The 56744-nt window shown below is 69.1% G+C and carries 54 protein-coding genes (2 of these 54 running past the window's edge); 25 read left to right on the top strand and 29 right to left on the bottom strand.

Translation table 11 applies throughout. From position 1 onward, the window contains the following. Positions 1-152: the 3' end of a S8 family peptidase gene (locus OG504_RS21220; RefSeq protein WP_405996391.1), read on the top strand. The gene continues 3178 nt to the left of window position 1, outside the view; the window shows 152 of its 3330 coding nt (coding positions 3179-3330); its start codon lies beyond the left edge, outside the window; it ends in the stop codon at positions 150-152. An 82-nt stretch (positions 153-234) separates the two neighbouring features. Then, complete coding sequence (locus OG504_RS21215) at positions 235-747, top strand: hypothetical protein (protein WP_405991248.1); 513 nt, start codon at positions 235-237, stop codon at positions 745-747. On the opposite strand, the gene OG504_RS21210 is transcribed toward OG504_RS21215, so the two are convergent. Then, on the bottom strand, positions 737-1669 hold the full coding sequence (locus tag OG504_RS21210) for a helix-turn-helix domain-containing protein (protein ID WP_405991247.1): 933 nt from the start codon (positions 1667-1669) through the stop codon (positions 737-739). The genes OG504_RS21215 and OG504_RS21210 overlap by 11 nt on opposite strands. A 172-nt stretch (positions 1670-1841) precedes the next feature. On the opposite strand from OG504_RS21210, the gene OG504_RS21205 reads away from it, so the two are divergent. Beyond that, positions 1842-2882 carry an NAD(P)-dependent alcohol dehydrogenase gene (locus OG504_RS21205; protein ID WP_405991246.1) on the top strand — a complete coding sequence of 347 codons (1041 nt, stop codon included), beginning with the start codon at positions 1842-1844 and terminating at the stop codon, positions 2880-2882. A gap of 404 nt (positions 2883-3286) precedes the next feature. Here the strand turns inward: OG504_RS21205 and OG504_RS21200 are convergent, their stop codons facing one another. The 3 genes from OG504_RS21200 to OG504_RS21190 are packed head-to-tail and all read right to left on the bottom strand — an operon-like array spanning position 3287 to position 6365. After that, entirely contained in the window at positions 3287-4324 is a 1038-nt protein-coding gene (locus OG504_RS21200; protein WP_405991245.1) for a FecCD family ABC transporter permease, read from the bottom strand. Further along, positions 4321-5310, bottom strand: coding sequence for a FecCD family ABC transporter permease (locus OG504_RS21195; protein ID WP_405991244.1), 990 nt, complete (start codon positions 5308-5310; stop codon positions 4321-4323). The genes OG504_RS21200 and OG504_RS21195 overlap by 4 nt, the downstream gene beginning before the upstream one ends. Positions 5311-5342: 32 nt before the next feature. Further along, the gene (locus OG504_RS21190; RefSeq protein WP_405991243.1) at positions 5343-6365 is read right to left on the bottom strand and encodes an ABC transporter substrate-binding protein; all 1023 of its coding nucleotides are present in this window, start codon (positions 6363-6365) and stop codon (positions 5343-5345) included. 120 nt (positions 6366-6485) lie between these two features. On the opposite strand from OG504_RS21190, the gene OG504_RS21185 reads away from it, so the two are divergent. After that, the gene (locus OG504_RS21185; protein ID WP_405991242.1) at positions 6486-6881 is read left to right on the top strand and encodes a VOC family protein; all 396 of its coding nucleotides are present in this window, start codon (positions 6486-6488) and stop codon (positions 6879-6881) included. Position 6882: 1 nt separating this feature from the next. On the opposite strand, the gene OG504_RS21180 is transcribed toward OG504_RS21185, so the two are convergent. Both OG504_RS21180 and OG504_RS21175 read right to left on the bottom strand, forming a co-directional pair. Next, positions 6883-7644, bottom strand: coding sequence for a Type 1 glutamine amidotransferase-like domain-containing protein (locus OG504_RS21180; RefSeq protein ID WP_405991241.1), 762 nt, complete (start codon positions 7642-7644; stop codon positions 6883-6885). Positions 7645-7720: 76 nt separating this feature from the next. Then, entirely contained in the window at positions 7721-8458 is a 738-nt protein-coding gene (locus OG504_RS21175) for an SDR family oxidoreductase (protein ID WP_405996390.1), read from the bottom strand. 164 nt (positions 8459-8622) lie between these two features. Here OG504_RS21175 and OG504_RS21170 point away from each other — a divergent pair, with 164 nt between their 5' ends. Further along, positions 8623-9441: a helix-turn-helix transcriptional regulator gene (locus OG504_RS21170; RefSeq protein WP_405991240.1), complete on the top strand. Its 819-nt coding sequence runs from the start codon at positions 8623-8625 to the stop codon at positions 9439-9441. Between the two features lie 37 nt (positions 9442-9478). On the opposite strand, the gene OG504_RS21165 is transcribed toward OG504_RS21170, so the two are convergent. Next, positions 9479-10234: a tetratricopeptide repeat protein gene (locus OG504_RS21165; protein ID WP_405996389.1), complete on the bottom strand. Its 756-nt coding sequence runs from the start codon at positions 10232-10234 to the stop codon at positions 9479-9481. A 44-nt stretch (positions 10235-10278) separates the two neighbouring features. Between OG504_RS21165 and OG504_RS21160 the strand changes: the two genes are divergently transcribed. The 3 genes from OG504_RS21160 to msrA (OG504_RS21150) all read left to right on the top strand — a co-directional run bounded on the left by OG504_RS21160 (position 10279) and on the right by msrA (OG504_RS21150) (position 12942). Next, the gene (locus OG504_RS21160) at positions 10279-10752 is read left to right on the top strand and encodes a glycosyltransferase (protein ID WP_405991239.1); all 474 of its coding nucleotides are present in this window, start codon (positions 10279-10281) and stop codon (positions 10750-10752) included. A 79-nt stretch (positions 10753-10831) separates the two neighbouring features. After that, a complete protein-coding gene (locus tag OG504_RS21155) occupies positions 10832-12355 on the top strand; it encodes an amidase (RefSeq protein WP_405991238.1) in 1524 nt (507 codons plus the stop codon). Between the two features lie 74 nt (positions 12356-12429). Further along, entirely contained in the window at positions 12430-12942 is a 513-nt protein-coding gene (gene msrA, locus OG504_RS21150; protein WP_405991237.1) for a peptide-methionine (S)-S-oxide reductase MsrA, read from the top strand. Positions 12943-13040: 98 nt separating this feature from the next. On the opposite strand, the gene OG504_RS21145 is transcribed toward msrA (OG504_RS21150), so the two are convergent. Together OG504_RS21145 and OG504_RS21140 are read right to left on the bottom strand one after the other, a co-directional pair. After that, positions 13041-13976: a DUF5829 family protein gene (locus OG504_RS21145; protein WP_405996388.1), complete on the bottom strand. Its 936-nt coding sequence runs from the start codon at positions 13974-13976 to the stop codon at positions 13041-13043. Between the two features lie 198 nt (positions 13977-14174). Then, the gene (locus OG504_RS21140; protein WP_405991236.1) at positions 14175-15308 is read right to left on the bottom strand and encodes a hypothetical protein; all 1134 of its coding nucleotides are present in this window, start codon (positions 15306-15308) and stop codon (positions 14175-14177) included. A gap of 195 nt (positions 15309-15503) precedes the next feature. On the opposite strand from OG504_RS21140, the gene OG504_RS21135 reads away from it, so the two are divergent. Further along, positions 15504-16898, top strand: coding sequence for a hypothetical protein (locus tag OG504_RS21135; RefSeq protein WP_405991235.1), 1395 nt, complete (start codon positions 15504-15506; stop codon positions 16896-16898). A 176-nt stretch (positions 16899-17074) separates the two neighbouring features. On the opposite strand, the gene OG504_RS21130 is transcribed toward OG504_RS21135, so the two are convergent. Next, positions 17075-17524, bottom strand: a complete 450-nt coding sequence (locus OG504_RS21130; protein ID WP_405991234.1) for a DUF4304 domain-containing protein — start codon at positions 17522-17524, stop codon at positions 17075-17077. A 393-nt stretch (positions 17525-17917) separates the two neighbouring features. Here OG504_RS21130 and OG504_RS21125 point away from each other — a divergent pair, with 393 nt between their 5' ends. Beyond that, positions 17918-20380, top strand: a complete 2463-nt coding sequence (locus tag OG504_RS21125) for a PA14 domain-containing protein (protein WP_405991233.1) — start codon at positions 17918-17920, stop codon at positions 20378-20380. Positions 20381-20475: 95 nt separating this feature from the next. Here the strand turns inward: OG504_RS21125 and OG504_RS21120 are convergent, their stop codons facing one another. The 5 genes from OG504_RS21120 to OG504_RS21100 all read right to left on the bottom strand — a co-directional run bounded on the left by OG504_RS21120 (position 20476) and on the right by OG504_RS21100 (position 24566). Then, on the bottom strand, positions 20476-20901 hold the full coding sequence (locus OG504_RS21120) for a DUF4291 family protein (protein ID WP_405991232.1): 426 nt from the start codon (positions 20899-20901) through the stop codon (positions 20476-20478). A 200-nt stretch (positions 20902-21101) separates the two neighbouring features. Then, positions 21102-21740 carry a hypothetical protein gene (locus tag OG504_RS21115; RefSeq protein WP_405991231.1) on the bottom strand — a complete coding sequence of 213 codons (639 nt, stop codon included), beginning with the start codon at positions 21738-21740 and terminating at the stop codon, positions 21102-21104. A gap of 418 nt (positions 21741-22158) precedes the next feature. Further along, the gene (locus OG504_RS21110; RefSeq protein WP_405991230.1) at positions 22159-22605 is read right to left on the bottom strand and encodes a hypothetical protein; all 447 of its coding nucleotides are present in this window, start codon (positions 22603-22605) and stop codon (positions 22159-22161) included. 40 nt (positions 22606-22645) lie between these two features. Beyond that, on the bottom strand, positions 22646-23323 hold the full coding sequence (locus OG504_RS21105) for a Crp/Fnr family transcriptional regulator (protein ID WP_405991229.1): 678 nt from the start codon (positions 23321-23323) through the stop codon (positions 22646-22648). A 649-nt stretch (positions 23324-23972) separates the two neighbouring features. After that, entirely contained in the window at positions 23973-24566 is a 594-nt protein-coding gene (locus OG504_RS21100) for a DUF4291 domain-containing protein (RefSeq protein WP_405996387.1), read from the bottom strand. Between the two features lie 346 nt (positions 24567-24912). Here OG504_RS21100 and OG504_RS21095 point away from each other — a divergent pair, with 346 nt between their 5' ends. Next, on the top strand, positions 24913-25593 hold the full coding sequence (locus OG504_RS21095) for a hypothetical protein (protein WP_405991228.1): 681 nt from the start codon (positions 24913-24915) through the stop codon (positions 25591-25593). 176 nt (positions 25594-25769) lie between these two features. Here OG504_RS21095 and OG504_RS21090 read toward each other — a convergent pair whose 3' ends face one another. Then, positions 25770-26363, bottom strand: coding sequence for a DUF4291 domain-containing protein (locus tag OG504_RS21090; protein ID WP_405991227.1), 594 nt, complete (start codon positions 26361-26363; stop codon positions 25770-25772). On the opposite strand from OG504_RS21090, the gene OG504_RS21085 reads away from it, so the two are divergent. Continuing rightward, the gene (locus OG504_RS21085) at positions 26362-27132 is read left to right on the top strand and encodes a hypothetical protein (protein WP_405991226.1); all 771 of its coding nucleotides are present in this window, start codon (positions 26362-26364) and stop codon (positions 27130-27132) included. The genes OG504_RS21090 and OG504_RS21085 overlap by 2 nt on opposite strands. Before the next feature lie 61 nt (positions 27133-27193). Here OG504_RS21085 and msrA (OG504_RS21080) read toward each other — a convergent pair whose 3' ends face one another. Together msrA (OG504_RS21080) and OG504_RS21075 are read right to left on the bottom strand one after the other, a co-directional pair. Then, on the bottom strand, positions 27194-27910 hold the full coding sequence (msrA, locus tag OG504_RS21080; protein WP_405991225.1) for a peptide-methionine (S)-S-oxide reductase MsrA: 717 nt from the start codon (positions 27908-27910) through the stop codon (positions 27194-27196). Positions 27911-28076: 166 nt separating this feature from the next. Then, complete coding sequence (locus OG504_RS21075) at positions 28077-29195, bottom strand: hypothetical protein (RefSeq protein WP_405991224.1); 1119 nt, start codon at positions 29193-29195, stop codon at positions 28077-28079. Positions 29196-29448: 253 nt separating this feature from the next. Here OG504_RS21075 and OG504_RS21070 point away from each other — a divergent pair, with 253 nt between their 5' ends. Further along, positions 29449-30603: a cystathionine gamma-synthase gene (locus OG504_RS21070; RefSeq protein WP_405991223.1), complete on the top strand. Its 1155-nt coding sequence runs from the start codon at positions 29449-29451 to the stop codon at positions 30601-30603. A gap of 14 nt (positions 30604-30617) precedes the next feature. On the opposite strand, the gene OG504_RS21065 is transcribed toward OG504_RS21070, so the two are convergent. The 3 genes from OG504_RS21065 to OG504_RS21055 form a co-directional block, all read right to left on the bottom strand. Beyond that, positions 30618-30866: a hypothetical protein gene (locus OG504_RS21065; RefSeq protein WP_405991222.1), complete on the bottom strand. Its 249-nt coding sequence runs from the start codon at positions 30864-30866 to the stop codon at positions 30618-30620. A 34-nt stretch (positions 30867-30900) separates the two neighbouring features. Then, the gene (locus tag OG504_RS21060; protein WP_405991221.1) at positions 30901-31404 is read right to left on the bottom strand and encodes a sigma factor-like helix-turn-helix DNA-binding protein; all 504 of its coding nucleotides are present in this window, start codon (positions 31402-31404) and stop codon (positions 30901-30903) included. Positions 31405-31553: 149 nt separating this feature from the next. Beyond that, on the bottom strand, positions 31554-32051 hold the full coding sequence (locus OG504_RS21055; RefSeq protein ID WP_033285243.1) for a MarR family winged helix-turn-helix transcriptional regulator: 498 nt from the start codon (positions 32049-32051) through the stop codon (positions 31554-31556). Positions 32052-32214: 163 nt separating this feature from the next. Here OG504_RS21055 and ilvA point away from each other — a divergent pair, with 163 nt between their 5' ends. The 3 genes from ilvA to OG504_RS21040 all read left to right on the top strand — a co-directional run bounded on the left by ilvA (position 32215) and on the right by OG504_RS21040 (position 35525). Further along, on the top strand, positions 32215-33444 hold the full coding sequence (gene ilvA / locus OG504_RS21050; RefSeq protein ID WP_405991220.1) for a threonine ammonia-lyase: 1230 nt from the start codon (positions 32215-32217) through the stop codon (positions 33442-33444). A gap of 210 nt (positions 33445-33654) precedes the next feature. Next, the gene (locus OG504_RS21045; protein ID WP_405991219.1) at positions 33655-34671 is read left to right on the top strand and encodes an ATP-binding cassette domain-containing protein; all 1017 of its coding nucleotides are present in this window, start codon (positions 33655-33657) and stop codon (positions 34669-34671) included. Continuing rightward, complete coding sequence (locus OG504_RS21040) at positions 34668-35525, top strand: ABC transporter permease (RefSeq protein ID WP_405991218.1); 858 nt, start codon at positions 34668-34670, stop codon at positions 35523-35525. Before OG504_RS21045 ends, OG504_RS21040 begins: the two co-directional genes overlap by 4 nt. 114 nt (positions 35526-35639) lie before the next feature. Here OG504_RS21040 and greA read toward each other — a convergent pair whose 3' ends face one another. After that, entirely contained in the window at positions 35640-36140 is a 501-nt protein-coding gene (gene greA / locus OG504_RS21035; RefSeq protein ID WP_033285239.1) for a transcription elongation factor GreA, read from the bottom strand. A gap of 168 nt (positions 36141-36308) precedes the next feature. After that, on the bottom strand, positions 36309-36707 hold the full coding sequence (locus OG504_RS21030) for a DUF4307 domain-containing protein (RefSeq protein ID WP_318018488.1): 399 nt from the start codon (positions 36705-36707) through the stop codon (positions 36309-36311). 148 nt (positions 36708-36855) lie between these two features. Between OG504_RS21030 and mca the strand changes: the two genes are divergently transcribed. Both mca and OG504_RS21020 read left to right on the top strand, forming a co-directional pair. Further along, positions 36856-37716, top strand: coding sequence for a mycothiol conjugate amidase Mca (gene mca, locus OG504_RS21025; protein WP_405996386.1), 861 nt, complete (start codon positions 36856-36858; stop codon positions 37714-37716). After that, the gene (locus OG504_RS21020; RefSeq protein WP_405991217.1) at positions 37709-37978 is read left to right on the top strand and encodes a hypothetical protein; all 270 of its coding nucleotides are present in this window, start codon (positions 37709-37711) and stop codon (positions 37976-37978) included. Before mca ends, OG504_RS21020 begins: the two co-directional genes overlap by 8 nt. 65 nt (positions 37979-38043) lie before the next feature. Here OG504_RS21020 and OG504_RS21015 read toward each other — a convergent pair whose 3' ends face one another. After that, positions 38044-41247: a tetratricopeptide repeat protein gene (locus OG504_RS21015; protein ID WP_405991216.1), complete on the bottom strand. Its 3204-nt coding sequence runs from the start codon at positions 41245-41247 to the stop codon at positions 38044-38046. Positions 41248-41406: 159 nt separating this feature from the next. Between OG504_RS21015 and OG504_RS21010 the strand changes: the two genes are divergently transcribed. The 5 genes from OG504_RS21010 to OG504_RS20990 all read left to right on the top strand — a co-directional run bounded on the left by OG504_RS21010 (position 41407) and on the right by OG504_RS20990 (position 50144). Then, positions 41407-43437 carry a thioredoxin domain-containing protein gene (locus tag OG504_RS21010; protein ID WP_405991215.1) on the top strand — a complete coding sequence of 677 codons (2031 nt, stop codon included), beginning with the start codon at positions 41407-41409 and terminating at the stop codon, positions 43435-43437. 191 nt (positions 43438-43628) lie between these two features. Then, positions 43629-44897, top strand: a complete 1269-nt coding sequence (locus OG504_RS21005; RefSeq protein ID WP_405991214.1) for a glycosyltransferase — start codon at positions 43629-43631, stop codon at positions 44895-44897. After that, complete coding sequence (locus OG504_RS21000) at positions 44894-46540, top strand: ArnT family glycosyltransferase (protein WP_405991213.1); 1647 nt, start codon at positions 44894-44896, stop codon at positions 46538-46540. Before OG504_RS21005 ends, OG504_RS21000 begins: the two co-directional genes overlap by 4 nt. Beyond that, entirely contained in the window at positions 46540-47730 is a 1191-nt protein-coding gene (locus OG504_RS20995) for a glycosyltransferase (protein ID WP_405991212.1), read from the top strand. The genes OG504_RS21000 and OG504_RS20995 overlap by 1 nt, the downstream gene beginning before the upstream one ends. Beyond that, the gene (locus OG504_RS20990; protein WP_405991211.1) at positions 47727-50144 is read left to right on the top strand and encodes a galactose oxidase-like domain-containing protein; all 2418 of its coding nucleotides are present in this window, start codon (positions 47727-47729) and stop codon (positions 50142-50144) included. Before OG504_RS20995 ends, OG504_RS20990 begins: the two co-directional genes overlap by 4 nt. Positions 50145-50210: 66 nt before the next feature. Here OG504_RS20990 and OG504_RS20985 read toward each other — a convergent pair whose 3' ends face one another. The 5 genes from OG504_RS20985 to OG504_RS20965 all read right to left on the bottom strand — a co-directional run bounded on the left by OG504_RS20985 (position 50211) and on the right by OG504_RS20965 (position 53778). Next, positions 50211-50480, bottom strand: a complete 270-nt coding sequence (locus OG504_RS20985) for a type II toxin-antitoxin system RelE/ParE family toxin (RefSeq protein ID WP_405991210.1) — start codon at positions 50478-50480, stop codon at positions 50211-50213. Positions 50481-50493: 13 nt separating this feature from the next. Further along, complete coding sequence (locus tag OG504_RS20980) at positions 50494-50703, bottom strand: hypothetical protein (RefSeq protein WP_405991209.1); 210 nt, start codon at positions 50701-50703, stop codon at positions 50494-50496. A 6-nt stretch (positions 50704-50709) separates the two neighbouring features. After that, on the bottom strand, positions 50710-51342 hold the full coding sequence (locus tag OG504_RS20975; RefSeq protein WP_405991208.1) for a TetR/AcrR family transcriptional regulator: 633 nt from the start codon (positions 51340-51342) through the stop codon (positions 50710-50712). Next, positions 51339-52919, bottom strand: coding sequence for a DHA2 family efflux MFS transporter permease subunit (locus OG504_RS20970; protein WP_405991207.1), 1581 nt, complete (start codon positions 52917-52919; stop codon positions 51339-51341). Before OG504_RS20970 ends, OG504_RS20975 begins: the two co-directional genes overlap by 4 nt. A 145-nt stretch (positions 52920-53064) precedes the next feature. After that, a complete protein-coding gene (locus OG504_RS20965) occupies positions 53065-53778 on the bottom strand; it encodes a hemolysin III family protein (RefSeq protein ID WP_405991206.1) in 714 nt (237 codons plus the stop codon). A 329-nt stretch (positions 53779-54107) separates the two neighbouring features. On the opposite strand from OG504_RS20965, the gene OG504_RS20960 reads away from it, so the two are divergent. After that, the gene (locus OG504_RS20960; RefSeq protein WP_405991205.1) at positions 54108-55931 is read left to right on the top strand and encodes a phosphoenolpyruvate carboxykinase (GTP); all 1824 of its coding nucleotides are present in this window, start codon (positions 54108-54110) and stop codon (positions 55929-55931) included. Between the two features lie 253 nt (positions 55932-56184). Further along, positions 56185-56744: the 5' portion of a serine/threonine-protein kinase gene (locus OG504_RS20955; RefSeq protein ID WP_405991204.1), read on the top strand. It continues 424 nt past the right edge of the window; the window shows 560 of its 984 coding nt (coding positions 1-560); the start codon lies at positions 56185-56187; the stop codon falls past the right edge of the window.

The following is a 56744-nucleotide window of genomic DNA, read 5'->3' as shown; positions in this document are numbered from 1 at the left end:
GCCAGACCTGGAAGAAGGTCACCGTCGTCAACGGCAAGATCACCGTCACCAACCCGGCCAAGGGCAAGGCCATCTCGTTCCACGCGAAGATCGCCGACAAGAAGGGCAACAAGTCGACGATCTCGATCTACAACGCCTACTACGGCAAGTGAGCCGCGGAATGTGTTGAGTTGAGTGGCGTACGGCCCGCCGGAAGTTCACCTTCCGGCGGGCCGTCCGTGTTTTCCTGATCCCATGACCGCCGCCGTCACCGCCATGATCACCGCCGTCGTCGGCGTGCTCGGCACCCTCTTCGCCCCCGTCCTCAGCCAGCGCCTCACCGCCCGGCAGCGCACGGAGGAGGCCCAACTCGCCGAGCGCAGGCGGCGGTTCGAGGAGCGGCGGGACGCCTATACGCTCATGAACCGGGCCTCGCGGCAGTTCCACACGCTGCTCAAGGACGCCCTGCACCGCCTCCGCGACGGCGTCTACACCGAGCTGGAGCGCGACCAGCTGGAGGAGGCGCGGCGGGACTACCGGGACCGTTACGCCGAGGCGCAGATGGTCGTGCCCGAGCGGATCCTGGACGCGTCCCGCGCGGTGAACCAGGTGCTCGCCGGTGTCGACGCCGCCGTGAAACGTCTGGACCGTGGCCTCGCCCGGGACGGCGAGAGCGCTGAAGAGGCCCTGCTGGATCTCAAGGAGGCCGAGCCGCGGCTGGCCGCGATGCGGCAGCTGATGCGGGCGGACCTCGGTGTCACGGAGTGAGGTCGGGGCGCTGGGCCGAGGTGCCCGCGCGGGTCGCGTCCGTGCCCCAACTCGCCAGCAGGCGCAGGGCGTCGGCCGATGGCGAGCCGGGCTCCGCGTGGTAGGTGATCAGGGCCTGGTCGGAGCCGTCGCTGAGGTGGAAGCCCTCGAAGTGGAGGGTGAGGTCGCCGACCAGGGGGTGGTGGAGGCGCTTGACGCCGTAGGTCTTCTCCTTGACGTCGTGCGTCGCCCACAGGCGCCTGAACTCCTCGCTCTTCACGGAGAGTTCGCCGACCAGCGCGGACAGTCGCGGGTCGTCCGGGCAGAAGCCCGCGTCCATCCGCAGCATGCTGACGATGTCCGTCGCCTTCTGCTCCCACTCCACGAACAGGTCCCGGTACTCGGGCCGCAGGAACACCAGCCGCGCCCAGTTCCGCTCCTGCGGCGGCAGCTCGGACCAGTCGCCGAAGACGGCCGCGGCCATCCGGTTCCACACCAGGATGTCCGTGCGGCGGCCCGTGATGTACGCCGGGATCGTGTCGATCGTGTCGAGCAGCTGCCGTAGCGGCGTCCGCACGTGCTGGGTGGGGGCCGACGTCTTCTTCTTGTGCTGCTTCGGCTTCGCGAGGTGGGTGAGGTGCGAGGACTCGGCGTCCGACAGGCGCAGGGCGCGGGCGATCGCGTCGAGGACCTCCGCCGACACGTTCCGGCCGTTGCCCTGCTCCAGACGCGTGTAGTACGCCACCGAGACCCCGGCCAGCTGTGCCAGCTCCTCGCGGCGCAGCCCGGGCACTCTGCGGTGCCGCCCGAAGTCCGGCAGGCCGACGTCCTCCGGCTTCAGCCGGGCCCGCCGGGTGCGCAGGAACTCGCTCAGCTCGGCCCGCCGGTCCAGCGGCGGACCGGCGTCGGCGGGCCCGGGGGCGGGTTCGGGGTGTTCGTCCATACGGTCCAGTATTCCCGGTCGTACGAACAGGAGCCTGACCTCGCTGGTGGTAGGCACAGCGGACGTACGCAGAAGCGTGGCCTGGGTAGCCCCGGGACTTTCGGGCAGGCTTGGCATCGTGCCCGGTCAGAAGGCGGCCGGGCGCACATCCCCCCGCTAGGAGAGTTCCGGCATGACCACAGTCGCCGCATACGCAGCCCCCGCCGCCAAGGCTCCCCTGGAGCGCACCACCATCGAGCGCCGGGCCGTACGTGAGTTCGACGTCCTGATCGACATCAAGTTCGCCGGTATCTGCCACTCGGACATCCACCAGGCCCGCGAGGGCTGGGGCGAGGCCATCTTCCCGATGGTCCCGGGCCACGAGATCGCCGGCATCGTCTCCGAGGTAGGACCCGGCGTCACCAAGTTCCAGGTCGGCGACCGCGTCGGCGTCGGCTGTCTGGTCGACTCCTGCCGCGAGTGCGACAACTGCAAGGCGGGCCTGGAGCAGTACTGCACCGGCGGCAACGTCGGCACGTACAACGCTGTCGGCAAGGACGGCGAGCCCACCTACGGCGGCTACTCCGAGAAGGTCGTCGTCGACGAGAACTTCGTCCTCGGCATCCCCGAGGGCATCTCCCTCGACGAGGCCGCGCCGCTGCTCTGCGCCGGCATCACCCTGTACTCGCCGCTGAAGCACTGGAACGCGGGCCCCGGCAAGAAGGTCGCGATCGTCGGCATGGGCGGCCTCGGCCACATGGGCGTCAAGATCGCGCACGCGCTCGGCGCGGAGGTCACCGTCCTCTCGCAGTCGCTGCGGAAGCAGGAGGACGGCCTGAAGCTGGGTGCCGACCACTACTACGCGACCAGCGACCCGAAGACCTTCGAGGAGCTGCGCGGCACGCTCGACCTGATCGTCTCCACGGTGTCGGCGCCGCTGGACCTCGGCGCGTACCTGTCGCTGCTGAAGACGGACGGTGCGCTGGTGAACGTCGGCGCCCCCGAGGAGCCCGTCTCCCTCAACCTGTTCTCCGTGATCGGCGGCCGCAAGACCCTCGCCGGTTCCGGCATCGGCGGCATCCCGGAGACCCAGGAGATGCTGGACTTCTGCGCCGAGCACGGCTTCGGCGCCGAGATCGAGCTGATCTCCGCGGACCAGATCAACGAGGCGTACGAGCGGGTGCTGGCGAGTGACGTCCGCTACCGCTTCGTGATCGACACGGCGACGATCTGACGGCAGCCGTTTCACACCGGGCCCCGGAGCCGCACTGCTCCGGGGCCCGGTGCGCTGTCGAGTGCGGGCCGGTGGGGGCTGGTCGCGCCCACGCGGCGGAGCCGCATATCGGTACAGCCCCGCGTCCCTGAAACTGCTCCGGGGTCCTCCGCCTGGTTCGGTGGCCGCGGCGCCGTCGTGGCTGGTCGCGCAGTTCCCCGCGCCCCTGGGTGGGGAAACGCCAGGCGCCTTTCAGGGGCACGACACACCCGCAGCCGCCACGCTTTTAGGGGCGCGGGGCTGTGTCGATATGCGGCTCCGCCGCGTGGGCGCGATCAACCACGACACACCCGCAGCCGCCACGCTTTTAGGGGCGCGGGGAACTGCGCGACCAGCCCCCACCGGCCCGCAGCCGCCGACGAACCTCAGCCCCCCGCCCTGTTCCGCCCCAGCAGCCACAGCAGATACGGCCCCCCGACCAACGAGGTGAGCGCCCCCACCGGAACCTCCAGTGGGGGCAGCACCGTGCGGGCAGCGAGATCGGCGGCCACGAGAATCACCGCACCCGTCAACGCCGAGCACGCCAACGGCAGTTGAGGCGTACGGGTGAGCCGCCGGGCCAACTGCGGCGCGGTCAGGGCGACGAACCCGATCGGCCCGGCCGCTCCGGTTGCCGTAGCCGCCAGGATCACCCCGAGCACGGTCACCGCGAGCCGCGTCCGGTCCACCCGCACCCCGAGCGAGGCAGCGGTGTCGGCGTCGAGCCCGAGCGGCCGCACGGCCCGGCTCGCCCACACCAACGCGGGCAGACACACCAGGAGTACGACGGCGAGGGGCCCTGCCTGCTCCCAGCCCCGCCCGTTCAGGGAACCGGTCAGCCACAGCTTGACCGTCTCGGCCGCCTCCAGCTCGCTGTCCGAGAGATACAGCTGCACCACGGCCGACAGCGCGACCCCGATACCAACTCCCGTCAGCACGAACCGACTTGGCTGCATCCCGTGCCGCCAGGCCAGTACGTAGACGAGCGCGGCGGCCGCGAGTCCGCCCAGGACGGAGATAGCCGGCATGGCGCTGGGTGAGTTCACGACTCCGGCGGAGAGGGCGAGCACGGTCGCGGCCGCGGCACCGTGCCCGACCCCGATCACGTCCGGACTGGCCAGCGGATTCCGGGTGACGGTCTGCACGAGCGCTCCCGAGACCCCGAGGGCGACCCCGACCAGCGCGCCCAGCACGATCCGGGGGACCCGCAACTCGTTGACGACGAGGTCATATTGCCCCGAACCGGTCCGGAGCGTGTGCCACACCGCGCCGGGCGGGATGTAGGTCTGCCCGCAGCAGGCGGCAGCGGTCATGGCAACGGCCAGCACGAGGACGAGAGTTGCGGCCACGACGGCCGAACGGCGGTGCAGGAGAAGGGAGATGGAGGGGTGGGGGCGGAGGACAGTGACACCGTCGGCGCTCATACGGCCGTCGCCTTCCGCCGTACCAGCACCACGAGCACCGGCACCCCCACCAACGCCGTCATCACCCCGGCCGGCACCTCGGCGGGAGAGCGCACGACCCGCCCCGCCACATCCGCCGCGACCAGCAGCGCGGCGCCGAGCAGTGCGGACAGCGGGAGCAGGGCGCGATGACCGCCGGAGGTGAGGCGGCGGGCGAGGTGCGGGACGGCGAGCCCGACGAACGCGATCGGCCCGGCGGCGGCCACCGCGGACGCCACCAGCAGGGTCGCCCCGAGCGCCGCACACACCCGCACGACCCCCACCCGATGCCCCAGCGCCCGCGCGGTCTCGTCCCCGAGGGCCAGCGCGTCCAGCCCCCGCGCACAGGCGAGCACCAGCACCGCCCCGGCCACCAGGAACGGCAGCATCTCCACGACCGTGTCGGCGTCCCGGCCGCTCAGCGAGCCGACCTGCCAGAACCGGAACTGGTCCAGGGTGGCCGAGCTGGAGGTCAGGACGACGGTCGTACCGCCCGCCGTCATCGCGGACAACGCCGTGCCGGCGAGGGCGAGTTTGACCGGCGAGGCCCCGCCCCGGCCGCGCGCGGCGATGCCGTAGACGAGACAGGCGGCGAGGACGGCGCCGGCGAAGGCGTACCAGACGTAGCCGGTGAAACCGCTCGCGAGCCCGGTCGCGATGGCGAGGACGACGCCGGCCGCCGCGCCCTGGCTGAGGCCGAGGATGCCGGGGTCGGCGAGCGGGTTGCGGGTGACGGCCTGGAGTGCGGCGCCCGCGACGCCGAGTGCCGCGCCCGCCGTCAGCCCGATCTCGGTGCGGGGCAGCCGCAGCGACCGTACGACCAAGGCGTCCGGTGAACTCCCGCCGTGGAACAGCGCGTTGAGCACCTCGGACGGGGGGATCGGGCGGGTGCCGACGGCGAGGCTGAGCAGCACGGCGGCGGCCACCGCGAGGGTGGCCGCCGGCCAGGCGAGACGTCTGACGCTCACTGCGCTGTTCCGTTGCTCGTCGCTCTGTCTCTCTACTTGCTGATGTCCTCGGCGAGTTGGAGAACGACGAGGCGCGCGGCGGTCGGGCCGGCGTTGAGGTACCAGGGGTCGTCGTCGACCTTCACGGCGTGACCCGCCTTGACCGCCGACATCGACTTCCACAGCGGCCCGGCGAGCACGCTCGCGGCATCCGTCTTGGAGGCGTCGCCCTGCACGGAGTAGAAGATCCAGTCACCGTCCGCCCTGTCGATGCTCTCGGCGCCGATGTCCTCCGAAATCGCCTTGAACTGCTGGGACTTGGGCCGGTCGAGCCCCATGTCCACGGCGATGGAACCGGTGAAGGAGGAGACACCGAACATCCGGGTCCTGCCGGGCGTGAACCGCAGCATCGACACGGAGGTCTTCGACAGCGCCTCGCCCTTCTCGCCCGCGTCCTCGACGATCCCGTCGAGCAGCTTCTGCGCCTGCTGGCCCTTGCCGATCGCGTCGCCGACGAGGAGGAGGTCGCGCTTCCAGTTGATGCCGTTGCCGGCGGTGATGACGGTCGGCGCGATCTTCGACAGCTTGGGGTAGAGGTCGCCGAGCGAGTCGTTGGCGAGGATCAGGTCGGGCTTGGCGGCTGCGAGCGTCTCCAGGTTGGGCGCCTGGCGCGTGCCCGCGTCGGTCATCGCGGCGAGCTTCGACTTGTCGGCCGGGAAGGCGTCCGCGAGGTAGTCGGGGACGAGGCCTGCGTTGTCGGCGCGGGTGGTGGCCGTCGGGACGGTACCGAGGGAGAGCAGGTCGTCGAGCTGTCCCGTGCTGAGCACGGCGATCTTCGTGGGCTTCGACTTGATGGTCGTCTTTCCCTCGAAGTGCGTGACGGTACGGGGGAAGGTGCCGTCGGTGTCGTTGTCCGAGCCCATGCCGGTGGCGAGGGTGCTGGGCGCGGCGGACGGTCCCGCCGAGGCGCCGATCACCTTGTTCTGCGTGCCCTCGCCGGTCTTCTCGGCATCGTTGTCGGCGGAGGACGACGAACACCCGGCCAGCAACCCCCCGACGGCGGACACGGCGACCATCGCTGTGACAGCCTTCCTCTTGAACGCACGCACTATCACTGTCTCTCCGATCAAATCCGGCCAGGTAAGGCTTACCTTAACTTGCCGTCGGAGTAGCTTGGGCACGAGGAGGCCCACACGATGACCGTGCAGTTGAACCACACCATCGTCGCCGCGCACGACAAACACACGTCGGCCCGATTCCTCGCCGACCTGCTCGGACTCCAAGTGAGCCCGCAGTACGGCCCGTTCATCCCGGTGGCGATTCCGAACGGGGTGACCCTCGACTACATGGACCAGCCCGGTTCGGGCTTCGCCGAGATCACTCCGCAGCACTACGCGTTCCTGGTCTCGGAGGACGACTTCGACGCGATCTTCGGCCGCATCCAGGCGGCGGGGCTCACGTACTGGGCTGACCCGGCGCACCGCCGCGAGGGCGAGACCAACACGAACGACGGCGGCCGCGGGGTCTATTTCGACGACCCGAACGGCCACGTCCTGGAGATCCTGACGCGGCCGTACGGGAGCCGGGGCTGATTCAGGCGGTGGCGAAGGACTCGCCCGCGCCGTAGGACCGTACGAGCACGCCGTCGTCCGCCGACGGCCGTACCGAGTGCGCGCGCCCCGGTCCGGAGACATGGGCGCGGCCGTCCGCCGTCACCTCGACCAGGGTGTTCTCGTCGACGGCGACGCCGTGGGCGAGCCGGTGCCGGGTGACGGCGGCGATGAGCCGGGGCAGCGTCCCCCACTGCGCCGCGTGCGCGTCCACGGCGAAGGGCACCAGCCCCAGCCCGTCCCGTACGGCGATCTCGTCCAGGTCCTCGGCGGTGTCCTCCGGGCACACCGGAACGCCGTCGAGCAGCCACCCCCCGACGACGGCCGACCGTGCGGCGAGGGCGGCCCCGGCGGAGAACCCGGCGTACGGGATGCCCCGCTCGGCGAGCAGCCGCGGCAACCGGTCGAGGCAGTGGGCGAAGGCGTCCTGATAGGCCGGAGTCAGCCCACCGCAGACGAGCAGCCCGTCCACGTCACGGACCGCCTCGACGTCGAAGGGCCCGCCGATCGGCACGAGCACCGGTACGGGTGCGCAGCCGCCGGCGCTCCTCAACGCGCTGTCGTAGCGGGCGAATTGACGCTCCCCGTCACCCTCGCCCTCGTCGACGACCACGCAGGCGATACGGGGCGCGGACCCGGCGGAACCGCCCGCGGCGCGGAGGAAGGGACCGTAGACGACGGGGGTGGCCCAGCCGCCGCCGATGAGGAAGGTGCTGGGTCCGGTGTGCTCGCTCGGCTCGTTCACGGACGCATCAAATCCCGTCCGTCTGGCGCCTGTCACACCCTTTTGCGCGAGCGGTCGACGGCGTGGCCGACGCGGATCAGGCCTGTGCGGTGGGTCGTACGACGATCTCGTTCACGTCGACGGAGGCCGGCTGCTCGATGGCGAAGGCGACGGCACGGGCGATCGCGTCGGGCGGGATCGCCAGGCGGTCCCGCATGTCCGTGATCTCTTCCCTGACCCGGGTGTTCGTCGAGGCCTCGGCGAAGCCGGTGGAGATCACACCGGGGGAGACGGTGGTCACCCGCAGGGACGCGCCCGCTTCCTGGCGCAGCCCCTCGCAGATGGCCCGGACCGCGAACTTGGTGCCGGCGTAGACGGCCATGTTCGGCGCGACGCGGAGCCCGGCCGTCGACGCGGTGGTGACGAAGTGGCCGGAGCCCTGCGCGCGGAAGACCGGCAGCGCGGCGGCGATCCCGTGCAGCAGCCCCTTCACGTTGACGTCGACCATCTCGTCCCACTCGTCGACCCGCAGATCGTCGAGGGGCGAGATCGGGCCGACGCCCGCGTTGCCGAACAGCACGTCGAGCCGCCCGAACCGCTCACGGGCCAGCGCGACCAGGGCGTGCAGATCGTCCCGCCGGGTCACGTCGGTACGGATCGGTGCGGCGACACCGCCCGCCTTCTCGATCCGGGCCGCCACCTCCGCCAGCCGCTCCACCCGGCGGCCGCCCAGCACCACCCGCGCACCCCGCCCGGCCAGCAGCAGCGCGGTCGCCTCCCCGATACCGCTGCCGGCACCGGTGATCGCCACGACCTTGCCGTCGATCCCGTCGATCCCGTCTACTCCGTCGATCCCGTCGATCCCGTCTACTCCGTCGATTCCGGACATGGCGGACCTCCTGATTTCTGTTGCTCGATCGATCCCTTGGCCTCAGTGTGGAACGCGCTTAGCCTGGTATCCAGACCCGTGTTTATTCTGGAATAAGGGCTCCCACACAGATGCCGAACCATTCGCGGCCGTTGGCCGAACAGCCGGACCGGCGTCAGGAACTGGGCGCGTTCCTGCGCAGCCGCCGGGAACGTGTCACGCCGGACGAGGTGGGCCTCCCGCGGACCGGTCGCCGCCGCACGCCAGGTCTCCGGCGTGAGGAACTCGCCCTGCTCGCCGGGATCAGCGCGACCTGGTACACGTACCTGGAACAGGGCCGGGAGATCCGCGCCTCCGAGCAGGTACTGGAGTCCCTGGCCTCGGTACTGCGCCTGAACCGGCACGAGCACGACCACCTGCTCCACCTGGCCGGTCACCACACCCCACCGACCGACCCCGAGCCCTTCGAGCCCCTCACCACCGAGGTGGCGTCGGTCCCCCTCCTGCTGCGGCCGCACCCGGCGTACATCATCGACGGCAACTACGACGTGCTCACCCACAACCAGCCCGCCGCCGACCTGTTCCCGAACCTCACCGCGCCCACGGACCGGCTCCCGAACTTCCTGCGCTGGGTGTTCCTCGAACCCCTGGCCCGGGACGTCCTGGCCGACTGGGAACCCGAGGCGCGAGGCCTGCTGGCCCGCCTCCGCGCCCTGGCCGGCCGGCATCCCACCGACCCGCGCTACACCCGCCTCGTCGACGAACTCCACGAACACAGCCCGGAAGCCCGCTCCTGGTGGCCCCGGTACGAGGTGCAGGCCCGCCACAGCGGCAGCAAACGCCTGCGCCCACCCGGACACACCACTCCGGTCACCTACACCTACACGGCCTTCCACCTGGCCGAACAGCCGGAACAGACGCTGGTGATCTATTTCGCCGACGCGGGGTGACCTGTCGGCTGTGTGAAGTAGCGCCGGACCCGCCCGCTCAGGGCGCGTCCCGCAGTTCCTCCTCGATCTGCCCGATGAGGGGGTGGTCCGCGGGGTGGATCCGGCCGTAGATCTCGCGTGCCGTCGTCAGGTCGTCCTGCCAGCGCTGGGGCTGCCCGCCGGATCCCTTGAGGATCAGTGCCCTGCGGTACCGGGCCTCGGCCACATAGGGATGCTGGGCCCCGTACTTGCCGGTGTAGATCCCGATCGCGTTCGTGACCTCCGTCATCGCGGCCTCGCTGTTGCCCAGTTCGTGCAGCAGGTGCGAGTAGCGGACCAGGGCGCAGGCCCGGTCGGGGTGGTCCCGGTCGCCGTTCATGTGCGGTGCGGACAGCACCTCGTCGAAGATGTGCTTCGCCTCCGCGAGCAGCCGCTCGGCCTCGCGTTCCCCCGGGAACGAGCGCTCACGCGCGCTGGTGGAGCGCCGGTCGCGGTGGCCCCGGAACCTCGCCGCCCGCTGCCTGAGCGTCTCGCCCAGATGGACGGACGAGGAGAGGACGACCGGGTGCCCGGCCGCGTACCCGGCGCGTTCCAGGATGTCCAGGGCGGTCCGCAGGTGCTGTTCGGCTCCCTCCAGGTCGTGGGAGTCCAGCAGGGCCAGCCCCAGCGACTGGTGGACGAACGCCGTCGGGTTGCGGCGCGCGGGCTCGCTGCCTCCCGGGGTCTGCTCCAGGAGCCGCAGCGCCTCGCGGTACAGGTCCACGGATGCGGTGAGCCGTCCCTGCCGCCAGCGCACGAGACCCAGGTCGATCAGACCGGCGGCGATCCTCGGCGGTCCTGACCAGCCCGCACGAGGTCGTGGACTGGCACGAGGAACAACAGGGCTTCCTGGTACGGCTGAACCGGCTGATCGACGACCTGAGACTGCGGTCCCACGTGGACCTGGTGCCCGCGCCCAAGGAGAAGATGCCCGGCCTCTACGCCCGCTCCCACGTCGTCGTCTACCCCTCGGACTACCCGGAGCCGCTGGGACTCGCGCCCCTGGAGGCGATGTCCGCCGGCCGCCCCGTCGTCGTCACGGCCACCGGAGGCCTGCCGGAAACCGTCGTCCACGGCCGGACCGGCTACGTGGTGACACCCGGAGATCTCGGCCAACTGAGCGACCGGGTACGGACGTTGCTCCTGGACCCGGACCTCTCCCGCCGCCTCGGCCAGGAAGGGCGCAGACATGTCGAGCGCCAGTTCAACCTCCAGACCTACGTCGACAAGATGTCCGCGCAGTACTCGGCCCTCATGAAGGACAGCGTCGAAGGCCTGTCGCAGAGCGGCTGACGACGGGACACGAAGCGCCAACTCCGTTGCGCGAAAAGGTATTTCGTGGCTCCTCCCCATGGTCGTTACGGTCGGATCCATGGAGCGGAACCAGTGGAATCTCCCGACCGCCGAAGAACTCGCCACCGCCCTGCGCGCCGGTGACGTGTCCTCGGCGGAACTGACCGACGAGGCGATCACCCGTATCGAACGGCACGACAAAGAGATCAACGCGGTCTGCGTACCGGACTTCGACCGTGCCCGGACCGCCGCACGCGCCGCCGACCAGGCCCGCGCCCGCGGCGAGGACCGGCCGCTGCTCGGCATCCCCGTGACGGTCAAGGAGTCCTACGACATCGCCGGACTGCCCACGACCTGGGGCATGCCCGCGCACCGGACGTACGTACCCGCCGAGGACGCGGTACAGGTGTCACGGCTCAGGGCCGCGGGCGCGGTGGTCCTCGGCAAGACCAACGTGCCGTTCGGGCTGCAGGACATCCAGAGCTTCAACGAGATCTACGGCACCACCAACAACCCCTGGGACCACGGCCGTACGTCGGGTGGCTCCTCGGGCGGATCGGCGGCGGCCCTGGCGTCCGGGTTCGGCGCGCTGTCCATCGGGTCCGACCTCGCCGGTTCGCTGCGCACCCCCGCGCATTTCTGCGGTGTCTACGCCCACAAGCCGACGCTCGGGCTGGCGGCCACGCGCGGCATGGTCCCGCCGACCACGCCGGCGCTCCCGGTCGAACACGACCTCGCCGTCGTCGGCCCGATGGCGCGCACCGCCCGCGACCTCACCCTCCTCCTCGACGTCATGGCCGGACCGGACCCGCTGACCCGCGGTGTCGCCTACGACGTCACGCTGCCGCCCGCGCGCCACGAGCGGCTCGGCGACTTCCGGGTCCTGGTCCTCGACGAGCATCCGTTCATCCCGACCGGGTCCGCGGTGCGGGCGGGCGTGCACCGGGTGGCCGACGCGCTCGCCGACGCCGGTGCCCGCGTCGAAGGGCACAGTCCGCTGCTGCCCGATCTGGCCGAAGCCGCCCTGCTCTACACGCAGTTGCTGTTCTCGGGCTCCGTCGCACGGTTCCCCGTCGAGGAGTACGAGCACCTTCGCGTCCGCGCCGCGGGACTGAGCCCGGACGACCACAGCCTCGACGCGGCGCGCCTGCGCGGCATGGTGCTCAGTCACCGGGACTGGATGGAGGTGAACAACCGCCGCGAGCTGCACCGGCACGGCTGGCGGCGGCTCTTCGGCGCGTTCGACGCCGTGGTGTGTCCCGTGACGCCCACGCCCGCGTTCCCGCACGACCACGACCCCGATCCGCTGGCACGCCGGCTCGACATCGACGGCGTGGCGCACCCGTACTTCGACCAGCTGGTCTGGGCCGGCCTGGCCACCATGCCCGGGCTGCCCGTCACGGCCGTACCGGCGGGGCGATCGCCCGAGGGGCTGCCGGTGGGCGTGCAGATCGTCGGCCCGATGTTCGAGGACCGGACCCCGCTGCGGCTGGCCGAACTGCTGGAGGAACGGATCGGCGGGTTCCGGGCGCCGGAGCAGGGCGTACGGGCGGGCCGGTCGAGGAATCGCGCGGACCCCTCGTGTGTTGAGCACACTGGGTGAAGGATGCCGGTGACCGACGAGCCGAGTGACCGAACTGACCCAGTGATCGAGCTGACGGAAATTGGAGGGTCGCAATGGCTGCGCAGACGCAGAGGGCCGTACTGGCGGGCGGATGCTTCTGGGGGATGGAGGAGCTGGTCCGCCGGCTGCCGGGCGTGACGGCGACCCGGGTCGGCTACACCGGGGGAGACGTGCCGAACGCGACGTACCGTAACCACGGCACGCACGCGGAGGCCATCGAGATCCTCTACGACCCGGAGCAGACCGACTACCGCGCGCTCCTGGAGTTCTTCTTCCAGATCCACGACCCGAGCACCAAGAACCGCCAGGGCAACGACATCGGCCTCAGCTACCGCTCGGCGATCTATTACGTCGACGACGAGCAGAAGCGCGTCGCCGAGGACACGATCGCTGACGTGGACGCGTCGGGCCTGTGGCCGGGCAAGGTCGTCACCGAGGTGGAGCCGGTCGGCCCCTTCTGGGAGGCCGAGCCCGAGCACCAGGACTACCTCCAGCGGTACCCGGACGGCTACACCTGCCACTTCCCGCGGCCGGGGTGGCGACTGCCGGCCCGCACGGAGAGCTGACGCCGAGCCGAGCAGTACAACAACATCCAGAGGCGTGCGCCCCCTTCCTTCGGCGGAAGGGGGCGCACGCCTCTGCCCAGCGGGTGGTGGCCCCGCGCCTAGCGGGCGGTCGTGCCGTTCTTGGCGAACGTCCACACGGCGTGGCTGCCGGGGCCGACGGTGAGGGTGGAGTTGCCGATCTGCTCCACGTGCCGGTCCTTCACGGGCCGGTTCAGTGACATGTCGACCTGCTCGTATCCCGCTTGCTCGCGGGGTACGACGTCGAACCGGATCGCGGTGCCGCCGCCCTCCGCGACGACCCCGCCACCCGTCACGGTCCGGACGGTGAACCCGCCGGCCCGCAGCAGCGGCACGGTGTCGGCGAGGTCGCCCGGGGTGACCGCGATCCGGACGGCGGTCACGTCCCGCATGAGGTGGGTGCGGTAGTCGTCGGAGAGGTAGCGCTCCCGGCCGACGTCACCGGGGAAACTCGGCGGCTCGGTGTTGCTGCGCGGATCGGCGAAGTACTCCGGCCGGTACTCCATCCCCCAGGCGTCGAAGGCGTCGTACACATCGGTCGTGAGGACGGCGTCGAACCACGGCACGGGCACACCGTCACCGAAGTCCTTGGTCTGGAGGAAGTCGACGGGCTCGGCGACCCCCTCGTCCTTCAGCCGCTCCTTGACCGTCGCCAGGTCGCCCGCGTGCTCGACCGAGAGGCCCAGTCCGGCGGCGCCGAGCGTGCCGTCCTGGCCGGGGACGTCACCGATCCCGAGCAGTTCCAGGTAGGTCTCGCGGCCCATCAGGTAGCGGCCGGTCCAGGTCTGGCCGCCGGTACCGGTCGTGGTGCGGACCTGGAAGTTGGCGAACTCCCGCAGGTAGTCGGAGTGTTCGATGGCGTCGGCGGTGACCCGGTCGAAGACGCCGAAGGAGTGGTTGTAGAACAGCAACTGCCGATCGTACGAGCCGCCCGGGCCCCGGGTCCCCTCGGCCTGTGCCGTCCCCACCCCACCCCCGATCGCTCCGGCGAGAGCCACGGCGAGCACGATGATCATCCGTAGTGCGCGACGAATCAGCATGTGCGGGATCGTAGGACGGGGAGGGCGCGGCCGCCGGTCTTTGTGAACGAGGCCTAAATGCTTGACATGTGCCCCATTGGCCGCAGGCGGCGGAGTCCAGTTCGCCACCGCGGACGAGGGCCTGGCTCCCGTGCGCGAGCCGGGTCGGTGTCATGGAAGGAAACCGCGGCCTGATCAGCGGGCAGCGAGTGCCTTGTCCATGCGCTGCAAGGTGCCCTTGTGCGTGACCCATCCGCGCAGGGTCTCCAGCTCTGCCCGTGCTGTCCGGTCCTCGGTCCGGGACAGGGCGACGATGCCCGCCTCGGCCACCTGAGGTGAGCGGGGAGCGTCCCCCGACCGATGGTCCAGGGCGGTCTCGACGAGGCCGACGAGGGCATGGACCGTGTCTGCCCGAGGCGGCAGGAGGGAGAGCAGCCAGGCGAGTCCACGCAGGACGTGGGAGTTGTAGGGGTCGAAGCGCGTGTTCACATCGAACCCGAGGTGCGGGTGGCCGAGCAGCGGGACCGTTCGATTCAGACCCGCGAGCTCGAACCACCTCAGCACGGCCCGCCGTGCCGTCTCCGGGCCGACGGCGTCCAGCAGTGCTGACCCGGTCTGTGTCCACGTCGCCGACGGTGCGGCGGCGGTCGCGGGAGCGGGATGTGCCAGCAGCCGCCGCCAGTGCTCTCCTCCGGCGGTCGCTTCCTTGAGCGCCTGGTCGCTCCACGCCTCCCCGGGATTGAGCACCGGACCGGGGAACCTGGCCAGCAGACTCCTCATACCGGGTTCGGCGCCGTTCGCAGCCGCGTGGGTGCGCCGGAACTGTGGCAGGGTCGCCGCGGCTCTCGTGCGCCGGAAGGCGGCCAGGATCTCCGGACCGGGGGTGCGTCCGGCGCCGAGTTCCGCGTCGGCCAGTTCCCAGACCCGGTGGGACGACCAGATGAGGTACTCGTGGCTCAACCGGAGGAGTTGTTCCTGACGTTCGGCCGCGAACAGGTCCCCGTCGAGGCCGCGGACGACTCCGGAGGCCACCACCAGCAGTTCGGCTCGAAGGTATTCCGGATCCCGCCGGAACTCCTCGGCCGACCAGTCGTCCTCCACCTGGGCGTACCAACCGGCCCATATGCCGGCGAGCTCCAGCCGGTCCTGGTCGGGCAGTGCCCGTAGGAGCTCCATGTTCTCGGACCCGACGCCCGTCATGGCGCCGTTGTCACATGCGGCCCGCATGACGGCGCGGGACAGCGCCGACAGGTCGCCGCGCGCGGCGAGGGCCCGGTACTGAGCGGCCTGTTCCGTCAGTACCTGGGTGTTCCCCATCCATCTGCTCATGCCCCGCAGCGTAGAAGGAGCCACCGACATCGGTAGAAGGAGCCACTGACATCGCTAGAAGGAGGCGCTGACGCCCCCCCCCGAAGCAGGCACGCGCTGGCCGATGTTGACCTTGTCCACGCGGCATGCGCACAATCTGCGGGCCCGCGACGGCTCCTGGGGGAACGGCCGTTGGGGAAAAGGGGGAGGAGCACCATGGACGGGGATCGAGGCCGTCGCGAGACCCTTGCCGCGATCGCGCGAAATCCCGCGGCGCCGGCCGAGGTCTTGATCAGGCTGCTGAGCGAGGAAGCCATGGCGGCCTGGGACACGATCGCCTGGCGCGCTCTGCCGGACGAGGTGGTGAACGCCGTCGTCGCGCATCCCGACCCCAGGCTGCGGACGGCGTTCGCCGCGAACCCCGGAGTGACGGCGGAACAACGCGCTCGGCTCGTGGACGATCCCGATCCACGTGTCCGCCGCGCTCTGGCCGACGGACCCGACTGGTTCCGTATCCCTGTGGAGCCCCTGCCGTCGGCCGTCCAGCAGCGCCTGCTCGCCGATCCGGAAGCACAAGTCCGGCGAAGCGCGGCCCGGTGCCGCCACACAGACCCAGCCCTGGTCGCCGCGCTCGCCGACCACCAGGACGCGGACCTTCGCCGTGCGGCCTGCGACCAGTGGTCCCTGCTGCCCGAGGACGCGCGAGGCCGTCTGCTCCGTGACGCCGACGACGCGGTACGTCAGGCGGCCATGATGCGGGGCTGCCGTGATGAAGCGGGCTTGACGGACCTTCTTCTCGGCGCGGAACTCGGCCACTTCGCCCGGCAGGAGGTGATCAGGTACGGCGCGATGAGCGCGGCGACCGCCGAACGGTGTGCGGCAAGCACGGAAGAGGAGGACCGGCGAGAGCTGGCGGCCAACCTCAACGTTCCCATCGACATCGTCAGGACGCTGGCGAACGACGACGCACACAGTGTCCGGCTGGCGGTGTCGGCACGACCCGAGCTGACGGAGCCCGAACGCACCGCCATCGACGTCACCATCACGCCGTCGGACCGGCTCCATCCCGTCGAATGGGTTCGCCTCTGCGCTGATCCCGACGTCCTGCGCCAGTGCGCCGAGTCGTCCAACACGCTGCTTCGGCGCAGCGCCGCCTACAGCCCGCACCTGCCCGCCGACGCTGTGGATCTGCTGTCCAGGGATGACGACTACCCCGTACGACTCCTGCTCTGTGAGAACCAGCCGACTGTCGACGGCGAGGTGGTGCTGCAGACGTTTCTGGACTGCCGGGTCATCACCAAGGGAGGCCTCCTGGGCCACCCGAACTTCCCGCGGGCGGGCAACGGACGACGCTTCGCCGATGACCCGGACCCGAACAGGCGGTGGCTGGTGGGACTCGACTCCGAAGCGCCCGCCGACGCGGTGGTCCGGTTGCTCACCGATGCCGACGAGCGGGTTCGGGCCATGGCAGCCGGGCACCCCGCCCTGCCGGTGGACCTCATCCTCCAGAGCTGCCGAAATCCGGAAACCGTCGCCCGCGCCCTCAGCAACCCGAGCCTTCCCGCGGCGACCATGCATGAGTACCTCGACGAGGCGGGTGTCCCTCGGTGACGCGGACGGCGCAGAAACACAGAGCAGGCCACCGGTTTCCGACCGCCGTGCACCTGCGACCACCGTTCACCTGCGACGGCCGTACGTCTGCGACAGCCGTTCGCTACGGCGGCCTGCGACCGGCCGCAGCACCGCTCGCGTGTCAGCTCACCAACTCGGCTGTCCAGCCCGGTACTTCATGATCGCCGCCGCTCCCGGATCGCCGGCAGCGCGTACTCCGTCACCGCGCTGATGACCCCGCGGGCAACGGGCTCGGGGTCGGTCGTGGCCGAGATGGTCCACCAGGTGTCGCGGTTCGCGGGGAGGAGCCGGCCTATGCGGCTGTGCCAGGCGGCGGGGCCGTAGACGGTGTTCGGGCTGGGGCGGGCGGGGAGGTGCGGCTCGCGTCTGCGGGCCTGGGCCCAGCCGAGTTTGTCGGCCACGGTGACGTTGAGGGTGAACTCGACCTGCCCCGCCGTGTTGTGCGCGGCCTTCTGGAAGCCGATGAGCGCCCAGGTCTCGAGATGGGGGAGTTCGTACGTCTGCCCCGAACCCTTGAAGCCGAGCGCGCGCAGACCGGGAGCGATCCGTGCGCGCATCAGTGCGGTGAACGCCTGCTGCGCGGTGGGCGCGGAGCCGTCAGCCATCGGTCGGCGCTACGACGGTCGGGCGGGACGCTCCGGTCCCGGTGGGCCTGTGCTGCCGTATGACCCATCGGTCGCAGCCGGCTGGTGAGTGAAGCAAACCGTCATCCCCGTAGGTGGGCAATAAGTTCTTCTCCGACAGGATATGGGTGTTCCTGTGGCGACAGCCGGGACGAGGAGTCCTGGTCGCGGCAGTTGGCGCGGGCCTGGATGGCGCGAACAGGCGGTCCGGCGGCCGCAGTTGAGGCGAAGCGTGACAATTGCCACAGCCACCCGATGCCCCGCCATCGAAAGCGACAAGAAAACGCTTGGCCGTACAACCACAGGCTGCTCTCATGAATCCCCTATCCCGGTAGGACTGCCTGCGGGGCAGCCACGTGTCCAAAAGGGGACTCAGTGAGCAGTGTCGGAAGATCCCGTCTGGCCGCCGCGACCGCGGTGGTGACCGTGCTGACGGGCGGTCTCGCCGCGGTGGCCACCTCGCCGGCGTCGGCGGCGGCCTGCACGACGAACACCTACACCCGGCAGGTCTTCGCGAACACCGCCTTCTCGGGTGCGGCGAAGCGCACGGACTGCGACACGGCGGTCAGTGAGAACTGGGGCGCCAACGCGCCCGGCGTGTCCGGCGTCGGCAAGGACAACTTCGGCGTCCGCTGGACCGTGACCCGCGACTTCGGCTCCGGGGGGCCCTTCGCGTTCGCCGCGTCCGGGCAGGACGGCATCCGCGTCTACCTCGACGGCACGCGCGAGATCGACCTGTGGAAGAACGGCACCGGCACCGTCTCCAAGACCGTCAACCTGACCATCCCCAAGGGCACGCACACCCTGCGCGTCGACTACGTCAACTGGACCGGTGCCGCCGCCGTCAAGTTCGGCTACACCCCGCGCACCGGGGCCACCGTGGACCGGGTCGCCCCTCTCACGCCGACCGGGCTGTCGATAGCGCGCGACGCCGGCGCCAAGCGGAACCTCCTGCGCTGGTCGGCCAACAAGGAGATGGACGTGGCCGGTTACCGCGTCTACCGCCGCACCCCCGACCAGACCTCCTTCGGCAGCCCCGTCGCCACGGTCACCGGCACGACCTTCACCGACACCACCGCAGGCACGACCACCCACCTCTACGAGGTCCGCGCGGTCGACAAGTCGGGCAACACCTCGGCGGGAACGGCCGACGTCTCGGTCACCGGCAACCCGACCTATCTGCGCCAGTACTTCGCCAACACCACCCTCACCGGCACCCCGAAGCGCACCGACACGGACACGGCGATCAGTGAGAACTGGGGCGCCAACGCGCCCGGCGTGTCCGGCGTCGGCAAGGACAACTTCGGCGTCCGCTGGCAGATCACCCGCGACTTCGGCTCCGGCGGCCCCTTCACGTTCACCGCCTCCGGCCAGGACGGCATCCGCGTCTACCTCGACGGCGTACGCAAGATCGACCTGTGGAAGAACGGCACCGCCACCGTCTCCAAGACCGTCACCCTGACCGTCCCCCGCGGCACCCACGTCCTCCGCGTCGACTACGTCAACTGGACCGGCTCCGCGGCCGTCAAGTTCGCCTACACGCCCGGCGCACCCGGCCCGGACAACGTCGCCCCGCTCGCGCCGTCCGGGACGAAGGTGGCGTACGACGAGGCCGCCGGCTCCGCCACCGTCACCTGGGCGCCCAACAAGGAGATGGATCTCGCTGCCTATCCCTATCAGGTGTACCGGCAGGTCGCGGACGGCGGCTGGATCTCCATGGGGCCGACCAACAAGACCACCTGGACCGACCCCGACGTGGCAACCGACGGCAGGCCCCGCCAGTACGTCGTTGTGGCCACCGACCGCGTGGGGAACGCGTCCGAGCGGACCCCCGTCCTGACCGTCACCCCGCCCGACACCGTCATTCCGGCCGCCCCCGTCCTCGCCGTGTCCCACAAGCCGGGGACGGCCGGCTCCCTCGACATCAGCTGGTACCTGCCCAGCGAACTCACCCCGAACGAGCTGCGCAACGGCGGCACCCTCAAGCTCTACCGCTCCACCGGCGACACCCTCGGCGACGACCCCGCACTCCTCGCCACGGTGACGGCGGCCTCACCGTCGATCGACAGCTTCACGGACGCACTGCCGGCGTTCGACGGCACCACCTACACCTACGCCGCCGTGGTCACCGACGCCGCCGGCAACGTGTCCCCGATGTCGGACCCGGTCACGGTGACCCCCGACAGCGTTCCCCCGCCCGCGCTCACCGGCCTGACCGCGACCCCGCGTGCGGACGGCATCGTGCTGAGCTGGGACACGCCCGCCGAGAGCGGTCTGAGCTACGTCGCCGCCCGCGTCGTCCAGCGGCCCGACGGCAGCATCCACTACGACAGCACCGGGTGCAGCGACGCCGGGTCGACGTTCCCGGACAGGGACGTACCGAACGAGCTGCTGTGCGCGGGACCCCCGGACGGCGAGACGGTGACCTTCATGGTCGCGGCGCTCGACCGCTGGGACAACCACATCGCCTGGGCCGACGCCACCACCGTCACCGTCACCGAACCCGACAACAGGCCCGAAGAAGCCCGCGGCGAGCACACCGGCCCGCTCACCATCGCCAACCCCGAGACCGTGGGCGAGCTCGGTTACGTTCAGTGGACCTGCGACGAGGAGACCCTCTGCGGCACCATCACCGAGTACCAGCTGGACAAGTGGAACCCGTCCACCCACACCTACGAACGGGTCAGCACTGTCGCGAGCTCCAAGGACCCCCTCTACAAGGCCTACGTGCCGCGGGTCCACGGCGACACGACGTACTTCCGGATCACCGGAGTCATCGCCGACGGCACAACCGCAGCCGTGACATACGGCGCCGGAGCCTACGGCTTCTCACTGTGAGGCGCGGGGGCGGCGCCCACCGCTGAGCACCGCACGTTCGCGCGTCCACTCGCCAGCCGGCTACGTCGCAGCCGGCTGGCGAGTGGAGCAACCCGTCATCCCCATAGGTGGGCAAGAAGTCCGTCTCCAACGGGACACGGGTGTTTCTGGGGCAACAGCCGGGCCGCGGAGTCCTGTTCGCTGCCGTTGACGAGGGCGTGGATCTCGCGGACGAGCGGGGTCACGTCCTGCGGCGAGACCGTCCACTCGTCCGCGTAGCATCCCACCGCCTCACCGGAGAGGCCGAGTTGCAGCGACCGGTACGGCAGCGGTCGCAGATGCAGGTCCCGTTCGGGGTCCCACTGGACGCGAGCGGGCGCACGCCTCAACTGACGCTGCCAGGCGGCTCGGTCGGGGTGCACCCCGCGCACGTAACTCGACAGGCATGGGTGGCCCAGCACCCACTCGAAGCCGTGGCGGGTGATCTCGACAGCAAGAACTGTCTCCTGCCCGACTTCGTGCCCGAGCGGTCCATCATCCACGTACTGGCACGATCGACGGGTTGGCCGGTCAGACGTCTTGGTGCTCGCTGTCGTGTGGATGTGATGTCAGCACTGCCCAGGCGCCTGCCTGGTGGGCCTTGAAGGGCCTCCTGATTGAGAGAGCCGGTGAGCCCGTCGATCGTACCCCTGCCTCTCCACTCGCAACGCCGCTTGCCGGGAAGTTGGGCGCGAGCGGCAACTCAATGCTCCTCAGAGTTTGGACGTGATTTGTCATGGGGTTCCTGGATAGTCGCGACTGAATTGCTCTCACGTTGTACCAGGAGCCAGGCCCATCCGGCATACTCCTTTTCCTGGACCGCGATTTCCTGAAATTTTCCGGACGGCAGACCTGGCAGGCCACTCATCACGACATCCTGGTAGAGGCTGTCGGATATGGCCAGAGCGACTGAAATACCGTGTGTTCCATTCAGGGCCGTTCGCAATGGACCGGAACCTACGATCCTTGCTGCGGAGACGATTGCCCGGCCTACGTATCCATTCGCCGCTTGATGTACAACGCCAGCGTCCAATGCGGCACGCAGCTTGATTCGGGATGTTTCCCGTAGCGGCTCATTTACCCACTCGACTGCTTCCACGAGTGCAGATACCAGGCGGGGTAGAACTCGCGGCATGGGAATGTGCGGGTGGATGAGTAGCAGTGCCCCATCACCCTGATCCTGCTTGACGACCTCTTCTTTGCTGAGGCCGGCCCCCTCGCGGGCTCTCTCGATGACCTCAACAAGCCATCCTTGAATGCGCGACTGGTCTGCCATGGGCCGTTGGCCATACCCTTGCACATCTACGAACAGACACAGCCTGGTCAGGCCGTCAAATTCCATGCGTTCTCCCAGCTCGTTTTGATGCTATCCACAGGTTCCCGTCTAGTGGGCGATTCCAGTGTCCCTGCGTTCTTCTCTGCGAATTCTTACTCTGTGGCGCCCCCACGCTGCACCACCGTAGAGGAGCGTTGCCAGAGCAGCACCACCGCCCGCCATGGGACCGCTCTGCCTTACGATGAATTGGTAGACGGCTATCCCGAACAGGGAAGAAGCCGTAATCCAGCAGAGAATCGTCAGTGCGACGAAGAGAAGGTCGATTGCGCGTTCAATCCTTTCCAGTCGCCGCTCCATTTCGACGTGATCGCGACGCAGACAGAGGGGACGTTCCGGGGCACCAGATCCGACGGTGGTGTGGTGGGACATCGACGCTCCTGCGTGTCACGATGCTCTGCGTGGTTAACTGCTGTTGGCGGCTCCGTCAGCTGACGGCCCTGTTCGAGACTCTGGCAGTGTTTCTCTGTATGGCCCGAAGGTCATCTACGTCTTTAGGGCGCATCAGCTTCCTCTTGTACGCGGCAACATCGGGGAGAGATGCAAACGGCAGTCTGCCGATCCAGTCCGCACGCTTCATTAGATCTTCAAACACAAAGCCTGGGGAAATCCATTCACGGTACACCTCAATGCGCCCACCCCAAAAATGCATAGCACCACTGTTGGTTGATGTGCCTGTAGCTGGAATCCCAAGTCGGCATGCCTCGTCCCATGCAGCACCGCGAGCCAGCACATCGATATCGCTGATGTTGCTTCGGATGCCATGGGCCAACAATGGAGCACTTCCGAAGATGAGATAGTCGTCGGTTTTTAGATTCAATGCAATTAGGCGTCGAATGAGAGGATGTCTTGTGATGTCCTTATTAATTTCCATGGTGAGTGAAATCTTTCTTGAGTGCCAAGTCGTAGTGTCTCTAAGGTGAGGTGGTGAAATCGCCCTCTGCGATACGGGACAATGAAGGGAGATCTCGAATTGTAATTACCTGGCGTCCGGTAGTTACAATGCTTCTCTCTTTGAATCTTCTGATGACTTGGGCTACCGATTCGCGAGACGCGCCTACTAGATCTGCGAGATCTTGTTGGCTAAACCGCAGGGATAGTCCGCTCTCGGTCTGGATGCCCAGTTTTTTGGAAGCCAGTTCGACTAGCCCTTTGGCAAGCCTTTGTTCTACGCCGAGAAAAGACTCAACACTCTTGCGAGTTGCTTCTTCTAGGCGTTCGTCTGCGGCGATCAGTTGAGCATGCATTGCGCGTGGATAAGCGTACAGAAAATGAAGCCATGTCGTGGCGGGCAAGTACAGTGCCTCTACGTCGTCCAGCGCAAATACGCTGGCCGAACGTGGTTTATGTCTGACGGCCGCCATCTCTCCGATGATCTCTCCAGGGCCACGGAGGGCCACGATGTGTGGGGGGTTCCCGACCTGTACTTTGACGTGCCCGCTGCGGATGAGTAGAGCGAAGTCTGTCTCCTCGCCCTCCCCGAAGAGGACGCTGCCGGAGGGGTATCGCAGTACGTGGCCGAGAGCTTGGAGCGTGGCAACCTCGTCCTCGATGAGGAGGGGGAGGCCGCTTTCAGGTGAAGGATCTCTCACGTATCTAAGTGTAGTACTTCACTTTACTCTGCGGAAGAGGCTACAGAGGGTCGTTCGTTGATCAAGTGCCGATCTGGGCAAGCCTCTGGTGCTGAGTCACGGTCCTGAGCCCCCTGGCTACTGAGGGTTTCGACATAGAGCGAGGTGATCTTGCTGGTGGGTGCATCCCCGTGTCATGCGATATCCCAACGAGGGCCTGGCCGCTAGGCGGCGGGCTTAGCGGGAACAAGTGCACTCCAGGCCGCCGAGTTATTCGCAAGGAGTGGCGCCGCCGCAGGTCGCGCGGCGTACAGGTCTTGAGGAAGTCCAACTACGCCTGGCATGCCCGCTCGCGGGAGGGGCAGTGTGCAGGCGCCGCGATCCAGGGAACCGTAGGGGCGGCCCTCCCGGATGAAGCCTGGTTGGCTGAAGTGGCTGGCCGCAGAGTTAGAGAAGGAGCCGACCGCCCAGGGCTGGGTAGAGGCCAAGCGGCGCAACCTCAAGGGCTCGCGCCACCAGCTACCTCATCGTGGGTTCCGGAGCAGGCGCGATCCAGGTCGGGCAAGGCGCCCACCAGGTCGTCCCGAACGGGGCGCTTAGCTTGACCCCCGTCCCGGCGGGTCTGTGCTGCCATGTGACCCGCGGGCCTGGCGTCGGCTTGATCAGTCCGTCATCCGTGTAGCTGGGCAAGGGTTTCGTCCTCAACGGGGTAGGGGTGCTCCTGGGGCAGCAGCCGCGCGGCGGAGTCCAGGTCGCCGCCGCTGACAAGAGCATGGATCTCGTAGGCGAGCGGTGTCACGTCGCGTATGGAGACGGTCCACTCGTCGGCGTAGCGTCGTGCTGCCTCGCCGGACAGGCCGAGTTGCAGGGACCGGTACGGCATGGGTCGCAGGTGCAGGTCCCGCTCCGGGTCCCACTGCACGCGGGTGGGAGCGCGTTTCAGCTGCCGCTGCCAGGTGGCACGGTCGGGGTGGACCCCGCTGGTGTAGCTCGACAGACAGGCGTGGCGCAGCGTCCACTCGAAGCCGTCCCGAGTGATCTCGACAGCGAGAACGGTCTCCTGTCCTTCCTTGGAGCCCCAGCCGCAGCAGTACATCATCCACAGGAACGACGGCTTGATCCATGTCATCCGGTCCCGCTTCCACGCGGCGGGGAAACGGCCGTCGTGGACGGCGGGCAGGCCGATCTCGGGGGAGTACGCCTGGTAGACGGTAATTGCGGATTCCGAGTAGGCCGCACGGATCCTGTGTTGCGGTTGTTCCACGGCGTACAGCGTGGGGTCGGCCGGTTCGGTGGGCCACTGATTTTCGACCGCCGTTCGCTGCGACGAGAACTGCTGCCGCAGCACCGCGCTGGTCGCCGACGCCACGGCCGCCCTCTTCGGACTGGGGTCAACACCGCTTACTTGCCTGTGCCTTCCGATGCCAGAGCTGCGCCGGCCGGGCAGGCCGCCCCCAGTTCGTCCCGAACGGTTCACTCCGCTTGGCTCTGCTCTCACCAAGTCCGCGCTGCCGTGTATCCCGTTGCGACGCCGAGTAGGAGCGCGATGGCGCTGCTACTTGAGAATTCATCCGGGTAGCCACTTGGATGGCGCTGTGGTCAAAGCATCGATGGACGGCGGTAGAACTGTCGCCGGACGCGTCTCGCTCGGCGACGTCATGGCGCAACTGGGCAGGAACAGACCGGTCTTCCACTCCGAAGCCGATCTTCAACACAGCTTCGCGCGGGCCCTTTGGGAACTGTCGTCGGATGTGCACTCCAGGCTTGAGGTACCGCAGTGGGCAGGGGACAGCACCGAACACCTGGACCTCCTGTGCATCGGCCCGTCGGCCCGAACCGCGATCGAGTTCAAGTACTTCACCCGGAGATGGACGGGCACGGTGGGCACTCCCGCCGAGGCCTACACCTTGAAGGAGCATGCCGCCGCGGACCTCGCTCGCCTGCACTTCGTGCGGGACATAGCCAGGCTGGAGCGCTTCTGCCGCCGGTCCGACCAGAACGGTCTTGCCATCATGCTGACCAATGACGCATCTCTATGGACTCCGTCCGGCGTCGGCCGCGGACAGACTCGGGATCAGGAGTTCAGGATCCACCAGGGGCGTGAGCTCGCCGGCACGCTGTTGTGGGCCGAGGGCGCCTACAAGCCGAACATGTGCACGTTGCGGGGCGCATATCCGCTCGACTGGCAGCCGTACTCCGAACTGGACGGCGCAGGGGGAGAGTTCCGGTATCTCGCCGTGTCCGTCGGGCCACCGCCGGACGGGGCCGACGACGGGCCCGCGCAGACATAGCGGGCTCGCAGCCGAACCGCTGCGCAGTGCGCAGGCAGTCACTACCGTCGTGCGTCTCGCGTCACGAGGCGGGACCGTAGGACCCCGACGGGTCACTCAGCTTGATCCTCATCCCGCCGAGCCTGTGCTGCCATGTGACCCATCGGTCGCAGCCGGCTGGTGAGTGGAGCAACCCGTCATCCCCGTAGGTGGGCAAGAAGTTCGTCTCCAGCGGGATATGGGTGTTCCTGGGGCAACAGCCGGGCCGCGGAGTCCTGTTCGCCGCCGCTGACGAGGGCGTGGATCTCGCGGACGAGCGGGGTCACGTCCTGCAGCGAGACCGTCCACTCGTCCGCGTAGCGTCCCACCGCCTCACCGGAGAGGCCGAGTTGCAGCGACCGGTACGGCACCGGTCGCAGGCGCAGGTCCCGTTCGGGGTCCCACTGGACGCGAGCGGGCGCACGCCTCAACTGACGCTGCCAGGCGGCTCGGTCGGGGTGCACCCCGCGCACGTAACTCGACAGGCACGCGTGCCGCAGCGCCCACTCGAAGCCATCACGGGTGATCTCGACAGCCAGGATGGTCTCCTGCCCTGCTTCCGTGCCCCAGCCGCAGCGGTACATCATCCAGAGGAACGACGGCTTGATCCATGTCATCCGGTCCCGCTTCCACGCGGCGGGGAAACGGCCCTCGCGGGCGGCAGGCCGACCGATTTCAGGGGGATACGCCTGGTAGACGGTGATCGTGGATTCCGAGTGGACCGCACGGATCCGGCGGTGCGGTTCTTCCATGGCGTACAGCGTGAGGCCGGCCGGGTCCGGACGGCCACTGATTTTCGACCGCATCGGCAACCGGACGGCCGACAGCCGTGTCGCCGTCCCCAGGAGTGTCCCCTTGGTGAATCTTCACCTCATCAACGATGTGCCCGACGGGCTGACCCGAAGAGCCCGGTCCTTCGTCAGTGCGCACGGCGTCAAGGTTGACGTCCAGCCGGTTGCGGAGCACCGACAGTGGTGGCTTGACCGGGAGATCCCGGCTGCGGTGATCGACCGAATGGCGGCCTATCAAGAGCGGTGGGGCGGTCTGCTCCTGCCGCCCGCATCGCGGTACGACGGAGGACCCAAGTACTTCGATCCTGACTCGCCCGAAGGCTCACCGTCCGAAGGGTGGTGGTTCGAGGCAGGCGTGCAGCGGACCGCGGTCCCCTACTCATTCATGATCGGACCGGCCGGTGAGTTCGGTATCCATGCAGAACGGTGCACGCCTCTTCACGCGACGGTTGAGGGATGGGTGGAGTCGGTAGCGCTGACGTACCACGCGTCCATGTGGGCGAAGCACATCACGAAGGCCACTGGCGATGACGTCGATCGCATCGCGCTGGACGCCTACGAGCCGGTGCGGGAGGTGAGGGGGTTGGCCGACACCTGGTGGCGGGGAAGGGACTCGTTGGTGGCGATCCATTCCGGGGAGGCTGAATGCCTCTCCTTTCCCAGGGCGCGTACTGCGCTCATCTACTCCGGCCTTGACGAGTGGGGACTGCGTGGGGGAGTTGGGTCGTAGCGCCGTGTGATCTGCCAGTGCCACGGCCGTCCGCTTCACGGACCGGGGCTTGTGCCGCCGGCTACTTCTCCGTTGCCGCCGGCACGGGCGCGATGCCCGTCGGGCAGGTCGCCCCCGAGTTCGTCCCGAACGGGGTACTCAGCTTGACCCCCGTCCCGCCGATCCCGCAGTAGCCCGCCGGATTCTTGTCGAGGTACTGCTGGTGGTACCCCTCGGCCGGGTAGAACACCCGGCCTTCCGCGGGGAGTATCTCCGTGCTGATCGTGCCGTAGCGCGCCCTCGTGAGGACCTGCTGGTAGGCCGTGCGGGAGGCTTCCGCCGCGGCTGCCTGCGCGGGGGTGTGGGTGTAGATCGCCGAACGGTACTGCGTGCCCACGTCGTTGCCCTGGCGGAAGCCCTGGGTCGGGTTGTGCGACTCCCAGAACGTCTTCAGCAGCGTCTCGTACGAGATCAGCTTCGGGTCGTGGACCACACGGACCACCTCCGTGTGACCGGTCAGGCCCGAACAGACCTCCTCGTAGGCGGGGTTCTCCGTGTACCCGCCCTGGTAACCGACGAGCGTCGTCCACACGCCCACCGGCAGCCGCCAGAACGCGCGCTCCGCACCCCAGAAGCACCCCAGCCCGAAGTCGGCGACCTGCAAGTGCTCCAGGTACGGGCCGAGCAGCGGGCCGCCGAGAACGGTGTGGCGATCGGGGACCGTGAACACCGGCTCCGGCCGGCCCTGCAAAGCCTGTTCGGCGGTGGGCAGTTGGGGCGTACGGCTGTGCAGGAACATACGATCTCCAATCGGGCCACAACGAGGGTCCGCACCTGCTGAACGGGCGAGCCCAGCCGAGAATTCCGCCGCCCTTTGAGCGCCCTTTCGAGTACGAGCGCCTCGCGTACGGCGCCCCGCTCAGCCGGCCCCCGGGCCCCTGCCCACCGCGCTCAGTGCCCGGCCCTCAGTGCGGCAGGCTCGCCGGACTCCCGCCGTTCGCCTCGTACCCGGCCACCGCCAGCGCCCGATAGACCGCGAACTCCGCCGCCGGGTCCGGGGACAGGGTCCAGGGAAGCGCCCCGACGTGGCCGTCGATGTGTATGAGCTGGTTCATCGCCTCGGACCAACGTTCCGCGCGGACCAGGAAGAAGACCAGGAGATGGCGGACGTGCGCCAGCATCGGGTCGTCGGGGCGGGCCGCGTGGACGGCGAAGAGCGCGCCGTGGATCGCCTTCTCCACGACCTCGCTCTGGTAGAAGCTGTTGACCAGGTTCACCTCGGGGAGGTGCTCGAAAACCGCGAAGAGTGGCATCGCGGCGAGCAGGGAGCCCTGCGGGGCGCGCGCGGCGGCCGCCTCCGCGAACGAGTTCGCCAGCTCGCGCGAACCGTGCCACTTCTCGCACCAGTAGTGCAGCGCTGCCAGGTGCGCTCCCATGTGCGTCGGCGCACGGTCCAGGATCTTCAGCCACAGCTGCTCGAACTCCGGCTGCGGATACGTCAGTCCGCGGGCCACCGACAACTCGACGATGTACGGGACCGGGTCACCGGGGGAGAGGAGCGCAGCCTGTCCGCAGGCGTCCCGCGCCTCCTCCATGATGATCCGGAACTCGTCCGTCCCCCGCGTCGACGTACGCCACGCCTGCTGCACCAGGAACTCCGCGTGGACGGCCGCGCCGCCCGCGTCCTTCGGGTGCTCGAGCCGCCACACCCGCAGCCACTGCCCGCCCGGCGTCTCGCTGACCCCGCCGGGCCGCTGCTGCAGCTCAAGCGACGCGGCACCCGCGAAGGCCTGCACACGCTGCCAGCGCAGCTCACCCGTGATGTCGGTGCCGGCCAGCAACTGCATCGCCGCGCGGTAGTCCTGAGTGCGCTGCACCAGGTCGAGGACGTCCAGCAGGTCCTGGTCGGGGCCGGGCATGCGGATGTCCAGCTCCTCCTCGCGCACGAAGCCGTAGGTCGCCGGGTCCGCGGCGTCCGGATGGCCCGGCGAGACCTGCTCGATCGCCCCGCGCCTGCGCCGCAGGAACGGGACCAGCACGAAGCCCAGCATGACCAGCGCCATCAGGACCCAGAGAATCTCCATGCCACAAGCGAACCAGACGCGTCCGACAATTGGCCAACCCGGTCCGCCGCCCTGTGGAAAACCGTCGCCGGCCCGCCTCCCGGTCCTGTGGAAAACCTCTGCCCCGCAGCCCCTGTGGCTCTGTGGCTCTGTGGAGAACCTCTGCCGTCCAGCCCTGCGGCCCTGTGGAAGATCTCCGCCGCCCGGCCCCCGCGGCCCTTTGGAAAACCTCCGGATCGTCGTCCACCCCGCAGGCGCACTACGCTCGGGGCTCATGAGCGACAGGCACATCAGTCAGCACTTCGAGACCCTCGCGATCCACGCGGGCAACACCGCAGATCCCCTGACCGGCGCGGTCGTCCCGCCGATCTACCAGGTCTCGACCTACAAGCAGGACGGCGTCGGCGGTCTGCGCGGCGGCTACGAGTACAGCCGTAGCGCCAACCCCACCAGGACCGCCCTGGAAGAGAACCTCGCCGCCCTGGAGGGCGGCCGCCGCGGCCTCGCGTTCGCGTCCGGACTGGCGGCCGAGGACTGCCTGTTGCGTACGCTGCTCAGCCCCGGCGACCACGTCGTCATCCCGAACGACGCGTACGGCGGCACCTTCCGTCTCTTCGCGAAGGTCGTCTCCCGGTGGGGCGTCGAGTGGTCGGTCGCCGACACCAGCGACCCGGCGGCGGTACGGGCGGCCATCACCCCGAAGACGAAGGTCGTCTGGGTCGAGACCCCCTCGAACCCGCTGCTCGGCATCACCGACATCGCGGTCGTCGCGCAGGTCGCCCGGGACGCGGGCGCGAAGCTCGTCGTCGACAACACCTTCGCGACGCCGTACCTCCAGCAGCCGCTGGCCCTCGGCGCGGACGTCGTCGTGCACTCCCTGACGAAGTACATGGGTGGTCACTCGGACGTGGTCGGCGGTGCGCTGATCGCGGCCGACGAGGCGCTCGGTGAGGAGCTGGCGTACCACCAGAACGCGATGGGCGCGGTCGCCGGTCCCTTCGACTCCTGGCTGGTGCTGCGCGGCGCCAAGACGCTGTCGGTACGCATGGACCGGCACAGCGAGAACGCCACGAAGATCGCCGACATGCTCACCCGGCACGCACGCGTGACGCGCGTTCTCTACCCGGGTCTCCCGGAGCACCCCGGTCACGAGGTCGCCGCCAAGCAGATGCGGGCCTTCGGCGGCATGGTCTCCTTCCAGGTCGAGGGCGGCGAGGAGGCGGCCGTCGAGGTCTGCAACCGCGCCAAGGTGTTCACGCTCGGCGAGTCCCTGGGCGGCGTCGAGTCGCTGATCGAGCACCCGGGGCGTATGACGCACGCGTCCGTGGCCGGCTCGGCCCTGGAGGTCCCCGGCGACCTCGTACGCCTCTCCGTGGGCATCGAGAACGTGCAGGACCTCCTGGAGGACCTGCAGCAGGCCCTGGGCTAGAAGGGCAGTCCGTCTCACCAACCCGTCAGGGGTGGGGTCGTCTCCGACGGCGGCTCCACCCAGGGATGGACCATCAGCGCCCACACGGTGAACGCCACGACCGCCGACCACAGCAGCACCCACATCAGCCGCCGGGCGGCCCGTCTGTGGCGCAGCATCCGGCCGCCCCGCCGTACGACGTCGGCGTACAGCTCCGGCGGCACCTGCGGCGGAGTCCGCTCCATGATCCGCCGTACGGCCGCTTCCCGCTCGGGCCTGTTCACGCGCGCGTACCCCCGCCCCACGAGCTTCCGGGCCTCATGACGGCGCCACCTTGGCCCCGCCGACCTTCGGGGCCGGACCGCGCGGCGGATGCAGCAGCGTCGCCGTCGCCCGCTCGCAGATCGTCCGGACCCGCTCCGTGGGCAGCCCGAGCAGCGCGGCCGCCTGTTCCTCGGCGACCCCCTCGTACAGCCTGAGGACGAGGATCAGCCGCTCCTGGGGCACGAGCGCGCCCAGCGGGCTGTCGGGGTGCGGGCGGGCCCGGCCGAGACCGCCGTACTGGTGCCAGGCCGCGCGGGCGAAACGGGTGGCCAGGTACTGGCGGGCGCGGTCGTACGGGTCCTCACCGCGCAGCCGGTCCCAGCACGCGTACGTGTGTGCCAGGGACAGCGTCAACAGGCGCCGCGCGCGCGGGTTGTCGTCCGGGGCCTCCGCGGTCAGCAGCGTGGCGGCATGCAGCAGCCGCCCAGCCGCGCCCGCGACGAACGCCTCGAACTCCCGGGCCCGGCGGGCACCTTGGGACGCCTGCCGTTCTCGCACCGCGCAGCCTCACCCCCTGAAGGACCCGGTCTCATATGAGGCCAGGGCCGTCGCGAGGTCAAGAGTTCGGTACGAAAGGCGGGAGTCGGGCATCACGCGTGCGTGCCCGCGGCCTTCAGAAAACCGCGCCCCTGAAGAACCCGTGCCCTTCAGGAAGCCGACGGCGTCTCGGTGCCGGGAACCGCCATCCGCGCGGAGAGGGCGCTGTTGAAGCGTGTGAGGAGCGCACAGAACACCTCGCGCTCCTCCGGCGCCCAGTCGTGTGTCAGCTCGTCCATCAACTGACGCCGGGACGACCGCACTTCCTCCAGTCGCGACTGCCCGCGCGGGGACAGCTGCAGCACCACCGCGCGGCCGTCCTCGGGGTGCGAGGTGCGCTTGACGAGCCCGGTGTCGACGAGCGGCGCCACCTGCCGGGTGACCGTCGAGGAGTCGATCCCCATGCTCGCGGCGAGCGCCTTGACGCCCATCGGGCCTTCCTTGTCCAGGCGGTTGAGCAGCAGATACGCGGCGCGGTCCATGGAGTTGCGCACCTGTCCGACTCCGCCGAGCCGGGTCTGTTCGGCACGGCGCGCGAACACCGCCACCTCGTGCTGCAGCGTGTCGAGGAGACCGGGTTCACCGACGGTCGTCATGTCCATCGACATTTCAGGTGTTGTGGGCATGGCCGGGGGCTCGCTTCATGAAGGGGGTGCTGGGTTGGGGGACAGGGTACGCGGATGGAAGGCAGCCCGTACCGGCGCTGCGCAAACCAGTCTCGGAGGTTGGTCACAGCCGTGCCGTGCGCCTGTGAACTGCGATGCTTGAGTCATGAGCTACAGCACGGCTGACTCCTTGCGACCCGTCACCCTCGACGATGTGCGCGGCGCCCAGAAGATGCTCACGGGCGTGGCGCGGGTGACCGCCATGGAAGGCAGCAGGCACCTCACCCAGCTCGTCGGCTCGCCGGTGCACTTCAAGTGCGAGAACCTCCAGCGCACCGGCTCCTTCAAACTCCGCGGCGCCTACGTCCGTATCGCCGGACTGCTCCCCGAGGAGCGCGCCGCCGGTGTCGTCGCCGCGAGCGCCGGCAACCACGCCCAGGGCGTCGCGCTGGCCTCCGCACTCCTGGGCGTGCGCTCCACGGTGTTCATGCCCAAGGGCGCGCCCCTGCCGAAGATCAGCGCCACCAAGGAGTACGGCGCGGAGGTGCGCCTGCACGGCCACGTGGTCGACGAGACGCTGGCCGCCGCGCAGGAGTACGCCCATGAGACGGGCGCGGTGTTCATCCACCCCTTCGACCACCCGGACATCATCGCGGGCCAGGGTACGGTCGGCCTGGAGATCCTGGACCAGTGCCCCGAGGTGCGCACGATCGTCGTCGGTATCGGCGGCGGCGGACTCGCGGCCGGAGTCGCGGTCGCCGTGAAGGCGCTGCGGCCCGACGTGCGGATCGTGGGCGTCCAGGCAGCGGGTGCGGCCGCGTTCCCGCCCTCGCTGGCGGCCGGACGCCCGGTGGCGATCAGGAACCCGGCGACGATGGCCGACGGCATCAAGGTCGGCTGCCCCGGCGAGGTGCCGTTCGGGATCGTCGCCGACCTGGTGGACGAGGTCCGCACGGTCAGCGAGGACGAGCTGTCCGCCGCGCTGCTGCTGTGCCTGGAGCGGGCCAAGCTGGTCGTCGAACCGGCCGGTGCCAGCCCGGTCGCGGCGCTGCTGAGCGATCCGCGGGGCTTCGAGGGACCGGTCGTCGCGCTGCTGTCCGGCGGGAACGTCGACCCGCTGCTGCTCAGCCGCATCCTGCGGCACGGCATGTCCGCGCAGGGCCGCTACCTGGCCGTGACGCTGCGGCTGACGGACCGGCCCGGCGCCCTCGCGACGCTTCTCGGGGTGTTGTCAGTGGTCGACGCTAACGTCCTCGATGTGAGCCACGTCCGGACCGATCCGCGGCTCGGGCTCACGGAGGCGGAGGTCGAGCTGCATCTGGAGACGAAGGGTCCGGTGCACTGCGCCGAGGTCGGCCACGCCCTCCGCGACGCGGGATACACCGTCATCGACTGAGATCGGTCGTCGTTCGAGGTCAGAGCCCCTTCGCCACCAGTCCCGTCACTCGTCCCATCACTCGCTCGAGAAAATCCGTTGAGAGACGCGATACATCGCGTTATGGTGTGTCTCGTGTCGCCCGCCGGCAGCAGTGTGCCGCTCCCCTGGGCAGAACAAAAGACACAAACCTAGGCTTTTCAAAGAATCCCCGACGACGTGGAGACTGATATGCCAGGCGCCATCTATGCCGAAGGCCTGGTGAAAACCTTCGGCGATGTGAAAGCTCTGGACGGCGTCGACCTCGATGTCCCCGAGGGCACCGTGCTGGGCCTCCTCGGGCCCAACGGCGCGGGCAAGACGACCGCCGTCCGCTGTCTGACCACCCTGCTGCGCCCCGACAGCGGCAAGCTGATCGTGGCCGGCCTTGACGTGCTGAAGCAGCCCAACGAGGTGCGGCGCTCCATCGGCCTCTCCGGCCAGTTCGCCGCGGTCGACGAGTACCTGACCGGCCGGGAGAACCTGCAGATGGTCGGCCAGCTCTACCAGATGAAGGCCAAGACGGCGAAGGCCCGGGCCGACCAACTGCTCGACCAGTTCAACCTCATGGACGCGGCCGACCGTACGGCCAAGACCTACTCCGGAGGCATGCGCCGCCGACTCGACCTGGCGGCGGCACTTGTCGTCTCCCCGCCCGTGATGTTCATGGACGAGCCGACCACCGGCCTCGACCCCCGCAACCGCCAGATGCTGTGGGAGGTCATCAAACAGCTCGTCTCCGGCGGTACGACCCTGCTGCTGACCACCCAGTACCTGGAAGAGGCCGACCACCTCGCGCACGACATCGCAGTGGTCGACCACGGCCGCGTCATCGCCCGCGGCACCTCCGACCAGCTCAAGGCCCGCACCGGCGGCGAGCGCGTCGAGGTCGTCGTGCACGAGCGCGACCACATCCAGATCGCCTCGGAAGTGTTGCTCGGCTTCGGCAAGGGCGACACGACTGTCGAGGAGCACACCCGCAAGCTCACCGTGCCCGTCACCGGCGGCGCGAAGCTCCTCGCCGAGGTGATCCGCGAGCTCGACTCCCGCGGCATCGAAATAGACGACATCGGCCTCCGCCGCCCCACCCTCGACGACGTGTTCCTGTCCCTGACGGGCCACCTGGCCGAGGAGAAGGCCGAGGAGAACGGCACGGAAGCGAACCAGAACCCCAAGGACCGCAAGCACAAGAAGGAGGCCGCGAAGTGAGTGCCGTCACCGATGCCGCGCCGGTCGCGGCGCCGAGCAGCGCGCTGGGCCAGTCCGTGCACGACTCACTGGTCGTCGCCAAGCGGAACTTGATCAGGATGTCCCGAATTCCCGAGATGGTTATTTTCGGGCTGATCCAACCCATCATGTTCGTGGTGCTGTTCACCTACGTATTCGGCGGTTCCATGCAGATCGGCGGCAGCACCAGCGCCACCGACTACAAGAACTTCCTGATGGCCGGCATCTTCGCGCAGACCGTCACGTTCGCCACCGCCAGCTCCGGCGCGGGCATCGCCGACGACATGCACAAGGGCCTCATCGACCGGTTCCGCTCGCTGCCCATGGCGCGCGGCGCCGTGCTGACCGGACGGACCCTCGCGGACCTCGTGCAGACCGCGCTGACCCTGCTGGTCCTCGCGATAGTCGCCCTGCTGGTCGGCTGGCGGGTCGGGTCGGACGGGGGTACCAACGCCGGGAAGGTGCTCGGTGCCTTCGGGCTGCTGCTTCTGCTCGGGTACGCGTTCACCTGGATCGGCGCCCTGATCGGGCTCAGCGTCCGTACGCCCGAGGCGGCCACCTCAGGCGGGCTGATCTGGCTCTTCCCGGTGACGTTCATCTCGAACGCCTTCGTCGACACCAGCCACATGACCCCGTGGCTGCGCCACATCGCCGAGTGGAACCCCTTCAGCGCCACCGTGCAGGCCTGCAGGGTGCTCTTCGCCAACCCGGGACAGTCGCCCTCGGACGCCTGGCCCATGGTGCACCCGGTGTGGGCCTCGCTGATCTACTCGCTCCTGATCATCCTCATATTCCGGACCCTGGCGGTGCGGAAGTACCGCTCGGCGACGGCCTGAGGCGACACGGGAACCGCGGCACGGGAACGGCCCCTCGCGGCAGCTCCCGCGCACGACGAAGCCCCCGGCGCCGCAAGGTCGCCGGGGGCTCGCCGAAGGGCGGGTCCTGAGGGGTCAGCCGTTGTACGGCTCGGCCTTGAGGATCGTCACCGAGGCCTTCTTGCCGTTGGGCAGCTCGTACTGCGCTTCCTCGCCGACCTTGTGGCCGAGCACGCCGGAGCCCAGCGGGGACTGAGGCGAGTAGGTCTCGATGTCGGCGCTCGCGTACTCGCGCGAGGCGAGCAGGAAGGTCGTGGTGTCGCTCTCGTCGCCGTCGAAGGCGATCGTGACGACCATGCCGGGCGCGACCGCGCCGTCCGACGACGCCGGAGCCTCGCCGACCTTGGCCTTCTCCAGAAGCTGGGTCAGCTGGCGGATGCGGAGCTCCTGCTTGCCCTGCTCCTCCTTGGCCGCGTGGTACCCGCCGTTCTCGCGCAGGTCGCCCTCCTCGCGAGCGGCCGCGATCTTCACGGTGATCTCGGCGCGCGCGGGACCAGACAGGTACTCCAGCTCGTCCTTGAGCTTGGTGTACGCCTCCTGCGTGAGCCAGGTGACGTCTTCGCTGGTCTGGGTCACAGGTGCTCCTCGTAGGTACTGGGAATACAAAGCATCGCCCTACCCAGAAGAATGTTCCTTCATGGAAGGGCGAAACCACGAGCCTAACAATTCAACGGCGTCAGGGGGAGGACATAAGCCGTCAGACATACGTCAACGCTGGTCAGCGCCTACGTAACAAGGGTGACGTCAGTCGGAGTGGCAGCCCAGCAGCTCGGCCGTGGTGCCCCGGGCCGTGGTGCGCAGGGTGACGACCCTGTCGATGCGGGTCGCGGAGCCGCCGAAGTGGAAGTCCGCGCGGCCCACCTCGGACTGGTCGGCGGCCTGGGAGCGCAGGGTGCAGTAGCCGGTGGTCCCGGAGTCCTTGTGGACCTCGAGATGCACCTTGACCTCGTTGCCCGAGGCCTGGAAGGTGATGACCTCGGCGCTGATCTTGGCCTCGACGACGTAGTGGTAGGCGAAGTACCCGACAAGGGCGAGCAGCAGCGCCGCGAGAACGGCGCCGGCGATCTTGAGCTTGTGGTCGGCGCGCTCGTCCGACGAGCGGCCGTAACGGCCCTCGGGCAGTCGCGCACTCGCCGTACTCATGATCGTCCTTTCGGCAAGGGGCTCGCTAAGCAGGCCCCCGGAATTATTCGCCCCCGGATTCGGTCACTATAGAAGCCGCCGATCGCACCCCAGGACACCGGGGCGCCGACTTACTGAGGATTGAGTCTTGACTGACCAGCTGCGACTGATGGCCGTCCACGCGCACCCCGACGACGAGTCGAGCAAGGGCGCGGCCACCATGGCGAAGTACGTGTCCGAGGGGGTGGACGTGCTGGTCGTGACCTGCACGGGCGGGGAGCGCGGCTCCATCCTCAACCCGAAGCTCCAGGGCGACACGTACATCGAGGAGCACATCCACGAGGTGCGCAAGAAGGAGATGGACGAGGCCCGCGAGATCCTCGGCATCAAGCAGGAGTGGCTCGGCTTCGTCGACTCGGGGCTGCCCGAGGGCGACCCGCTGCCGCCGCTGCCCGAGGGCTGCTTCGCGCTGGAGGACGTCGACAAGGCGGCCGGCGAGCTGGTGAAGCAGATCCGTTCGTTCCGCCCGCAGGTGATCACCACCTATGACGAGAACGGCGGTTACCCGCACCCCGACCACATCATGACCCACAAGATCTCGATGGTGGCGTTCGAGGGCGCGACGGACACCGAGAAGTACCCGGAGTCGGAGTACGGCCCGGCGTACCAGCCGCAGAAGCTGTACTACAACCAGGGCTTCAACCGGCAGCGCACCGAGGCCCTGCACCACGCGCTGCTGGCGCGCGGCCTGGAGTCGCCGTACGAGGAGTGGCTCAAGCGGTGGAACGACTCGGGGCACGTCGAGCGCACGCTCACCACGCACATCCCCTGCGCCGAGTTCTTCGAGATCCGCGACAAGGCGCTGCTCGCGCACGCCACGCAGATCGACCCCGACGGCGGCTGGTTCCGGGTCCCGATGGAGATCCAGAAGGAGGTCTGGCCGACCGAGGAGTACGAGCTCGCGAAGTCACTCGTCGATACCTCCCTCCCCGAGGACGATCTGTTTGCGGGCATCCGCGACAATGCCTGACATGAGCTCAAGCGCAGCCCTGGCAATGACGCACCTGGTCCCCCTCGCCGAGGTCGACGAGAACAAGGTCACCCCCGGCGTCCTCGGCTTCATCGTGTTCGCGGTGATGGCCCTGGCCGTCTGGGGCCTGATGAAGTCCATGAGCAAGCAGATGAACAAGGTCGACTTCAAGGAGGGCGCGGACCCGAAGGCCGGGCCGACCGCCGAGTCGAAGGCCGAGTCCGGGGCCGCCCCGGCCGAACCCAAGGCCAAGCAGGGCTGACCCGCCGGGTCCGGCGGCCTGCACGAATGGTGCTCAGGGGGTGCCGGACACCGTCACCCCCCACCTCAGGAGGTGCCGGACACCGCCACCCCCATCACCTCCCGTGCATGCCGGCTCGGCACCATGCCCAGCCGCCACGCCTGCCAGCCCGCCTCCAGGTTCACGCCCCGCTCCAGCAGCAGCTGGTACGCCTCCACGTAGTCGTCGAGTTTCTCGTCGCGGTACGGATGCCTGGTGCGGGACAGCTGGGCCAGTTCCTCCTGGGCGACCGCCGTGCCGACCTCGACCCCGCCGGGGGCCGCGTACGGCAGCAGCGTGGAGCGCAGGAAGTGCGCCCAGTCCTCGCCGCGGTGGTCGCCGTACGCGGTGAACAGGCCTACGGCCTCGTCGCACAGCTTCAGTGCCTGTTGGGTACGGGCGTTGCCCGCGTCGACGACCGCGAGCTCCAGGCAGGTCCAGGCCTCGCCGTGGGCGACGCCGATGCGCTGGAAGTCGGCGCGGGCGTCGACCAGGAGCTGGCGGGCGAACCCGGAGTTGCGCAGCGAACCCGTCTGGGCCGCGCGCTGGTCGCGGGTCACGCGTGCCGAGTGGTGCCGGGCGCAGGCGAGGCCGTAGACGTCGCGCATGCGGGAGAACATCGTGCGGGAGCGTTCCAGCTCGCGCACCGAGAGGTCCAGGTTGCCGGTCTCCTCCAGGGCCTGGCCGAGGTAGTAGACCGTCCAGGCCTCGCCGCGCGCGTCCTCGTTGTCGCGGTGCCGGGCGGCTGCCTGGCGCAGGCCGTCGACCGCGGGGGACGGGTCGCCGGCGACGAGGCGGGCGCGGGCCAGCTGGGTCAGGGCCCAGGCCTCGCCGCGGGCGTCGCGGGTGCGGCCGTAGAGGCCGAGGGCGGTGGTGAGTTCGGACTCGGCGCGGGGGATGTCGCCCATGCGCAGGCCGAGTTGGCCGAGCTGGAAGTGGGCCCAGGCCTCGCCGTGCACGGATTCGCCCGCGCGGTGCAGGACCAGCGATTCGGTCAACAGCCGCATGGCTTCGGGGAGTCGGCCGCGATCCCGCTCCACGGCGGCCAGGGCGTGCATGGTCCAGGCGCGGTCCGTGGCCAGTTGGGGCGGGGCTTGCAGGTCCAGGGCCTCGCGGAGTTTCGCCGCCGCCTCGGTGAGGTTGCCCTGGTGGTGGAGGGTGATGCCCAGCGAGCAGAGGGCGCGGGCGGCGCCCGCGTCGTGATGGGCCTCCATGTAGAGGTCGACGACGGAGGTGAGGGTGGTGCGCGCCTTGTCGAGTTCGCCGAGCTGCCGGGCCGCGATACCCGTGCGCCACTGCACCGAGCGGACAAGGAGGCCCTGGTCGACGGCCTGCGCCAACTCGCTGATCTCACCGAGCCGGTAGAGGTCGCCGCGCAGCAGGCAGTAGTCGCACAGCGCGCCCAGCAGATTCAGTACGGCGCCCTGGTCGACGCCCTCCGCGTGCCGCAGCGTCGAGGTGATGAAGCTCGACTCGTCGTCCAGCCAGCGCAGCGCCTCGTCGAGCGAGGTGAAGCCGTGCGGGCCGAACCGGTCCGAGCGGGTCGACATGTTGCCGTCGACCAACCGGAGTACGGAGTCGGCGAGTTCGCCGTAGTTCACGATCAACCGCTCCTGCGCGGCCGTACGTTCCGAGGGCTCCTCCTCGTCGAGGAGGCGGGCCAGGGCGAAGGCGCGGACCAGGTCGTGCAGGCGGTAACGGGTGCCGCGGACATGGTCGATGAGGCCCGCCCGGGACAGGGCATCCAGTTGGCGGGTGGCCTCGGTGTCGTCCGTGCCCAGCAGTGCGGCGGCAGCTGCCGCGCCCAGCGAGGCCCGGCCGGCCAGCGCCAGCCGGCGCAGCAGCCTGCGGGCCTGGTCGGACTGGTCGGTGTAGCGCAGCCACAACGCCCGCTCGACCGGCTCCACCGGGCCGTACGCGCCCAGATCCGTGGCCAGTTGACCCGGTGAGCGCGGGCCGAGGGACGAGCCGGCGATCCGCAGTGCCAGCGGCAGTCCGCCGCACAACTCCCTGATGTGGTCGGCGGATTCGGCGTCGTACGGCTCCGAACCGTCCTGCGCCGCCGCGCCCAGCAGCTCCTCCGCGCCCGCCGCGTCCAGCGACTCCACCGGCAACTGGTGGACCCAGGCGGCGAGTTCGGCGGGCAGGTCGAGGGGCTTGCGGGCGGTGACGACGACCAGGCTGTCCGAACGCTCGGGCACCAGCGTTGCCACCTGGCCGACATCGGAGGCGTCGTCCAGCACGATCGTCACCGGCAGTCCGGTCAGGTGCTGGTGGTACAACTCGCCCAGCCGCTTGACCTGTTGGTCGGGTGAGGAACGCTCGCGGAACAGCAACTGCTCACGGGGTGCGCCGAGCCGGTTCAGCAGATGCAGCAGGGCATCACGGGTCGGCAGCGGCGGCTCGCCCGGGCTGTCGCCGCGCAGATCCACCACGCAGGCCCCGCGGAACTGGTCCCGCAGATCGTGCGCGGCCCGCACCGCGAGGGTGGTACGCCCCGAACCCGGGGCGCCGTGCAGCACGACCACGGTCGGCCGGGTCTCCGTACTCGCGCGGCCCGCCTGCACCAACTGCCGGATCCGGGCCAGCTCGGCCCGTCGCCCGGCGAACGCCCCCACGGCATCCGGGAGTTGACCGAACGACTGTTCCAGCACACTCCTTCTCCGCGCTGCCGCACTCTTGTCCGCACCGCGCAACTGCGGCCCCGGCTTCCGCGTCGGCCCGGTCGAGGCGGCGAGCACCCGCTGCTGGTCCAGGAACGGCCGGATGCCCCGCACCTCCAGGGCCGTCAGCCACTGCAACCGCAACTGATCCGGACCACCGGGCTGGCTCACGGCCCCGGCGCGGTGATGCGCGGCGGGCAGATGCGAGGCGGTCACCTTCACGACGGTCGCCGCCGCACCCACGACACCGACGGTCACCCCGGCGCCGAAGGCCGTACCGGTCCCGGTGCCGAGGGCGAGGTCGGCCACCACGGCGGCGACCGCGCCGACACCCGCCACCAGCAAGGGAGTTGTTCCACCCTCCCGTCCGTACCGCTGTCCGAAGGTGAGCTGCCCCGCCGAAGCCTCGTCGAGAGCCCCCGTATAGGCCGCGTACTCCTCGGCCGCCGTCTCCGCCATGGCGTCCAGAGCGGCCCGGGACCGCGCCAGCAGCACCTGCCCGTCCGTGCGCCCGCCGGAGCGCCGCACCTCCTCCTCCACGGCCCGAGCCAACAGCCGCTCGGCATCGGTCCGATGGCCGTCCCGCATGTGTCGTCCCCCTCCGGCGGCAACTGCTTGGCCTATGAGTGTCCTTCGGGGGAGGCGTTAGCGCGAGGGGGCGACGATCATCTGTTTGCGGAGCGGAACCGGAACCGGAAGGTGCGGCCGGTCCCACGGCCTCCCACTCCGGTCAGGCACGATGGGGGTATGCCGAACCGACTGGCCCACGAGACGTCCCCCTACCTCCTCCAGCACGCCGACAACCCCGTCGCCTGGTGGCCCTGGTCGGCCGAGGCCTTCGAGGAGGCGCGGAAGACGAACAAACCGGTGCTGCTGAGCGTCGGGTACAGCAGCTGTCACTGGTGCCACGTCATGGCCCACGAGTCCTTCGAGGACCAGTCCACCGCCGACTACCTCAACGAGCACTTCGTCAGCGTCAAGGTCGACCGCGAGGAACGCCCCGACGTCGACGCCGTCTACATGGAGGCCGTGCAGGCGGCCACCGGCCAGGGCGGCTGGCCCATGACCGTGTTTCTCACGCCGGACGCCGAGCCCTTCTACTTCGGGACGTACTTCCCGCCCGCGCCCCGCCACGGCATGCCCTCCTTCCGGCAGGTCCTCGAAGGCGTGCGCAGCGCCTGGACCGACCGGCGGGACGAGGTCGCCGAGGTCGCCGGGAAGATCACCCGGGACCTGTCCCAGCGCGAGATCGACTACGGCAGCACCGAGGCCCCCGGCGAGGAAGAGCTGTCCCGCGCACTCCTCGGGCTCACCCGCGAGTACGACCCGCAGCGCGGCGGATTCGGCGGCGCGCCCAAGTTCCCGCCGTCCATGGCACTGGAGTTCCTGCTGCGGCATCACGCCCGCACCGGCGCCGAGGGCGCCCTGGAGATGGCCCGGGACACCTGTGAGCGGATGGCCCGCGGCGGGATCTATGACCAACTCGCGGGCGGGTTCGCCCGTTACTCCGTCGACCGTGACTGGGTCGTCCCGCACTTCGAGAAGATGCTCTACGACAACGCCCTGCTCTGCCGGGTCTACGCCCACCTGTGGCGCAGCACCGGCTCCGACCTCGCCCGCCGTGTCGCCGTCGAGACCGCCGACTTCATCGTGCGTGAACTCCGCACCAACGAGGGCGGGTTCGCGTCCGCCCTCGATGCCGACAGCGACGACGGGACCGGCAAGCACGTCGAAGGTGCCTACTACGTCTGGACGCCCGCGCAGCTCACCGAAGTTCTGGGTGAGGAGGACGGCGGACTCGCCGCCCAGTACTTCGGCGTGACCGAGGACGGGACCTTCGAAGAGGGGCAGTCCGTTCTCCAACTCCCGCAGAGCGAAGGGGTCTTCGACGCCGCGAGGATCGAGTCGGTCAAGAGCCGTCTCCTGGACGCCCGTTCACAGCGCCCCGCCCCCGGCCGCGACGACAAGGTGGTCGCCGCCTGGAACGGCCTCGCCATCGCCGCGCTCGCCGAGACCGGCGCCTACTTCGACCGCCCCGACCTCGTCGAGGCCGCCGTCTCCGCCGCCGACCTCCTCGTACGCCTGCACCTCGACGAGCACGCCAAGCTCGCCCGCACCAGCAAGGACGGCCAAGTCGGGGCGAACGCCGGGGTGTTGGAGGACTACGCCGATGTCGCCGAGGGCTTCCTCGCGCTCGCCTCGGTCACGGGGGAGGGGGTCTGGCTGGAGTTCGCCGGGTTCCTGCTCGACCACGTGCTCGCCGGGTTCGTCGACGAGTCGGGAGCCCTGTACGACACCGCCTCCGACGCCGAGCAGCTCATTCGTCGGCCGCAGGATCCGACCGACAACGCCACCCCGTCCGGCTGGACCGCCGCCGCCGGTGCGCTGCTCAGCTACGCCGCGCAGACCGGTGCCGAGCCCCATCGCACCGCCGCAGAACGGGCGTTGGGGGTCGTGAAGGCGCTCGGGCCGCGCGTGCCGCGGTTCATCGGGTGGGGGCTGGCCGTCGCCGAGGCGTATCTCGACGGGCCGCGCGAGGTCGCCGTCGTAGGGCCCTCGCTCGGCGACGAAGGGGCAAAAGCCTTGCACCGTACGGCACTTCTGGGGACCGCGCCCGGGGCCGTGGTCGCCTTCGGGGTGGCGGAGAGTGACGAACTGCCGTTGCTCGCCGACCGGCCCTTGATCGACGGTGGACCGGCCGCGTACGTTTGCCGTAACTTTACCTGCGACGCGCCGACGACCGACCCCGAGCGGCTGCGCACCGCGCTGAACAGGTGAAACGACAGAGTCGTAACCACCTCAAACGCGACCAGTGCGAGAAATGCTCATGGGGAGCCGCATTGTGACGAAACACGCTCTTCACTGAAATCACCTGTTCGCTTCACAGATCACCCATAGTCTCTGCCTCGTGCCGCGACGGCTGTAACTCACCGTCGCGCCAGGGGGATTGAGATCTGGGGGGATCTGTTTTGCTGACGTCCGTCTTCATCGCTGTCGTTTCGCTGGCCTTGTTCTGGATGGCCGCCTTCACCCTGTGGTGGCAGATGCACGCGTGGCGTACGCCCGAAGTGCTCGCCTCCACCCGATTCAGCAGACCGGACGGGGACGAGCACGTCTCGTTCTCGCTGCTGCTGCCGGCCCGGCACGAACAGGCCGTGCTCGACCACACCATCCAGCGGCTGCTGGAGTCCACGCACACCGACTTCGAGATCATCGTGATCGTGGGGCACGACGATCCCGAGACCGCGGCGGTGGCGAACAGCGCCGCCGAGCGCGACCCGCGCGTCCGTGTCGTCGTCGACACGCACGAGAAGAAGAACAAACCGAAGGCCATGAACACGGCGCTGCCGCACTGCCGCGGCGATGTCGTCGGGGTCTTCGACGCCGAGGACCAGGTCCATCCGGCGCTGCTCGCCCACGTCGACCACGCGTTCCGGACGACGGGAGCGGACGTCGTCCAAGGGGGCGTCCAGCTCATCAACTTCAACTCCAGCTGGTACAGCCTGCGCAACTGCCTGGAGTACTTCTTCTGGTTCCGGTCCCGGCTGCATCTGCACGCGCAGAAGGGGTTCATCCCGCTGGGCGGCAACACCGTCTTCGTACGGACCGACGTCCTGCGCGAGGCCGACGGCTGGGATCCCGACTGCCTTGCCGAGGACTGCGACCTGGGCGTCCGGCTGTCCAGCGTCGGCAAGAAGGTCGTCGTCGCCTACGACTCCGACATGGTGACCCGGGAGGAGACCCCCGGCTCGCTGATGTCGTTGCTGAAGCAGCGAACTCGCTGGAACCAGGGCTTCCTTCAGGTCTACCGGAAGAAGGACTGGAAGCAACTCCCGGGATTCGGGCAGCGGTTGCTCGCCCGCTACACGCTGATGACCCCGTTTCTGCAGGCCTTCTCCGGGGTCATCATCCCGCTCAACGCGGCGGTCGCGCTCTTCCTCGACGTGCCGGTGGGCATCGCGTTCCTCACCTTCCTGCCGCTGGTCACCGCCGCCGTCACCTTCGTGTTCGAGGTCGTCGGCCTGCACGACTTCGGCAAGCAGTACGGACTCCGCGTCCGCGCCGTCCACTATCTGAAGCTCGTCGTGGGCGGCCCGTTCTACCAGGTGCTCCTCGCCGGAGCCGCGATCCGCGCAGTGTGGCGTGAGCAACGCGGTCGGAACGACTGGGAGTTGACGTCCCACGTCGGCGCGCACCTCACCGAAACCGCAGTGATCCGAGAGGACGTTCCTGCGTGACCTCCACACTTCCCGCGGTGACCACCACGGTCCCCGCGCAGCGGCAGCCTGCGCCTGAAACCGGTTCGGCCAGTCGAACAGCGCCACCTTCACGGCTCCGTTCCTCCCGCCCCGACCTCCTCCTCTGCGGCCTCCTCCTAGCGGCGATCCTCGTCGTCCAGGGCTGGAACATCGCCGACTACCCGACGCTCAGCGACGACGAGGGCACCTACCTCGCCCAGGCCTGGGCCGTCCAACAGGGCACCGGCCTTGCCCACTACACCTACTGGTACGACCATCCGCCCCTCGGCTGGATCCAGATCGCCCTGCTCACCTGGATCCCCGCGCACTTCAGCCCCGACTCGATGACCGTCGGCACCATGCGCCTCGCGATGCTGGTCATCAGCGCGATCAGCGCGGTCCTCGTCTACGTCCTCGCCCGCCGGCTCTCGCTGCCGCGCTGGGCGGCCGGACTCGCCATGGTGCTCTTCGGTCTTTCCCCGCTGTCCGTGATCCTCCAGCGGGAGATCTTCCTCGACAACATCGCCGTGATGTGGATGCTGCTCGCGTTCTGCCTCGCCGCGTCCCCAAGTCGCCATCTCTGGCACCACTTTGGAGCGGGTCTCGCCGGTGCGGTCTCGGTCCTCACCAAGGAGACGATGCTCATCGTCCTGCCCGCGCTGCTGCTCACCATGTGGCGCCACGGACACCGCGACACCCGCAAGTTCGCGCTCACCGGAGCCATCACCGCCTGCGTCCTGATCGGCTTCGCGTACCCCCTCTTCGCCCTGCTCAAGGGCGAGTTGCTGCCGGGCAGCGGCCATGTCTCCCTGTGGGACGGCCTCAAGTACCAGATGACCAGGCCGGGTTCGGGCTTCATCCTCGACCAGGGCACGGGCTCCTACGGCGTCCTTCACTCCTGGCTCTACTACGACCGCGTCCTGCCGCTGGGCGGCCTCGCCGGGGCGCTGCTCCTGCTGGTCACCTGGCGCTGGTCGGTCACCGCCCGCTCCCTCGCCGGACCGGCCATGACCGTGGCGATCCTCGCCCTGGTCTCCATGCGGCCCAACGGCTACCTGCCCGCGATGTACATCATCGGCGCGCTGCCCTTCCTCGCGCTCGTCCTCGCCGGGGGCACCGCCTCCGTCGCCCACGCGGTGCTGCGCAGATGGCGTGGGGAAGGGGAGAAACGATACGTCACGGGAGGCAGGTACACCCTCGCCGTGGTCCTCGCGATCGCGGCCGGTGCCTATGTCGTACCGAAGTGGTACGACGGCGACCGCACCGCCATGACCACCGACGCCAACGCCCCCTACCGGGCCGCCTCCAAGTGGCTGTCCACCGAGGTCGCCGACCCGAAGGACACCCGCGTCCTCGTCGACGACGCGCTCTGGCTGGACCTGGTGCACGCCGGGTACCGGCCCGGCCTCGGGGTCATCTGGTTCTACAAGGCCGACCTCGACCCCGCCGTCACCAAGACGATGCCGCACGGCTGGAAGGACATCGACTACGTCGTGGCCTCCCCGACGGTACGGCGCGACGCGGTCGACCTGCCCAACGTCAAGGCGGCGATCGAGCACTCCACCCCGGTCGCCACCTTCGGCACCGGCGACGACCGCATCGAGATCCGGCAGATCCAGTCCGAGACCGTGGGAGCCCAGTGATGAGCCAAGAGTCCACAGTCCCCGGGGAGTTGGGCGATCCGGCCGTACGCGGAGCCGAGATCGCGGAGCCCGGTGCCGTCACCATCGTCGTACCGACCTTCAACGAGTCCGCGAACGTACGGGAGTTGCTGCACCGCATCACCGAATCGGTGCCGACCAGGCTGCCTTGTGAGGTCGTCTTCGTGGACGACTCCACCGACGACACCCCCGAGGTGATCTACCAGGCGGCGCAGGACTGCCCGTTCCCGGTCACCGTGCTGCACCGGGAGGAGGCGGTCGGCGGGCTCGGCGGTGCGGTCGTCGAGGGGATCAAGGCGGCGACGTCCGACTGGATCGTGGTCATGGACGGCGACCTCCAGCATCCGCCGTCCCTGGTACCGGAGTTGGTCGGCACCGGCGAGCGCGCGAACGCCGGGCTCGTCGTCGCCTCCCGCTACATCAAGGGCGGCAGCCGCGAGGGACTGGCGGGCGGATACCGCATCGCCGTCTCCCGCGGGGCGACTTGGCTGACCAAGACGCTCTTCCCGCGCAGACTCCGCGGTATCAGCGACCCGATGAGCGGCTTCTTCGCGATCCGCCGCAGCGCGGTGACGGCGGAGGCGCTCAAGCCGCTCGGCTACAAGATCCTGCTCGAACTCGCCGTACGCAGCCGTCCGCGCCAGGTCACCGAGGTGCCGTTCGTCTTCCAGGACCGGTTCGCCGGAGAGTCCAAGTCGACGGCGCAGGAAGGCTTTCGCTTCCTCCGCCACCTCCTCGGCCTGCGCACCGCCTCGCCGGTCGCGCGCATGATCGTGTTCGGCCTGATCGGCGCGACCGGCTTCGTCCCGAACCTGGTCGGCCTGTGGGCGCTCACCAAGACGGGCATGCACTACGTCCCCGCCGAGATCCTCGCCAACCAGCTCGGCGTGGCCTGGAACTTCCTGCTCATCGAGCACCTCCTGTTCCGCGACCGGCGCCGGCACCGCACCTGGTGGGACCGGGCGGGCCGGTTCGCGCTGCTGGCCAACGCCGATCTGGTGCTGCGGATCCCGCTGATCGCCCTGTTCGTCCACAAGTTCGGCATGGGCGCCGTGCCGGCGACCGCGCTCGCGCTGGTCATGACCTTCGTCCTGCGCTTCGTCGGCACCGAGGCCCTGGTCTACCTCCCGCGCCGCAAAGGGAGTCGTACAGCCGCAAGGAGAGCCGTGTGAACAAGTACCGCAGAAGAACCGCCTTCGTCGGGGTGGGCGCCCTGACCGCCGGCCTGCTGCTCACCTCGCCGCAGTCCGCCGAGGCCGCGAACCTCGTCGTCAATCCGGGCTTCGAGACGGCGGGCAGTGATGGGATGCCGTCCTGCTGGGAGAAGTCCGGCTGGGGCGACAACGACTTTGATTTCTCCACGACTTCGGACGCGCACTCCGGTTCGAAGGCCATGAAGGTCACCGTGACGCGGCGGGTGGACGGCGACCGCAAGGCGCTGATCACCGAGTCGACGGCCTGCGCGCCGGTGGTGACGGCGGGCAAGCAGTACGACCTCGGGCTCTGGTACAAGACGACCACGCCGGACGCGAACATCACGCTGTTCCGGCACGACGCGACGGCCGGTTGGCAGTACTGGACCGACCTCAAGACCCTGGAGATGCAGGGCAGTTGGACCCAGGCCACGGTCCGTACGCCCGAGGTGCCCGCCGGTACCGACCGGATCACCTGGGGCGTCTCGGTCTACGGCACCGGGTCCGCGACCACCGACGACTACACGATGGACCAGGTCCCGGACACGCTTCCGCCCGCGACCTGTACGGCCACCGCCGAGGAGTGCGCGAACGGCCGTTGGGACGTGCTCCCGACCCAGAACCCGGTGCGTTCCATGCACTCCGTCGTGCTCAACAACGGCAAGGTGCTGCTGATCGCGGGATCCGGGAACAGCGAGGAGCAGTTCGACGCGGGGACGTTCACGAGTGCGGTGTACGACCCGGTGGCCGGGACGTACAAGGTGATCCCGACGCCGAAGGACATGTTCTGCTCGGGGCACATCCAGTTGCAGGACGGCCGGGTGCTGGTGCTCAGCGGCAACAAGGCGTTCCCGGCGGCGGACGGTTCGCACGGGTACGAGGGGTACAAGGACTCGTACATCTTCGACCCGGTGACCGAGACGTACAGCAAGACGAACGACCTCAACGACGGTCACTGGTACCCGTCGGCGACCGAGCTCGGCAACGGTGACGTCATCTCCTTCGGCGGGCTGCGCGAGGACTCGACGGGTTCGGTGACCGCCGAGTACTGGTCGGACGCCCAGCAGAAGTGGCTGCCGTTGTCGCAGGTCAACCAGACGTGGTCGTACTGGGGGCTGTACCCGTCGATGGTCCTGATGCAGGACGGCCGGCTCTTCTACACGGGCAGCCATGTCTTCGGGAACAACATCCCGGGGACGGGCAGCGCGATCTACGACTACGGCGCGAACACGATCACGTCGGTGTCCGGGCTGCAGAACAAGGACGAACGCGACCAGTCCGCAAGCGTGTTGCTGCCTCCGGCGCAGGACCAGAAGGTCCTCACCATCGGCGGCGGCAACATCGACTCCAACCCGGACGCGAACCGGCTGACCGACATCATCGACCTCAAGGCCGCGAACCCGACGTACACGGTCGGTCCCCAAATCCCGCAGGGGACAGTCGACTTGGGGAACGGTCCGGTGGCCGAGACCGGCAGCCAGGGAAAGATGTACGTGTCCGCCGTAGTACTGCCGGACGGCACGGTGCTGGAGACGGGCGGCGGCCTGCACAACCGCGCGAACCCCGTCTACGAGGCGTCGATCTTCGACCCGGCGACCACGACGTTCGACCCGGTGGCCGCCGATCCCGAGGCGCGGGGCTACCACTCGTCGTCGTTCCTGCTGCCGGACGGCCGGGTGATGTCGACCGGTGACAACCCGGGCAACGGCACCTGGAACCACAACGTGTCGATCTACACCCCGCCGTATCTCCTCAAGGGCACGCGGCCGACGATCACTTCGGTCATCGACAACGAGTGGGAGTACGGCGACACCCAGACGATCACCGTCGACCGGCCCATCGCCAAGGCCGAGTTGATCCGCCCGGCCGCGGTCACGCACTCCTCGGACCCGAACCAGCGGTTCGTGGACCTGCCGCTGTCGGTGAACGGCAACACGGTCGACCTGAACGTGACGAGCAACCCCAACCTGGCCCCGCCCGGCTGGTACATGCTCTTCGCGGTCGACGCCAACGGGGTCCCGTCGGTGGCCAAGTGGGTCCATCTGCAAGGCCCTTCGGCACTGACCGCCTCGGACGCCTCGGCCCACGTCCACTCCTTCGCGGACTCCCTGACGGGCAAGGTCACCGAGCCCGGCAAGAAGCGCACCTCGCAGAAGGTCAGCCCGACCATCTCCGGCTGCGACCGCCACTACGGCACGATCAACGTCTGCGTCCCGACCGTCTTCCCGTCGGAGGTCAAGTCGACGACTGCGGCCCGCTGTTCATGGCTCCAGCAGAACGACTACGGCCGCCTGAAGGTCAACGGCAAGGACGACCCGCTGCGGCTCGACCCGAACAGGGACGGGGTGGCGTGCGGGAAGGGTGACGTGAAGACCGTGAAGAAGAAGGGGTAGTTGCCGCCTACGAACTCGGCGAGGGCGCCACCCTGTTGGGGGTGTGCGCCCTCGCCTACGCCTGGCTCACAGGTTTCGATGAACGTCGCGGCGATGACCGACGGACAGCACCCACACGACCAGTTGGCCGTCCTCGACTGTGTACACGACGCGGAAGTCCCCGATGCGCAGGCGCCAGCGGGCGTTGTGCCCCTGGAGAGCCTTGATGTCGAGGGCCGAGGTGTCGTTCGCGTCGAGGGCCCTCTGCAACTCCGTGAGCCGGTGGAGGATGCGCAGGGCGTCGGGCCGGGGAATCTTGAGCAGGTCCCGCTGCGCGGGCGGCGTGAATCGGGGCACGTACCCGTCGGAATCAGGCGCCGTAGGAGCGGAGCAGAGCGGCCATCTCCTCAAGGGAGACGGAGCCGTCGCGCCCCTCGGCTTCCGCCTTGTCCGCCAGGCGGTTCAGCCTTGCGTCCTCGGCCTGCTCTTCGCGTTCACGCAGGCGTCCGTACTCGTCGATGTCGACGCCCTCCTTCTCGGTCGTCGGCTCGCTCGGGTCACGAATGTGCCGGACGTACACCCGGGTTCATTCGGAAAGCCCGTGCTCCAGTACATCCATCGCCCGCTCCATCAGGTCCGAGAGTTCCCCCTGGTGGCCGCTCTCCGCCCAGTACAAGGACGTCTCCATCAGGCCGCCGACGATGGACATCGCGTAGACCCGTACCTCCAGGCTCTCCGGGTCCCGGCCGGTGCGTTCCGCGATGGCTTGGCAGAGCATGTTGCCGGTGACCGACATGCTCTCCATCATCCGTGAGCGCACGGCCGGGACCTGGACCATGAGGTGGGAGCGGAGGCGGGAGATCTCCTGGTCCTCCTTGAGGCCGAACTGGAGGGCCTTGCGGATGACGTACCTGAGGGTGACCATCCATGGTTCGTCGGCGGGGCGGGCCCGCAGTTCCTCCATGATGATCGGGTCGAACTCGTCCGTGATGACGATGTCTTCCTTGGTGGGGAAGTAGCGGAAGACCGTCGACGGCGACACCTCGGCGCGCTCGGCGATCTGCTCGATCGTCGTCGCGTCGTACCCCTGTTCCTTGACCAGTGCGTACGTCGCGGTGCGGATCGCCTCGCGGGTCTTGATCTTCTTGCGCTCGCGGAGGCCCAGTTGGGGGCGGTCGGCGGGGCTGAAGGGGGAGGGTGTTGCCGTCATGGTGCTCATTGTCCGGCATCCGCCAGAGCGATGGCCACGGCGGTGGCCGGGTCTTCCTCCGCCTCCTCCTGCTTGGAGGGGGCGGCCGGCGTGTTCGGCAGGAACGCCGCGGACAGCAGCGCGGTGACCAGGGCCGCGACGCCGCACACCAGCAGGACCAGGCCCATGCCGTGGACGTAGGCGCTGTTCGCGGAGGCCACGAGGTCTGCCGAGCCCGTCTTCTGCGCGACCATGTGTGCCGCTACGACGGACTCGCCGGCCGTGTCCGCCGCCTTCGCGGGCAGGCCCGTGACGTCGAGGCGGTCGCGGAAGGTGCTGGCGAGGAGGCTGCCCAGCAGGGCGATGCCGATCGCGGCGCCGACCTGGCGCATGGTCATCAGGAGCCCGGCGCCGCTGCCGGCCCGGTCGCGGGGCAGCGCACCCAGCGCGCCGTCCATCGCGGGGACGATCGAGAAGCCGAAGCCGAACCCGGTGATGGACAGCCACAGCGCGGTGAATCCGTAGCCGGAGTCGACCGTCGTACGGCTGCCGAGCAGGGCGGCGAAGGCCAGGACCACCAGGCCCGCGCAGACCACGGCACGGGAGCCGAACTTGTTGACGAGCGGCTGTGCGGCCCGGGCCGCGACGATCAGGCCGCCCATCATGGGCAGCAGCCGGACGCCGGTGCCGAGCGCGTCGTTGCCGAGCACCGCCTGGAGGTACTGCGGGAGCACGAACAGCAGGCCGGACAGGACGAACATGACGAGGGTCGCCGCGATCGAGCTGAAGAGGAAGCCGCGGTGCCTGAGCAGGGTCATGTCGAGCATGGGGCGTTCCATGCGCCGTTCGCGCAGCACGAGCGCGGCGATGAGGATCGCGGCTCCGACGAGCATGCCCACGATCAGCGGGTCGCCCCAACCGCGGCTGGGCGCCTCGATGATGGCGTAGATGAGGGCGCCGAGGCCGGCCGCCGTGAAGGCCGTGGAGAGGGTGTCGACCCTGGGAGAGGCGGGGTCCTTGGTCTCGGGCAGCAGGAAGACGCAGGCCGCTATGCCGATCGCGGCCATCGGGATGTTGACCAGGAAGACCGAGCCCCACCAGAAGTGGTTGAGCAGCCAGCCGCCGATGATCGGGCCGAGCGGCAGCCCGAGCGACGAGGCCGCGGAGATGATGCCGACGGCCTTGGTGCGCTCGTCGGGGCCGAAGAGTGAGGGCAGCACGGACAGGGCGAGCGGGGTGACCAGGGCCGCGCCGACGCCCATTACCGTGCGGGCCGCGATGACCCAGTTGACGTCGCCGGCCAGGGCGCCCGCCACGGAACCGGCGAGGAAGATGCCGAGCCCCGCGATCAGCATCTTGCGCCGGCCGAAGCGGTCGCCGAGCAGGCCCGCCGGGAGCATCAGCGCGGCGAAGACGATGACGTAGGAGTCGGCCATCCACTGCTGCTGGCCGGTGGTGGCGCCGAGTTCGCCCGCCATCGTGGGCAGGGCGACATTGAGGATCGTCGTGTCGAAGCCGAGCGTGAGCATGCTCGCGACCAGGGCCCCGAGGGCCCACCAGCGGCGCGGGTCGCGTCGCACGTCGTCGGGTTGAGTGACAGTAGCCATGAAATGAGAGTAGCTCTCAAAAGGTGGTTGATGTCAACCGAGATCTGCTGTCAAAACATGGCGATCGGGCGCCCGGCAGGAAAACGGGCATGAAAAATGGCCACGGCTCGAAAGCCGTGGCCATGAGGAGAAGGTGTCTCAGGTGCTACCCGTGCTGGTACGCCACCAGTGAGATCCCCACGTAGTGGACGAGGAACGCCGCCACCGTGAGCGAGTGGAAGACCTCGTGGAAACCGAACCAGCGCGGTGACGGGTTCGGGCGCTTGATGCCGTAGATCACGCCGCCCGCGCTGTAGAGCAGTCCGCCGACGACCACCAGGACCAGGACGGCGATGCCGCCCGTGCGCATGAAGTCGGGCAGGAAGAAGACGGCCGCCCAGCCCATCGCGATGTAGCAGGGGGTGTAGAGCCAGCGCGGTGCGCCGACCCAGAAGACGCGGAAGGCGATGCCCGCCGCCGCCGCGCCCCAGATGCTCCACAGCAGCCATTCGCCCTTGGCGCCCGGCAGCAGCAGCATCGTCAGGGGCGTGTACGTGCCCGCGATGATCAGGAAGATGTTGGCGTGGTCGAGTCTGCGCAGGATGCCGTCCATGCGCGGGCTCCAGTCGCCCCGGTGGTACAGGGCGCTGACCCCGAAGAGCAGGCAGGCCGTCAGGGCGAAGATCCCGCAGGCGATACGGGCCCGGGGCGTGTCGGCGAGGGCGGTGAGCACCAGGCCCGAGACGAGGACGGCCGGGAACATCCCTAGGTGCAGCCAGCCGCGCAACTTCGGTTTGACGTGGTCGGGGAGAGGGAGCGCGGAGGGACCGTGGCCGTCTGTCGGCGTGTCCGTGGGCGCGTCGGGGACGGACGCAGTCATGCGCTCAATCGTACCTACGGAACCGTAAGTTACGTATCAGTGCGGCGAGATGAGGGGTCAGAAGTGGCCACTCTCTCATGCGTGGCCGACCTCCGGGTACCCGGGGTGAACCGGTGGTGACGCACGGAAAACATGTCGATGAGTGGCTGATGAGTGGCGATCCTCACGTCGCTCGTATGTGAGGCCCTCTGGACATATGGGCGGACGCGTCGGATGATCAAATGAGTGCGGTCGGCACCGGATGAGCGCCAAGATCGACCATCGTGAAGCATCCGGGTCGCGGCCCCCACGGGGCAACAAGGACAAAATCCCTCATCATAGGAGCAATCGTGGCGCGCGACATCGCGGCTCCCCCCGTCATCCCAACCGAGCACAAGGAACTGATCTCGTGGGTCAACGAGATCGCCGAACTGACCCAGCCGGACAGCGTGGTCTGGTGTGACGGATCCGAAGCGGAGTACGAGCGGCTCAGCGAGGAGCTCGTCCAAAAGGGCACCTTCAAGAAGCTCGACCCGATCAAGCGCCCCAACTCGTACTACGCCGCCTCCGACCCGACCGATGTCGCCCGGGTCGAGGACAGGACGTTCATCTGCTCCGAGCAGGAGCAGGACGCGGGTCCCACCAACCACTGGAAGGCTCCCGACGAAATGCGGGAGATCTTCGCGGGAGAACAGGGCATCTTCCGCGGCTCCATGAAGGGCCGGACGATGTACGTCGTCCCGTTCTGCATGGGCCCCCTCGGTTCGGACCTCTCCGCGATCGGCGTCGAGATCACCGACTCCGCCTACGTCGCCGTCTCCATGCGCACCATGACCCGCATGGGACAGCCCGTCCTCGACGAACTCGGTACCGACGGCTTCTTCGTGCGTGCTGTGCACACGCTCGGAGCACCGCTGGCCGAGGGTGAGACGGACGTGCCGTGGCCGTGCAACTCCACCAAGTACATCTCGCACTTCCCCGAGTCCCGCGAGATCTGGTCCTACGGCTCCGGCTACGGCGGCAACGCGCTGTTGGGCAAGAAGTGCTACGCCCTGCGCATCGCCTCCGTGATGGCACGGGACGAGGGCTGGCTGGCCGAGCACATGCTGATCCTCAAACTCACCCCGCCGCAGGGCGGTTCGAAGTACGTCGCCGCCGCTTTCCCGAGTGCCTGCGGCAAGACGAACCTCGCGATGCTGGAGCCCACCATCTCCGGCTGGACCGTCGAGACGATCGGTGACGACATCGCCTGGATGCGGTTCGGGGAGGACGGCCGGCTCTACGCGATCAACCCCGAGGCCGGTTTCTTCGGCGTCGCGCCCGGCACCGGCGAGCACACCAACGCCAACGCGATGAAGACGCTGTGGGGCAACTCCGTCTTCACCAACGTGGCGTTGACCGACGACAACGACATCTGGTGGGAGGGCATGACGGAGGAGACTCCGGCCCACCTCACGGACTGGAAGGGCAACTCCTGGACGCCGGAGTCCGGTTCGCCCGCCGCGCACCCCAACGCCCGCTTCACGGTGCCCGCTTCGCAGTGCCCGATCATCGCGCCCGAGTGGGAGGACCCCAAGGGCGTGCCGATCTCGGCGATCCTGTTCGGCGGCCGGCGTGCCTCGGCCGTACCGCTGGTGACGGAGTCCTTCGACTGGAACCACGGTGTCTTCCTCGGCGCCAACGTGGCCTCCGAGAAGACCGCCGCCGCCGAGGGCAAGGTCGGCGAGCTGCGCCGCGACCCCTTCGCCATGCTGCCGTTCTGCGGCTACAACATGGGTGACTACATGGGCCATTGGGTCGATGTGGCCAAGGGCCGCGACCAGGCGACGCTGCCGAAGATCTACTACGTGAACTGGTTCCGCAAGAACGACGCGGGCAAGTTCGTGTGGCCGGGCTTCGGTGAGAACAGCCGGGTCCTGAAGTGGATCGTGGACCGTCTCGACGGCCGCGCCGAGGGCGTCGAGACCCCGATCGGCGTGCTGCCGGCCAAGGGTGCCCTCGACACCAAGGGGCTCGAACTCTCCGAGTCCGACCTGGACTTCCTGCTCACCGTCGACAAGGACGTGTGGCGCGAGGAGGCCGCCCTGGTCCCCGACCACCTCAACACCTTCGGCGACCACACCCCGAAGGAACTGTGGGACGAGTACCGCGCGCTGGTGGAGCGCCTGGGTTAGACACCCGCCGAAAACTCCGCGGCCGGCCGCCGATTGTGCCCTGACCAGCAATGTCGTCACAGGCCGGCCGCGGTGCCAGCACAACGGGCAGGGTCCCGCACAACGGCGTGCGGGACCCTGCCCGTTGCCGTTACACCACCGAGCACCTACGGCGCACCTCTGACCGCCATTTCGCGCATCCCCCCTGCCCAAGACGGGATTTCGGGGGACACTCGGGACAACCTGCAACGAACCCCGAAGTGAGGTGAGCGGGGTGCGCACACCGGTCAGCGATCCCCTGAGCGTGGGGCCGTACCGGATCACCGGGCGGCTCGGCTCCGGCGGGATGGGCTGGGTGTATCTCGGCCGCTCACCGGCCGGGCGTGAGGTGGCGGTGAAGGTCGTACGGCCCGAACTGGCCGCGGAGCGCGAGTTCCGCGAGCGCTTCGCCCGCGAGGTCGCCGCCGCCCGGCTGGTCAGCGGCGCCTACACCGCGGCCGTCGTCGACGCCGACACCGAGGCCGAACTCCCTTGGCTGGCAACGATGTACGTGCCCGGTCCGTCCCTCGCCGAGGCCGTCAGATCGGACGGGCCGCTGCCCGAGGCCCAGGTCCGCAGGCTCGGCGCGTTCCTCGTCGAGGCGCTCCAGGCGATCCACGCGGCCAACCTCGTCCACCGCGACCTCAAGCCCGCCAATGTGCTGCTCGCCTCCGACGGCCCCCGTGTCATCGACTTCGGCATCTCCCGCGTCGAGGGCGCCCCGAGCCTCACCCAGGCCGGAATCGTGGTCGGCACCCCGCCGTTCATGTCCCCGGAGCAGATGACGGCGGGTCA

Origin of the sequence: Streptomyces sp. NBC_00986, assembly GCF_045162565.1 — a bacterium.
GTDB lineage: Bacteria > Actinomycetota > Actinomycetes > Streptomycetales > Streptomycetaceae > Streptomyces.
Note: the sequence above shows the minus strand (reverse complement) of the source record. Positions and strands in the feature narration are given on the sequence as shown.

Excerpts from the sequence above, each read along its gene's own strand:
- OG504_RS21030 (WP_318018488.1), bottom strand. The coding sequence starts at position 36,707 with ATGAGTACGGCGAGTGCGCGACTGCCCGAGGGCCGTTACGGCCGCTCG.
- OG504_RS21010 (WP_405991215.1), top strand. The coding sequence starts at position 41,407 with ATGCCGAACCGACTGGCCCACGAGACGTCCCCCTACCTCCTCCAGCAC.
- OG504_RS21020 (WP_405991217.1), top strand. The coding sequence starts at position 37,709 with ATGCCTGACATGAGCTCAAGCGCAGCCCTGGCAATGACGCACCTGGTC.
- OG504_RS21190 (WP_405991243.1), bottom strand. The coding sequence starts at position 6,365 with ATGGTCGCCGTGTCCGCCGTCGGGGGGTTGCTGGCCGGGTGTTCGTCG.
- OG504_RS21130 (WP_405991234.1), bottom strand. The coding sequence starts at position 17,524 with ATGGCTGACGGCTCCGCGCCCACCGCGCAGCAGGCGTTCACCGCACTG.
- OG504_RS20970 (WP_405991207.1), bottom strand. The coding sequence starts at position 52,919 with ATGGCTACTGTCACTCAACCCGACGACGTGCGACGCGACCCGCGCCGC.
- OG504_RS21110 (WP_405991230.1), bottom strand. The coding sequence starts at position 22,605 with ATGGAAATTAATAAGGACATCACAAGACATCCTCTCATTCGACGCCTA.
- OG504_RS21115 (WP_405991231.1), bottom strand. The coding sequence starts at position 21,740 with ATGGAATTTGACGGCCTGACCAGGCTGTGTCTGTTCGTAGATGTGCAA.
- OG504_RS21135 (WP_405991235.1), top strand. The coding sequence starts at position 15,504 with ATGGACGGGGATCGAGGCCGTCGCGAGACCCTTGCCGCGATCGCGCGA.
- OG504_RS21055 (WP_033285243.1), bottom strand. The coding sequence starts at position 32,051 with ATGTCGATGGACATGACGACCGTCGGTGAACCCGGTCTCCTCGACACG.
- OG504_RS21085 (WP_405991226.1), top strand. The coding sequence starts at position 26,362 with ATGGCGTACAGCGTGAGGCCGGCCGGGTCCGGACGGCCACTGATTTTC.
- OG504_RS21075 (WP_405991224.1), bottom strand. The coding sequence starts at position 29,195 with ATGGAGATTCTCTGGGTCCTGATGGCGCTGGTCATGCTGGGCTTCGTG.
- msrA (WP_405991225.1), bottom strand. The coding sequence starts at position 27,910 with ATGTTCCTGCACAGCCGTACGCCCCAACTGCCCACCGCCGAACAGGCT.
- OG504_RS21185 (WP_405991242.1), top strand. The coding sequence starts at position 6,486 with ATGACCGTGCAGTTGAACCACACCATCGTCGCCGCGCACGACAAACAC.
- OG504_RS21200 (WP_405991245.1), bottom strand. The coding sequence starts at position 4,324 with ATGAGCGCCGACGGTGTCACTGTCCTCCGCCCCCACCCCTCCATCTCC.
- OG504_RS21210 (WP_405991247.1), bottom strand. The coding sequence starts at position 1,669 with ATGGACGAACACCCCGAACCCGCCCCCGGGCCCGCCGACGCCGGTCCG.
- ilvA (WP_405991220.1), top strand. The coding sequence starts at position 32,215 with ATGAGCTACAGCACGGCTGACTCCTTGCGACCCGTCACCCTCGACGAT.
- OG504_RS21155 (WP_405991238.1), top strand. The coding sequence starts at position 10,832 with ATGGAGCGGAACCAGTGGAATCTCCCGACCGCCGAAGAACTCGCCACC.
- OG504_RS20965 (WP_405991206.1), bottom strand. The coding sequence starts at position 53,778 with ATGACTGCGTCCGTCCCCGACGCGCCCACGGACACGCCGACAGACGGC.
- OG504_RS21070 (WP_405991223.1), top strand. The coding sequence starts at position 29,449 with ATGAGCGACAGGCACATCAGTCAGCACTTCGAGACCCTCGCGATCCAC.
- OG504_RS20995 (WP_405991212.1), top strand. The coding sequence starts at position 46,540 with ATGAGCCAAGAGTCCACAGTCCCCGGGGAGTTGGGCGATCCGGCCGTA.
- OG504_RS21095 (WP_405991228.1), top strand. The coding sequence starts at position 24,913 with ATGGACGGCGGTAGAACTGTCGCCGGACGCGTCTCGCTCGGCGACGTC.
- OG504_RS21045 (WP_405991219.1), top strand. The coding sequence starts at position 33,655 with ATGCCAGGCGCCATCTATGCCGAAGGCCTGGTGAAAACCTTCGGCGAT.
- OG504_RS21215 (WP_405991248.1), top strand. The coding sequence starts at position 235 with ATGACCGCCGCCGTCACCGCCATGATCACCGCCGTCGTCGGCGTGCTC.
- OG504_RS21140 (WP_405991236.1), bottom strand. The coding sequence starts at position 15,308 with ATGAGCAGATGGATGGGGAACACCCAGGTACTGACGGAACAGGCCGCT.
- mca (WP_405996386.1), top strand. The coding sequence starts at position 36,856 with ATGGCCGTCCACGCGCACCCCGACGACGAGTCGAGCAAGGGCGCGGCC.
- OG504_RS21015 (WP_405991216.1), bottom strand. The coding sequence starts at position 41,247 with ATGCGGGACGGCCATCGGACCGATGCCGAGCGGCTGTTGGCTCGGGCC.
- OG504_RS21090 (WP_405991227.1), bottom strand. The coding sequence starts at position 26,363 with ATGGAAGAACCGCACCGCCGGATCCGTGCGGTCCACTCGGAATCCACG.
- OG504_RS21170 (WP_405991240.1), top strand. The coding sequence starts at position 8,623 with ATGCCGAACCATTCGCGGCCGTTGGCCGAACAGCCGGACCGGCGTCAG.
- msrA (WP_405991237.1), top strand. The coding sequence starts at position 12,430 with ATGGCTGCGCAGACGCAGAGGGCCGTACTGGCGGGCGGATGCTTCTGG.
- OG504_RS21205 (WP_405991246.1), top strand. The coding sequence starts at position 1,842 with ATGACCACAGTCGCCGCATACGCAGCCCCCGCCGCCAAGGCTCCCCTG.
- OG504_RS21145 (WP_405996388.1), bottom strand. The coding sequence starts at position 13,976 with ATGATCATCGTGCTCGCCGTGGCTCTCGCCGGAGCGATCGGGGGTGGG.
- OG504_RS20975 (WP_405991208.1), bottom strand. The coding sequence starts at position 51,342 with ATGAGCACCATGACGGCAACACCCTCCCCCTTCAGCCCCGCCGACCGC.